The following is a 57,671-nucleotide window of genomic DNA, read 5'->3' as shown; positions in this document are numbered from 1 at the left end:
CAGGGTCAGGCCCTGTTACCTCGTGACTATTCAAAACAATTTTCCCTGCCGTTGGGGCGAGGAATCCAGCAATAATGTTCAAAAGAGTAGTTTTTCCACAACCCGACGGGCCAAGAACAGAAAGAAGTTCCCCCGCTGAAAGCCCCAAAGAAACATCTTTTAATGCTTCAATAGAATTTCCCCCCGGCAAACTAAAGGTCATTGACACATTATCAATACGTAGTGACGATTGATCCATGCTCACCAAAGCATCCTCCATACAAAACTCAAAAAGCACCAACACAGAAAAAACGCCCGTATTCAGACACAAATCCTATAAAATACGGGCGTCGTGCAATGTTATTTACATTTTGGATGCAGCTTCTAGATAACTTGCATCAACAGTTCCATCGTAACTAATCAGTGCTTTTGGAATAGTGCCTTGCTCAACAAAAAAATCTCCAACCTCTTTAAGGAATTTTTGTGTCCCACCTCCAAGCCATTTATCACTCAACTGCTGTTCAACAGTTGGAAAAACAAATCCATCCAGTGTATCTTTTGCTACCTCAACGTCCATACCCGCAGCCTTGGCTATAACTGGCAGCATTTCATTTGCTTTCCCCCCGGCATACTTCGCGTTCATATCAGCAGTAACCTTGAGAAACTTTGACAATAGTTCAGCATTTTCCTGCGCCCATGCGGTGGAGACAGTCGTTGCATCAAAAACCTGAATTCCAAGTTCTTCCTTTTCACGTCCCGTCATCAGCACATTACCGTGTTCTTTCATTCGACGAAGTGCCCCGCCCCAACCGCAGACCATATCAAGATTGCCCGAGGCAAATGCCGCCGCACCATCTGTAGGTGCCATATCAACGATTTTCATCGTTGAGGTATCGACCCCGAAATGATCCATCTGTTTGAGGAAACCATAATGTGCTGCAGTTCCAAGAGGAACCCCGACTTGCTTACCCTCAAGCTCTTTTACATTATCTTTTGTAATTTCATGACTTTCCCGAACGACACAGTTGTCATTTTCGGAATATGAAACGGCAACATCAACTATTTGCAAATCTTGTCCAGCAGATACAGCAACAACAAATGGAGGTATACCTTGCGAAAATGAGATATGAACATCACCAGAGGCCATTGCGGCAGACATCGCAGTTCCTGAATCAAAAGATACCCACTTGATGTCGACACCCAATTCCTCTGAATATATTTTCTTTGCCTGTGCAAACTGATTCGGTGTCGGCCATTCTAGAAAATAAGCAACAGTTAAATCCTCAGCACGTACATCCGAAGCTACACCGGAAACCGTCGCCAACGTACCAACCGACAACATTGTCAAAGCAGTAACTGAGCTTATTTTTTTGAAAAACTTCATTGATTTTACTCCCTGTTTTAAGATTTTGCATCTTCTATTTAATCGTAAAATTGTTATCTTCAGCGTTTTTCACAGCCATATTGGCGGGGAGATAAGGCCTGACTGTCAAGTAAAGGAAGGAATATTTAGATAACTTAAAACATTTCTTTATCTATTCTAAATATTTTATTTTTCCCATAATAACGAAATCATAACACGCAAACACGTGGTATTATTGAATTAATTCTCTTCCATGAAGGAAATATCAGGCAGATTTCCTTACAACACAAAAATCTCTGATTGAAAGATTTAAAGATATGTCAACCAGAAATTATCCCGAACTTACCTTACGCGGTTTACGCGCATTCGTTGCCGTAGAAGAAACAGGATCGGTGAGTGACGGCGCAAAAAGGATCGGAGGAAGTTCGTCAGGTGTATCACAACAAATCACGGCTCTTGAAGAAGCTGTTGGAGCTAAATTATTTGATCGACATTCAAGACCGTTAAAATTAACTCCCGCAGGTCAGATGTTACAGGCCCATGCTTTGAAAATACTTAAAGCAGTAGCAAATGCCCAGGCAGAACTTTCAGAACATAACCTCACAGACCTACCCAAACTAACACTTGCTATCATCGATGATTTAGATACTTCGCTCACCCCTGCCCTGGTTACGGGCTTGCAAACACGATTTAAAGACTGTTTTGTAAATGCTTATTCCGGTAGATCTGATCATATAATAGAACTCTTGCAACAACGAGTTGCGGATATATGTGTTTCAGCCAACATTCCAGAAGATATTGCTGGCTTTCACTCAATACCTTTGGTGCGTGAACCATTTATTCTTGTTACAGCAAAAAATCTTATCACTAATAAACAACATATCCTTGAAGAGCTAGAACAAGCACCTTTCATCCATTACTCGGAAGCCATTCCCATGGGGCGTACAATTACGCAACATCTGAAAAGGGTGCGCTTTAATGTTCCACAAAAATTTGCTCTAGAGGCCTCACGTTCAGTCATCGCACTTGTTGCCCAAACAAACGGTTGGGCCATTACGACACCGCTTAACTTATTGGACGCAGAACGTTTCATTTCTGAAGTTGATGTTTTTGCAGTCCCATTTCCTGCATTTTCCCGGCAACTGTATATGATTTCACGAGCTTTGGAATTGGGAAATTTACCCAACCATCTGTCTGAAGAATGTCGCCATATTATTGAAAACCAGGTTATCCCAAGGTTTGCAAATATCGTCCCACATATGAGTGATGTCATTAAAATCATCAAAAGCTAACTAGTTTATCCTAATTTTTGAATTCACTTTTCAGAAATCCTGAACATCACGAATCAAGCTGGAAATATTCCCCTTCAATGTGTGAAATGACAAGCAGGTCATTGGTATTTTTAAAAATCTTGCTTCAAGAGCAATGAATAAACGCAGAGGATCTGGTCATGGAACACATAAAACGCCCCAAAGACAAAAATGACGCTGAGGATAAAATAATACAGTCAACCGTTGAATCAATGCTATCAGATATTCGCATCAGAAATGAAGTTGCAGTAACAGAATATGCGCAATCTCTTGATGGCTGGGAGGGCAACTTCGCTTTAAGTGAAGAGAAAAAACAACGCCTGATAGCAACAGTAACGGAACAGGAAAAGGCCGATATTAATTTTGCTTATACGCAAATTAAACGATTTGCAGAAGCGCAGAAAGAAAGCCTTAAGGAATTTGACATGGAGACAGAGCCCGGGGTTCATCTTGGCCAACGGATAGTCCCTGTTAATTCAGCTGGTTGCTATGTACCCGGAGGACGTTATGCACATGCTGCATCCGCTTTAATGAGTATAACCACTGCAAAAGTTGCAGGCGTACCTTTTATTGTTGCAGCGTCCCCCCCCAGAGGCGATGCAATTGCACCACAAGTTGCCTATGCAATGGATCTCGCCGGGGCAGATTTAATTCTTGAAATGGGTGGTGTTCAGGCTATCGCATCTATGGCCTTTGGGCTTTTTGGTGCAAAACCTGCTGACATGCTGGTCGGGCCAGGAAATGCCTACGTTGCAGAAGCTAAACGCTTGCTATTTGGGGAAGTTGGCATTGATGTGTTTGCCGGGCCGACAGAAAGTGCCGTTATTGCAGATGAAACAGCAGATCCTATGACCGTTGCGATAGATTTGGCAGGGCAAGCCGAGCATGGTACGAACTCCCCCGTTTGGCTATTTACAACATCAAAAGACCTGGGCAATGCTGTTAATCGTATATTACCACAGATTGCACGTGACTTTCCCAGCGGGGACGTAATTGCCAAAGCGTGGGCGAACCATGGCGAAATTATTTATTGTGAGACTCGTGAAGAAATTTGCACTGTTTCAGACCGTTACGCCAGTGAACACTTACAGGTCATTGCGAAAGATCTCGACTGGTGGAAAACACATCTGAAAAACTATGGCTCTCTGTTCCTTGGTGAAGGGGCAAACGTCACACATGGTGACAAATGTTCAGGCACTAATCACATACTACCGACAAAAGGTGCCGCCCGCTATAGTGGTGGACTTAATGTACTGAAATTTTTAAAAATTTTAACTTGGCAAAAAATCAATGAAGAAGCCAACTTGACCTTTAGTGCCATCGCATCACGAATTAGCAGAATGGAGGGTATGGATGCTCATGCAAGGGCTTGTGACTGGAGATTACAAAAATATCACCCTGAAATGACCTGGGATTTCGAAGTTTCTAATCAACAACGGTATGATTAAAGTTATGAGCAAAGTTTTCACAAAACCTTTCACACAACAAGAACCTGTCCCCTCCGCAGCTATTTCCCGGATTACAGAAATTTTGGCAACCGGCAGATTACATAGATATAATACAATCAAAGGGGAAATATCAGACGCCAGCATGCTAGAAAAAGAATTTGCTGAATGGCAAGGAACACAATATTGCCTTGCAACAACATCCGGCGGACAGGCAATGCAAATTTCCTTGCGAGCTGCAGGGGTAAAGCCAGGCACAAAAGTGTTGGCAAATGCTTACACACTAGCCCCAGTACCAGGTGCAATTCACGCTACAGGCGGCATCCCTGTCTTTGTTGATATAGATGATAACTGGCATACAGATATTAATGATTTGGAAGAAAAAGCCAAAGATAGTGGCGCACAGTACTTTATGCTTTCCCATATGCGCGGACATATTGCCAATATGGAACGTATTGTCGCTGTCTGTAAAAAGTATAGCATTACGTTAATAGAAGATTGCGCCCACACGATGGGGGCAAAATGGAAGGGTAAACGGTCCGGTAACTTCGGTGATATCGCCTGTTTTTCCACACAAACCTATAAGCATCTCAATTCAGGTGAAGGCGGATTTATAACAACCGACAATCCTGAGTTCGCAGCAAGAGCCATTGTCAATTCAGGATCTTACATGCTTTACGGAAGCCATGGGGCTATCCCTTCGGAAAATATTTTCAAAAAGGTACGACTGGAGAGTCCAAACTGTTCAGCGCGGCTTGATAACATTCGGGCTGCAATTTTAAGAGCACAACTTCCTTTACTGGAAGAAAATATCCTTCGTTGGCAATCACTTTATGAAGCTCTTGAAGAGGGTTTCAGAGCCATACCAGGGCTAAAAGTGGTAAAACGTGAACCTTGTGAACAGTTCGTCGGGTCTTCAATCCAGTTTCAAGCATCAGGCATAAGAGAAGACAATATCCCACTTCTTGTAAAACGCTGTGAAAATCGCGGGGTACAGTTAAAATGGTTTGGAAACCCGGAACCAACAGCATTCACATCCAAATATGATACCTGGCAATATTTGGGCGAGATAGCTGATCTTCCAAATACAGATCGTGTTTTGTCAAAAACATGCGATATGCGAGTACCTCTGACTTTTTCAAAAGAGGACTGCTTTGATATTATCGAGATTATAGCTGACGAGGTTCATAAATTGACAAATAAATACAGTTAAATTCTCATTTTCTTTACCGTAGAAGCCAAAATCTCAACCGCCTCATCCACCTCTTCTTTTGTTGTATAGCGGCCAAAACCGATGCGTAACGAAGCAAGAGCCTGATCATCGCTGTGTCCCAATGCCTTCAGAACATAGGATGGATCCAGATCTGCGGATGTGCAGGCTGATCCCATAGACAACGCCAGTTTAGGTGCCGCTTTCATAAGATCTGCACCGGAAACACCTTCGAAGGTAACATTAAGATTACCCGGAATTCGTTGATCTTCATCGCCATTAAAGCGCAGACCATCAATCTTCGATTCAAGGGCAGCTCTAAACCGCGCACTCAAAGAAGACAGGCGGTCATATTCTGTAAACAAAGCTTCGTTTGCATATTGAGCCGCAGCCCCCAGTCCGACACAAAGTGGTGTTGCAAGCGTCCCGGATCGAAATCCGCGCTCCTGACCACCACCATCCATCAAAGGTTCTAACCGCACGCGAGGACGCCTGCGCACATAAAGTGCGCCAATGCCTTTAGGTCCATAAATTTTATGTCCCGAGATGCTCATTAGATCAATTTGCATCCGGTTCACATCCAGCGGAATTTTACCAATCGCCTGTGCTGCGTCGCTATGGAACTTAGCACCAACCTCTTCACAAATTTCGCCAATACGAGTGAGATTTTGAATAACGCCGATCTCGTTATTTACCGCCATCAATGAAACAAGGGCTGTTTTTTCGGAAACGATTTCTTCCAATTGGCCCAGATCAATCAAGCCGCCACCATCAACAGGTAAGCGAACAATATCAAAACCTTCGCGTTCCAGACGAGTAACAGATTCCAGAACACATTTATGCTCTGTGACTGCCGTCACAACCTGATCGCGGGGTGCTCCTTTGGGATTATTCCGAATAAAACGCGCCGTGCCCTTAATGGCTAGATTATTTGATTCTGTCGCACCTGACGTAAAGACAATTTCCCGCGGATCAGCCCCAATCGCATCAGCAATCTGCTCACGGGCCTTGTCCACAACTTCTTCCGCTTCCCAGCCATAAGCATGATCGACAGAATGTGGATTACCAAAGCTCTCGGTAAAATAAGGCATCATATCCTTCACAACCCTAGGATCTGTGGGGGTTGTAGCCTGATAATCAAGATAGATTGGCTTTTCTGATCGGTTGGCTTTTAATTCTGACATTGGACTCTGATTATTAATTTCGGGCTATTCGTCTTTGCCATCAATAACTAAGGCAGGATAACGATATTGATCTTGTTACCTTGGATGCTCTCCTTTGCGTTTGAAAAGAGCTATCCAGGCATCTGCAAATTGGTCCAGATCAGTGTCCGCACTAGCCCAGCCAGTCGAAATACGGATCGCTTCACCAGCCGTTTTTTCATCGGCCCCCATTGCCTGCAGCACGTGGGACGTTTGTACCTTACCCGAAGAACAAGCTGACCCGGATGAAACAGCGTACCCTTCCAGATCCAGTACCATTAACTGTGTATCAGATGGAACACCCGGCATTGTGATGGTTGTTGTATTAGGCACCCGATCAACCTCAACACCAAAAACACGCGCCCCGGGGGCAGCAGCAAGCATCTTTTGCTCCATTTCATTCCGAAGATATGCTTTTTCTTGAATTTCTGCCAAACCTTCAAGGGACAATTTAGCTGCGACGCCAAATCCGGCGATACCCGGTACATTTTCGGTTCCACCCCGACGACGACGCTCCTGCCCGCCACCAAGTTGCTGGGATTTAATCTCTAGCCCTTTACCAAGAATAAGTGCACCAACACCCTGAGGACCGCCCATCTTATGCGAGGAAATCGTTGTAAAATCGATACCCAATTCTTCACAATTGATAGCTGTCTTCCCCGCTGCCTGAACAGCATCACAATGAACCAATGCCCCCTTTGCATGTGCAAGAAAAACGATCTCTTTCACTGGCTGCAAGACACCTGTTTCGTTGTTGGCCATCATAACAGAGACCAGCGTATTTTCCGGATCGATAGTCAACAGTTCTTCGAGCGCATTCAGATCAATCCGTCCCTGCTGATCCACGGGAATTCTGATAGCATCTGCATGGGCCTGCAAAACTGAATCATGTTCAATCGCGGAAATTAAAACACGGGATCTTTCTGCCCCACGTATAGCCAGATTATTGGCTTCCGTTCCGCCTGAAGTAAAAACGATTCTTGCAGGTCTCGTTCCCATTAACGACGCAACTTCGGCACGGGCGTCTTCAACCAATCGACGCGCGGCGCGGCCATAGGCGTGAATTGACGATGGATTGCCCGTTTGTTTCATCGCCGCCGTAACAGCATCAATGGCTTCGGGTCGAACCGGTGCAGTTGCGTTATAATCCAGATAAATTGTACGGCTCATAAAGGGGTGTCTCTTAAATTAGGTAAATCGGCTTAAACAGGTAAACTCGTTAAAATAAGTAAACTGGACTTAGGTTAGGGAATTTAGCCTTATAATAACTAAAGAGCATCGAATATTCTGATCCTTGTTTAAGCTATTATTATAAAGGCGCGCGCTAAATCATCCTAATGCATCACTCCAGCCGAGAGTTAGCACGAGCCCTGACTATTGGGCGGCGACGCCATCACTAGATTCAGGCGACATAAACATGTCAGATCCCGGATCAACGCGACGTTCAATCACATCTGCTATCGATACGCCGTGAAGGTAACGATAAATATGATTAGACAGGCCTTGCCACAAATCGTGGGTAATACATCTGCTCTTATCGCTACGGCAACCATCTGGTGACATAGGATTACAAGCCGTTGCCTTTATCGGTTCTTCGACAGCTTTGAAAATCTCGGCAATATCGGTATCTTTTGCCTCTTTGGCCATGCGATAGCCCCCACCGGGACCGCGAATGGACATTACCAGCTTCTCGCGCCGAAGCTTCGCAAAGAGCTGCTCAAGATAAGAAAGCGAGATTTCTTGCCGGTCCGCAATCTCTGCAAGGGACACAGGGCGCTCATTGGCATAAAGAGCCAGATCAACCATTGCCATCACGGCATAACGACCTTTAGTGCTCAGTTTCACGGCCTTACTCTCCTAACTTTATGAATGGTTTGGTTGCACAACACGACGATCCAAAACACGGCGATCCAGAACACGACGATATCGTCTCATAAGCGATGCTACCATTCTCTTTACGAAGGAGTTTTCTCTCCGACGTCATCATTCTTGTCATTCTCAATCGACTTTGTCAGCAGATTTTTTTGATAATCGTCCTGACCTTCCAGCGCGTTTAGCCGACTACGCAGAGACTGGACTTCATTCAACAGGCCTTCCAACGTCTTTGCCACAGGATCAGGTAAATCACCAGTAGGTGTTCCGTAGGCTATAAAGGGTTGATTCTCCACAACTGTTAATGCAGGCGCAGATTGCTCAGCACCTGAATTTACAACCTTGCCCGGAATGCCAACAACAGTCGTGCACTTTGGAACATCTTTGGTCACCACAGCATTGGCACCGATACGAGCACACTTGGATACCGTAATAGGACCCAAAACCTGTGCACCCGACCCAACAATCACACCGCATTCCAATGTAGGATGTCTTTTTGTCCCGCGTTGACTGTCAGAATCGACACTAGGGGCAACACCCCCCAAAGTCACGCCATGATAAAGCGTCACATTGTCGCCAATGATCGAGGTTTCTCCAATAACCACGCCCATGCCATGATCAATAAAGAAGCCCTTGCCGATTGTTGCGCCGGGATGAATTTCTATCCCTGTCACAACCCGCCCAATGTGAGACAAGCTGCGCGCTAGCAAGCGCCAATTAACGCGCCAGAGCTTGTTCGACAGACGATGGAGAGTAACGGCCTGAAAGCCGGGATAACACAATATCACTTCCAAACGTGATCGCGCAGCGGGATCACGGGACATGGTTGCATCAATTTCGGCCTTAATTCTGTCGAACATAGGGTCGTTTCCTTGTGAACCTTTTTACTTTAATTGAAAAAGGTATTTGGCTCAGAGCAAGCACTGGCTTATATACAATGCATTGAAAACACATTACACATTGTCTGCGATATAATTATCAAGATCGTCAGGGTCAAGTGTAACTATCGTGTTTGGACCGCCCATCTTGGTTTATGAACTTATGTTTTGGTCAGTCTAAACAGATGCACGGCTGAAATAAAGCCTCGAAATTCGACGAAGGGGAACTGTGACTGCATGCCTGATATTATTTTGAACGGTCCGGAAGGACGTCTCGAAGGACGCTATTTTCACAATCCAACACCAAACGCGCCTATTGCCTTGATGCTTCATCCGCATCCACAGCACGGTGGCACGATGAACAACAAAATCGTCTATACGATGTTCAATTCTTTCAAGGCACAGGGCTTTTCTGTTCTGCGCTTTAACTTTCGTGGCGTTGGCCGTTCACAGGGAACTTTCGACGAAGGCGAAGGCGAACTGTCTGATGCAGCATCCGCACTGGATTGGCTACAGTCTGTTAATGCCAATTCAAGCCAATGCTGGGTATCGGGTTTCTCTTTTGGTGCCTGGATCAGTATGCAACTTTTGATGCGCCGTCCGGAAATTGATGGCTTTATCTCTATTGCACCACCGGCAAACATGTTTGATTTCAGTTTCCTCGCCCCTTGTCCGTCATCAGGTTTGATTGTTCAGGGTGAACGCGATGATGTTGTTCCGGAATCTGCCACGGCCAAACTGGTTGATAAGCTAAACGCTCAGAAAGGTATCGCGATAGATTACCGCGTTGAGCCAACCGCCGGGCACTATTTCGAAAACGAAATGGAAATCATCGACAGCCATATTCAAGACTATGTCAGCCAGCGCTTGGTTGCCCCAGTTGAAGAATAAGGGCTGAAGAATAAATGTTGAAGCGTTCGCGCTAGATATATTCTTCTTCAAGAAGATATGAAAAGGCCGCCGAAAGGTTTATTCTTTCGGCGGCCTTTTTTGATGATGCTCAAAAAAAGATGTTACTTATCCTTCAGTGATACAGTCCTTTAAAATTTTGACCGTTTCGTCAAATTCTTCTTCAAGAAGAGCGCCGAACGAGAAGCGGAAAAGCTCCCCCATAGGTCCATCATCTCCTCTACGAGCCATATCGCAAAGTGTGCCGGGCAATATCGCCGCATTGTGTTTAAATAAACGGGTATTAAGTTCAGATGCCTTCAGGCCATTTGGAAGACGCCCCCAATGATAAAAACCACCCGGCCCCGTATAAAGGGTTACCCCCATTTCTTCTAATGCAGTTTGATAGCGCTTTCGTTGAGCATTAAAATAATTTCCAACAGCCTTTCTTGATTGATCTACCCTATCAAGGCCCAGCATTTTGGAGACATAAATCTGTGATGCTCTTGAAACACCTCCCAATGCTAATGACGAATAATTTCTAAAAATTTCAATATTTTTTTCAGAAGCAATAACCCAACCAGTTCTCATTCCCGGAACCTGAAGTCCTTTGGTTGCCGCGCCAACTATAAACAAGTTTGTTTCGTTCAAATCTTTAACATGTTCAATAGCACTGACGGGCTTAGGATCATGAAAAAACTCATAAGCCTCATCGATAATTCCGCCATGATCATCGCCCGAGCAAAATTCGACAAGTTCTTTTAATTCATCCTCGATCCAGGTTACGCCCGTAGGATTACAAGGATTACTTTTTATAACAAATTTAGAGGCATCGCTTTCAGATGAAGCTCTCTTGTAATCTGTTATTGTAGGGCGAAAGCCGTTTGCTTCATTACTCGGGATCAACTTCGTCTGGCATTCAAGAAGTTTCAGCACATCGAAATAAGGCGTATACTCGGTTTCTTCAATCAAGACCTCATTATTTTTATTCAAGAAAGATAATATCGCAAAGATCGCGGGGCGTCCGCCTGGGAAAATTGCAATATTATCAGTCGTAATTTTTGCACCATAATAGTGGTTATAATAATCACGAATCACACCGAGTAATTCAGGTGCTCCTGTTGCTGGCGGATATTTCATATCAGCAGAGGAAAAACTCACATTATCTGGTAAAGCAGGTGCACCAGGCAAACGTGATGTTAATGGAAATCCTTGCGCCCATGGATGTGTTCCATTCGTACCAAGGTAAGAATTCGTTGTATCCAGAAAACTGAACAGAATTTCGTATATTCCCATTGGCGGAAATTGTTTTAAAACAGATGCTTGTGCAGACATTTAGGCGTACTCCATGATGACATTGTAATTATTTTTGATAACCAGGTGTTCAAATCCGAGACGCAGAAAATTATCGCTTGAAAAAATCAGAACAAAATTGATCCTCATACGGATTATTGAGGCATTCTGATTTTTAAAAGCTTCTTTATGAAATTTTCGCAAAGTGCGCCAGAAACATGCTGGCCGATAACCGAGAGGATTAAGATGCTACATTCTTAACTGCTTGCCCGTTTTCTTTGTGCCATGCTGTGACATCAAAGGCCACGTTCTCTCCAAAGCTGTGGATATGTGTTTTCTCAGGTAAATTTTGTAAGGTATAAATATTTGAAGGCTCTTCCAATTTACAAACATTTACTTGCGTCTCTAACCACTTGTCAGCGGAAAATAGAGTGCTTTGACGTTGCACAATATTCCATATGAAATAATGGTGGGGTATCACAATTTTTGGGGCTAGCTTTTCAATGATTTGATCAACCATTGGATTGCCCAATACATGCTGGGAATCATCTACAGGTAAGAGTAAAATATCAACGCGCCCTATTTTCTTCCATAAATCGTTGGGTAAGTTATGACGATTATCCCCCCAATGTAGTATCCGCAAACCTTCCACTTCGATCAGAAGCATACAGTTATCCCAACTGCGTGCATTATTCGGGGGAAGAATATTATTCCCCCCAAAATAGTGATTTAGTTGATGGAAATCATAAGGGGCATAGGTCGCATCTACTGCGTGTTTATCTGCGATACCCGTGATCTTCAAATCACCAAATTCATATGAGCCAATCAAACGATCCAATAGAATGCTCGCATCCAATCTATGCAAAGCATCATGATCAAAATGTGCATGCGTTGAAACGCCGATATCAACTTCCGTCATTGGAAAGTCATGATAGAACCAATCACACGTTCCTGTCGGTAGATTGCGCCAAGGATCGATCATCAAAGAAATTCCCATCGGGGTTCTTATTCTGAACGCTGACCCACCAAAATATGAAATTTCAACATCCCCTTTACCCGGGGTGTCTTCAGATTTCTGAAGCTCAATCATTTTATTATGATTAGATTTAGAGCGCCAACTCGATAATCCTGTATTTATTGTCAATTTTATTACTCCAATAAATCACCACTCAACCCCCAAAGAGGTCTAGTGGTATTTTATGAGATTTTCTCTCAAGCCAAGTGACAGGCAACTCGATTATCATCCAATTCACGTAGGGCCGGACGTTCCGACTTACATTTTGCCGTAGCTATCGGGCAACGGGGATGAAAGGCACAACCTGAGGGAGGATCAATTGGATCAGGAATTTCCCCTTGCGGGGGATCAACTTCCCGACCAAACCCATCGATTTTAGGCGCCGATGAAATCAACATCTGTGTATAAGGATGCTTGGGCGCATCAAAAAGTTGATCAGGTGTTCCTTCTTCAACAAGTCTGCCTAAATACAAAACACCAATCCGGTCAGATATGTGCCTTACAACAGTCAGATCATGACTAATAAATAAGTAGGTCAACCCCAGTTCTGATTTTAAATCATCCATTAAATTCAGAACCTGTGCCTGAACAGAAACATCAAGAGCCGAGGTTGGTTCATCGCAAACAATAAGCTTTGGCGCAGACGCCAATGCCCGCGCAATACATATCCGCTGCCGCTGTCCGCCTGAAAATTCATGAGGAAATTTCGTCGCATCTTCAGCAGCTAATCCAACTTGTTCAAGCAACTTTTCTGCTAAACCTTCGGTATCACCATTACTTGCGACAACAGGCTCAAGAATAATATCCCGGACTCTCCACCGAGGATTCATTGATGCATAAGGGTCTTGAAATATCATTTGGATATCAGTTCGGGACTGTTTGATAATTTCAATATCGGTTTCAGAGGCCAGATCAACCCCGTTGATTTCTACATTCCCTTCTGTTGGCTGCAATAAACCAACAACCATCTTACCAATCGTAGATTTTCCGGAACCACTTTCGCCGACCAGAGAATAAACAGCGTTTTCTTCTACATCGAAATCAACATCTGACGTTGCTGTCAAATGAGCTTTTGGTAATCTTTCAATGACCCGATTAAGCCATGGTTTTGAAACATCGAATACTTTGGAAAGATTTTTAACTGAGACTAATGTGCTCATCCTGTACACTCCGTCTTTAATGAATACCAACAGGCGGCATACCCTTCACCCGCGGTTAAGTCTGGTGGTGGATCTTGAACACATTTATCCGTTGCTCTATTACATCGCGGACTAAAGGCACATCCTTTTGGCAAGCGAGCTAATCGAGGCATTGATCCAGGAATTTGCCTTAACTTTTCCAGCCCTATTGCCGCCGCAGGTGTTGAGCCCATTAACCCGTCTGTATATGGGTGTTTCGGATTGGTTAAAACGTCACGCACAGGACCAATCTCGGCTAAACGCCCGGCATACATAACAGCCACGCGATTGGCAGTTTCTGCGACAACCCCCATATCATGCGTAATTAACATCACGGCGGTACCGCGTTCACGACAAAGCCGTTTAAGCAAAGCAATGATTTGAGCCTGAACACTAACATCAAGTGCCGTGGTTGGTTCATCGGCAATAATCAAAGAAGGTTCAGCACACAAGGCCAAGGCAATGACAACTCGCTGCCTCATACCACCTGAAAACTCGTGAGGATAGCTGTTAACACGCTTGGCCGCGGCAGGAATTCCTACTTCTTCCAAAGCAGAAATAGCCCGTCGTTCAGCTTCCTTTTTACTTAACTTAAGATGCTCCATGATTGTTTCAACTAACTGGTCACCAATCCGGATCAAGGGATTAAGAGAAGTCAGAGGATCTTGAAATACCACTCCAATTTCTTTGCCACGTAAACGTCGCATTTTTTCACGAGACAAATTGTCTATACGTCGCCCTTTCAGCCAGATTTCACCATCAGCGACACTAAATGGCTTGCTCAACAAACCAATAACAGCATTACCCGCCATCGATTTTCCAGCGCCACTTTCTCCGACAACACCCAAAATTTCGCCGGGTGCAATATCATAACTCACACAATCAACAGCTTTTAAAATTGCATGACGCGTTTTAATCTCAACAACGAGATTACGAATAGATAAAATAGGTTCAGTCATTAGCGTAACTTCGGATTTAAAGCGTCGCGCAGCCAGTCACCCAGCATATTTACGCTTAACGCAAGAGTTAGAAGTGTGAGAGCTGGGAAAAGTAATATCCACCACTCACCGGAAAACAAGAAACCCTGTCCAATACGAATAAGTGTTCCCAATGACGGTTGTGTTGGTGGGGCACCCACACCCAAAAAGCTCAACGTAGCTTCGGCAATAATTGCCAGGGCCAGTGATATCGTCGCAATAACCAATACTGGTGATAGAACATTAGGCAAGATGTGTCGGATCATAATAACCCATCTAACCCGGCCAATTAATCGAGCCGCCTGAACATACTCTCTATTTTTTTCAACCAGAGTTGCACCACGAACCACACGAGCAAACTGTACCCATTCCCCAAGACCAATCGCGAGAATAAGAACCCAAATTGCCATCTGGTCACGATGCTCGACGGGAATTACACCTTTGACAATTCCAAAAATGAGCATCGCCACAAGAATGGAAGGAAATGTCAACTGTACATCAGCTATTCGCATGATAATCGTTTCAGTCCACCCCCCCACATAACCGGCAATCAAACCGAGGGTGATTCCAAGTATCATTGCAAACGCAACGGCAAAGACACCCACAAAAAGTGAAATCCGCATTCCGTATAGAATGGTAGAAAAAACATCTCTGCCCTGATCATCTGACCCCAACAGGAATACATCACCTGTATAGGTATTCGGCGTCATGGGTTGTGAAAAACCATTTATCAGGTTCAGGGTTGAAGGATCGAAGGGATCATGAGGGGCTATTACCGGTGCAAAAATCACCGCAAGAACCAGTACAAAAACCAAAGCAAAAGAAACTACTGCTACTGGCGAATTGCGAAAATTCCAAGCCAGATCTGAATGCCAGGCATCAATTATCTTATTCATTAGTGGGCTCCTACTCCGTTAGCTCGCAACCGCGGATCAATAATGAAATAAAGCAAATCAACAACAAGGTTGATGCCAACGAAAAGGACTGAAATTAACATGAGATAAGCTGCCATCACCGGAATATCGACAAACTGTACCGCATTGATAAAAAGCAACCCGACACCAGGCCATTGGAAAACTGTCTCAGTGATAATTGCGAACGCAATAATGCTTCCAAGCTGCAAACCAATCACTGTTGTCACCGGTACCATTGTGTTGACCAGAGCATGCTTAAAATTAACGGCACTCTCTCGCAAACCACGCGCACGAGCGAAACGAACATAATCAGTTCGCAATACTTCCATCATTTCTGAACGAACTAACCTCATAATTAAGGTCATTTGATACAACCCAAGTGTTATACTTGGCAGTATAAGGGCCTTTAAGCCACTTGAGGTTAAGAACCCTGTTGACCAGCTACCAACAGTTACTGTTTCCCCTCGCCCATAAGATGGCAACCATCCCAATTCTACTGAAAAAACATAAATCAATAAAATACCAATGAGAAAGGTAGGTAAGGACACACCAATAAGAGATGTCGTCATAATGAGATTGCTCACCCAGCCATTTCGCTTTATCGCTGTATAAACACCAAGGCCAAGACCAAACAGCATCGCGAGAGTTCCTGAAACGGCCGCCAACTCCAACGTTGAAGGCGCACGTTCAATCAGGATTTCGGCGACGGGGCGGCCTTGTCGGTAACTTACTCCAAAATCACCCTGTACCGCAGCTTTCAAAAACTTCCAGTATTGAAAAACAAAAGGCTGATCCAGTCCTAATTTTGAACGTAATCGCTCGACGTCTTCTTGCGTACGTTCTTGCCCCAGCATGTTTTCAATTGGATCACCCACAAACCGGAACATTGCAAATGCGACCAAGCCAACGACAAGAAGTACTATTACCGACTGGAATACGCGACGAATTATATATGCTAACATTGTTTGATTAACTCCCGCCAAACAGTTGCAATAAAACGCTTCATACAGTCATCTTCCAAGATTTCTGCATAAAGGAATTTATGAAACTTTAAACGGCACACCCCAATGGTCAGGGTGCACCGATGTAGTCAAACTACTTAAACGAGAAGTATTTGATTTTGGGGCTGTCTTCTGGGTCGACAATTGTATCAACGCCTGATTTCATTCCCCAGTTCAAAACCTGATGATGGATTGGAAGATACAAAACATCTTCTTGAACCTGATCCCAGATTTTTCGAATTGACGCATCACGAACATCAAGCCTGATTTCACTGGCAAGAGATTCAATTTCGGCATCAATTTCAGGGTTGGAATACCTTGTATTATTCCAGGAACCGTATGCTTCGCCTTTACTGTGAACAAGGAAATTAAAGGCGTATTCAGAATCATACGTAGGCACTCCCCAACCCAACATATAAAAATCTGATTCCAGATTGTTAATCAGCGGGAAGTGTTGAGCCTTTGGTTTTGAATCAAGGTTAACTTTAATTCCGATTTGCGCAAGCATACCGACCATTGCCTGACAAATAGCTTCATCATTAATATAACGATCATTTGGGCAATCTAACTTAATTGAGAAACCATCCGCATACCCAGCTTCGGCCATAAGAGCTTTAGCTGTTTCTATGTCTGGATCTTGAACCACATCTAGCTCAGGAACCCAACCATGTACAAATGGCGGCAGGATAATGCCCGCAGGTTCTGATTGGCCCCGCATAACAACTTCTTGAATGGCCAGACGATTAATAGACATATTCATCGCGCGACGAACACGAACGTCTGCAAACGGGTTTTTCCCGTCAACATTATCATTTTTCAGGTCGGTATCACCTTGATTCATCCCCAGAAAAATAACTCTGTTTTGAGACGTTCTTCTGACATCAAGGCCATCAGCATCAACGACACGATCGATATCTTGAACCGGAACATCTTGTATAAAATCAACTTCACCAGACAGCAAAGCCGCTATACGTGTCGCTGCATTTTGAATAGGGATATATTCTAGGCGAGAAACTTCCATTGGAAATTGCTCAACTCCCCAATAACCGTCAAAACGTTCCATCACGGTTTTAACATCCGGTTCACGACTAATCAGCTTATAGGCACCAGTACCATTCGCATTTTTTGCTGCATAGGTACTTTGTCCTCCTTCATAGTCCTGAACTTTTATCGCATCATTTGCGGTGGCCCAATCCTTATCCATAATCAACATATTAGTAAGATTATTTGGCATAATCGGATTAGGACCATCGGTAATAATCTCAACCGTAAATTTATCTGGTGCTCTTACATCGACAACTGAAGCCAAAACCTCTCGATAGTTACTTTCATCACTCATTGCTCTTTTAAGAGAAAAAACAACATCTTCACTATCAAAATCGGCTCCATCATGGAATTTCACCCCTTGACGCAACTTAAAAACCCATACATTCGGATCTTTATCAGAAGGGTCCCACTCTGTCGCAAGAGCAGGCACTAAAACACCTCTCATATCACGAGCAACCAAAGGCTCCATGATCTGTCGCTGCAAAGTAATTGTCGGCCCTTCATTTTGAGCATGAGGGTCAAGTGTCAAACCATCGCCAGCTCTAGCCCATTTTAACGTCTCTGCACTCACAGATGCGCCCGCGCTAAACAATATAGCAGTCGCGAGTAATGTTTCTTTGAATTTCATCATCTTTCTCCCAAGACCTTACGAGTTACCCTCGTATTATTTCGTTTGTTAAGAACCACAGTTCTCAAATATTTAGATGGCCAAAACGAGCCCTTTTCCCAGTAAAGTGCTATGATTTCTCAACTTCAAAAAATCAGCGCTCAGATAATTAAATCGTTCGTTATCTGAGCGCTGAAGTATTAGGGAAGCGTCATTGCAATTTTTAGGGACACCAAAATGATATCCAAATCAATTAAGAAAAGTTCACCTATTTTATAGTTTATTTTGTTAAAATTTGTGATATTGATAGAATTATGAACATAAAAATCGATCACATTAACCTAAGTCTATTAAGGATAATGCAAACCAATCCTGATTACTCACAACGTGAGCTTGCGGATCAAGTTGGATTGTCCCAAAACGCATGTTGGAGACGTTTAAAGCAACTCGAACAATCTGGTATTATTGAAGGGCGACGCTTGGTTTTAGACAGGGCAATGCTTGGTCTGGACTTGGTTGTTTTCATGATGATACAAACACAGAATCATTCATCAGAATGGCTAAAAGCCTTCCGTTCTCATGTAATTTCCATACCTGAAGTTGCTGATTTCTATAGGATCGGCGGCGACTATGATTACATGTTAAAAGTGATCACAGAAGACATGGTTAGTTACGATAAAATTTATCAGCGTCTTATTCAAAAAACGAAACTAGAAAAAGTGACTTCCTATTTTTCCATGGAGGCAATCGCTGAAAACAGATCAGTACATATATAGTATCGTTCTTAGGCTAGCATCGAGATATATTCTCGTCCAAAAAAACAGATGAATAGAAAATATTTTCAATCGTTATTTTTGCTTTTACGCATCTCCACCGTGTACTTTGTAAGACACCCCGATAACCATCGTGATCTTTAAAAGAAGCGATAACGCCAAAACCAAGCCCTTCCCCTAGAAACGGACGATCTCATCCAGATTATCAATTGCACGAGAAATGCGTAAATGAGCCATTTTGATTGACATAACTTCCGCTTTAAGCGGCGTGCAACACACCGCCAAGGCAAGGTTCTGGAACCTTGGTCGTGGTTGGCAGGGATAACGGCAATTTCAGTTGGCTGCGTTTGGCAAGGAAGGCAAAGGCTTGTGCTTCCAGTGCATCACCATCCCATCCCAGGCTTTCCACAGGATCAACCGTCACGCCCAAGGCTGATCGTAACGCCTCCATCAGAACGGGGTTATGTCGACCACCGCCAGTCACCACCCAACGTTCGGGCTCTTGAGGTAGAAAGCTAACAATTTTTGCATTCACCGCAGCCGTGAATGCCGTCAGGGTTGCAGCCCCATCTTCGGGACAGAGTTTCTGAACCGCATCCAGATTAAAGTCATATCGATCCAGTGATTTTGGTGGAGCCAAATCAAAGAAACAGTTGTCGAGCATTATACCCAATGCTTTTTCATTCACCTCCCCTTTAGCTGCGATTTTACCGCCTTCGTCCATCGACTTGCCAAAATGCTGTTGCACCCAGTCATCAATCAATCCGTTCCCAGGACCAGTATCACAGGCGAGAACAGTGCCATCTGGTCCCAGATAAGTAATATTGGAAACACCACCGATATTGAGCACCACAAGCGACTTTGCCAAATCACCGGCCAATGCCTGATGATAAAGAGGGGCAAAGGGAGCACCTTCACCACCAGCTGCCACATCAGCTTTGCGAAAATCATTCACCACAGGGATACCAGACAGCTTGGCAAGCAGATCACCATCCCCGATCTGGATTGTAATGCGTCGGGATGGATCATGAAAAGTTGTCTGTCCATGAAAGCCGATAAGCTCTATGTCATCCGGGACAAGATTAGCTTTCCCCAGTAACGCAATCACAACGTCATGGTGCCAACGGGTCATCTGTGCCTCGACACCCCGAACATCCTTTCCCTCGCCCATAACAGCCTCTAGTAGGGCCCGTTGTTCAGGGGTATAGCTGTAGCTCAACGTCGCGCCGGTTTCTGTTACGGTCTGGCCGTCGCTTTTGATCAGGGCAGCATCAATACCATCCATGGACGTTCCGCTCATCAACCCCAGAAGCCATTTGTCTGCACCCATATATCTGTCCTTATCCTTGCTACCTGATGAGCTTTCAGCCCACTGCTTCACCCCGGTTTTCTCGGGGCCAATTGTTTGATCCATTGTTTATGGGAAATGATTGTGGTAAATCCCAGCGGCTACGGCAAGAGGCTCTTTGTCTCTTGTCCACGATTTATATGACCTTTTTCGAAACAAGCGAGAGTTACAATGACTGCGCCACAAAAAACCGACTTCCGTTCAGAATTCCTTCGTGAACTGAGCGCACGCGGTTATATCCATCAATGTACGGATATGGACGCCCTGGATTCAAAACTCGAAAAAGGTCCTGTGGCAGCCTATATCGGCTTTGACTGCACAGCAGATTCTCTGCATGTCGGCAGTCTAGTTCAGATCATGTTGCTGCGTTGGCTCCAGAAAACCGGCCACAAACCGATCGTTCTGATGGGCGGCGGCACCAGTAAAGTTGGCGATCCCTCGTTCAAGGACGAAGCACGCAAGCTCATCACTGAGCAGGAAATTCAGCACAACATGGACGGCATCAAAAAGGTATTTTCCAAATACCTGACCTTTGGTGACGGCCCAACAGATGCGGTTATGGTCAACAATGCCGATTGGCTCGATAACATCAATTACCTTGAGTTTTTGCGTGATTATGGTGTGCATTTTTCGGTCAATCGGATGCTGAGCTTTGATTCCGTCAAGCTGCGCCTGGACCGTGAACAATCCCTGTCGTTCCTGGAATTCAACTATATGATTTTGCAAGCCTATGACTTCATGGAACTGAATAAACGTCAGGATTGCCTGCTGCAAATGGGTGGATCAGACCAATGGGGCAACATTGTTAATGGCGTGGATTTAACCCGTCGCATCAGTCAAAACGAAGTTTACGGCCTGACCTCTCCTCTATTGACCACATCATCCGGCGTCAAGATGGGAAAAACGGTCAGCGGGGCCGTATGGCTCAACGAAGAACGTCTGTCCGTTTATGACTTCTGGCAATACTGGCGCAATACCGAAGATGCCGATGTAGGCCGTTTCCTACGCCTTTTCACTGAACTTTCCGAAGGGGAAATTCAAAAGCTGGAAGCCATGCAAGGTGCAGATATCAACGAAGCCAAAAAGGTTCTGGCAACAGAAGCAACCCGACTGTGTCACGGCCTTGAAGCCGCTGAAGCAGCAGCGGAAACAGCACGTAAAGCCTTTGAAGAGCGTAGCATGAGTGCTGATCTTCCGAGCCACGACATTGAAAAATCACGCTTGGAAGAAGGCATTCCGGCATTCTTGCTCTTTAAAGAGATCGGTCTTGCAAACAGTAATAGCGAAGCGCGCAAACTGATCAAAGGCGGTGGCGGTCGCCTAAATGACACTCAGATCAAAGACGACAGCCTTGCAATCAGCCTGTCAGACTTGAATGACGAAGGGTCAATCAAAATTTCCGCAGGTAAGAAAAGACACATTCTGGTAAAACCTGTTTAATTTAGAATTTTGATGACAAAAGAATAGATAAAGGGGCTGCGAAAATCGCAGCCCCTTTATCGTAGAGGGTATCTCAGAGAGTGCTCTTTTCTGGCTATTTTCTGGCTATTTTTCTGGCTTTGGCTCATCCAGAATTTCTTTTTTCTTCTTAGGATCTTTCTCTGTTGTTGGCGTCGTGTTCCCAAAGATATTTCGCAAGAACCCCGGGGCCAGCCCGGAAAGCGGATTGATCGAAACCTCTGGCTCTTCCAAGTCGCCGCTCAAACTATAATTAAAGGCAACGATCCCCTGTCCGTCTCCACCGGTCAGGATATCCCCCAATATAGGAATACCCCCGATAATACGGTTAATCGTATAGGCGGGTACAATTGTGCCATTCGCCGCGACCAGCTTTCTGTTGGTATCAACTTCGCCCTTGGCCGTCAGGCCAATAGAAGACGAATAGAGTTTGATAAGATCACTACGAAGCAAACCGTTTTGGAGCGTGAAATCACCTTTGAGTTCGTTAAAAGCGATACCCTCGGTAGTCAAAGTTGTCACAGGCCCGGTCAAAGAAGCAAAAGCCAACATCTTGGCAAGTGTTGGCGCCTTGACCAATCGTAATCCCCGAGCTTCAATATTTCCTTTCAGCAGGCTTTCGCTGTGATAATTCTCGGCAATTCCTGAGATTTGAAGTGAACCACCCTGTACCGTATCCAGCACATCAAGTGCCCGCAACATGGCCCCGAAATCATTTGCCGTAATATTCAACCCCTGGCGCCCATCTTCAAGCGGTTGATAAGCCATAGAGAAAGTACGTTTGACATTTTCTGTTTCCGGCGTCGCTTTCGCGCCCTCTGCATACCAGAGCTCTTTGGGGATTTCCCCAGAGAACTGCATACGTTTCCAACCTTCTGGTTCTTTATCAAGCCACAAAGATGCATTCCGAAAGAAACGTTCCTCCGCCATATATATGGCGTCAAGATTTTCAGCAATTACACTAATTGGTGCCGTCTGTTTTGCTTCCTCGGGAACAGTGTCATCTTCAACCTTGGTCGCATCACCATTCTGTTCTTCACCAGCAGCATCGGGGTCCCCTTTGGTCTCACCAATCTCTCCTGTCGCATTATCTTCCCCGCCGCCTTCACCAATAAACCATTCAGCATCCAATACTCCCCCACCAATAACAATTGATGGTTTGTCAGCGGATAGATCGGCTTGTACATCTGTCAGCAAAGACTTGCCGAGCTGAAACTGATCAAGATTTGCTTGCGCAATCTTGCCCTCAGTTAACGATAACTCCCCCGTAGCAGCAAAATCATTTGCTTCCAGGTTAAAGCTGTTGATGTGAACAGCTTCACCATCAACCAAAGAAACAATCGCCTGTATTTGTCCAGGATCTGACGGTTGTTTGAAATAATTCAAATCTTCGATTTTTAAAAGAGCATCTTGTAAATTAGCTGCGATCTGAACAACGCCGGTATCATCAACTTTATTTTCCAAAGCCAAAGAAAGCGAAACAGGGCCCTCCAAATAATCAGATACCGGAATTCCCAGTTTAGATAGACCATCCGGTTCAATACGCGGAATATCGGCTTTCAGGTTTGTTCGAACCGTGACCTCGCTGCCAAACTGTTCTTTCCAATCCACGGTCATCGGAATATCAGCCAATAAAAGCGGTCCAGTTACATGCATTCCTTCTCTTGTGACATTGAGTTTCAAGTCACCATCCGTTGCATCATGTCCGTTATAGATCTTGCCAATCCGGGCTTCTTTTATCTCTGCCGAAGCATCTATGGACATGTCTTTGAACTTGAGGTCCTTTAACAACAAAAATGCAAAATCAACCGCAACCGCCGCATTTCCACTTGTTTCTTCCGGCTTGATGCCCAGCTCATCAATCAGTCGCAGGTTTTCACTATTCAGAATGGATAAAGCGGTGTTCACTGGCCCCTCAACGGCAGTTTGAATAGCAATATGTTCTTCTTCGATGTCCAGCCCGGTTATTTCGATCGTAGAAGGCAGAACCGACATATCTTCGAGTTTGCCACCTTCTGTGAACAGAGAAAGCCCATCTGCACGCACTTTGGCCGTCCCTGCCACACCTTGCACCGGGGGTAAGGGACGGAGATAATGCACATCCAAATCGCGATACCTCATGCTGCCGTCCAGAGATACCAACTTGGCCTGATCAAAATCACCGGCAGGAATATCCAGAACCGCTTTAACCACGGCTTCTTCTGCAATTCCTGTTTTAATATTATCCGTAACCCATTCCCGCGCATCAGTAGCCATGGGTTCCGGCCAATAGAGAGCCAGATCATCCACAGGAACTTCAACAGCTTTTACGCCAGCGAGAACCTGCATGTCACCATCCAGCCCGGAAACAGAACCCGCCACAGAAAGCTGCGGCCCCTTTTCTCCTTCTATCCCAAAGTTGATCGCAGCATTATCCACCGTGAGCTTTTGATTACTGCGGCTATAACTTCCTTTAACAAAAAGTCCCTGAACGGGGAGCTGAGGTACTTTTAAATCTGGTATTTCAATCGTGCCGCTACCACCAGAAATTTCAAATCGACTGCGGCCAAACTCTCCCAACACATTAACAGAAGTTGCAACAGAGGCGGCAAGAGGTATTTCAACCGTCTCCAGCGCCGATAAAGCAGGATCCAACTGTGCTAATGTCGGTGGATTTATACCCGAAATCTGGAAAGCAAGATCAACGACCTGAAGCTCGCTATCATAAACAAAGGCGCCATTTAAAATCGCTTCTTCACTTGCAATATCAACGGTTAAAGCAATATCACCCTGTAGGCCGAGCTTATCGCGACGAATGCTGATATCTGCATAGGGAACCTCAAAAACCATCCCCAACTTGCGATCATCAATCTGCATTTTGGCGCCAACAATTTGCAGTTGATTGAAATAGGCAAGCGGATGCCCGGCTTCGCGTTCCGCCATAAGATTATCGAGAATTTCCGGCAACGCTTCGCCAAAGCTTTGACCATTTTCGTCATCACCGCTATCCAGCGTGTCATCTATTTCAAAGTGGCCGTCTTCGGCCCGAACAAGTTTTAGCTCTGGGCCAATAATATCAACCCCGGTGGGGACAACACTTCCGCGGACTAATGCGCCAGCATCCAGATCAATTCCCATCAAAGGAATCGCAGCAATCACACGTTCCGTGCTATCAAGAAGGCGTACATTGGCAACCTGTATAGCAATAGCTCGCTCTTTCGGCAGCCAAACGAGAACGGTTGTATCCACATCCAGCTGTATTTCCCGATCTGGATCGGCAAAAGCCTCTTCCACATAGGGGGTCAGAAAATCAAGTTGAACAGGACCGGAAGAAAGGCGCCAAATAGCAATACCTGCCAGCACAGCAGACAGCACTAACAAGGCTGCAATAACTTCCAGAATAACTACAGATATTTTACGAATCATACGTTGAAAGAGCTCCGCTCAAGCACAACAGTTGTCAGGCGATTAGAATAGGGCATATATTTACGAACGGTTACTCTTGACCATTTTCTACAGCCTTTGCACTGTACTCGAAACAAGCTAGCGGCACTCATGATACTTTCATTTTCCTATTCCGAAGAAACATTACCCAAAATATCCAGCTCCAGCAGGGCCGAACTCGGCTTTTCTAATTGGAACGAACGTATCGAGCGTATCGAAAATTCTGATTTAAAGCAGGATCTTATCCATTTCCAAGAGATTCCGAAAGTGAAATCGCTGCTTGCATCCGTCTTCTCAAACAGCCCCTATCTTTCCGATTGCCTTTTGGGGGATATGGAATTCCTTTGCCAACTTTTAAAGCAGGGACCTGAAAAAAGTCTGACAACAATTCATCATCACCTTTTGCAAGACGTCGCAATTTCCACAGATCGTCAAAGGGTTATGAGCGAACTACGCCGGGCAAAAAAAAGAGCATCACTTGCCATTGGTTTTGCAGATATCACAGGTCAATGGACTGATCGCCGGGTCGTAGAAGAACTCACCGGCTTTGCTTCGACGGCTATTTCCACAGCAGTTTCTCATCTTTTTCTGGAACTACAAAAGCGCGGGCAAATTGAACTTAAAAATCCGGAAACACCAGAAGAAGACTGTGGTTATGTGGTCATGGCCATGGGAAAACTCGGTGCCTGGGAACTGAATTATTCATCCGATATCGACCTCATCATTCTTTATGATCCCGAAAAAATTGTCTATCTGCATAATCGTGGGGTGCAAGAAGGTATGGTAAGGCTGACACGTGATCTTGTACGTTGTCTGGATGACAGGACAAAAGACGGTTATGTATTCCGCACCGACTTGCGTCTGAGACCAGACCCCAGCGCCACCCCCTTAGCTCTCTCGTTCAATGCCGCTATGACTTATTATGAAACCACTGGCTTGAATTGGGAACGGTGCGCCATGATCAAGGCGGCCCCAATTGCCGGTGATGAAGAATTAGGTCGGCGTTTTATCAATGAAATAAAGCCCTTTGTCTGGCGCAAGCATCTTGATTTTGCAGCGATCAACGACATTCACGGTATCAAGCGACAGATCTATGCCCACAAAGGAGGCAGCAAAATTGCCATCAAAGGACATAACATCAAACTTGGTCGGGGCGGCATTCGCGAAATCGAATTCTTTGCTCAAACCCAGCAACTCATTTGGGGCGGGCGTAATCAGGATCTGCGAAGCAATTCTACCGTATATGCCTTGGAACAGCTTCATAAAGCGCACCTGATATCCCCCAAAGCTCTCCACGACATGACCGAAGCTTACTGGTTTCTACGCCGTGTCGAAAACCGGTTACAGATGGTGGACGACCAACAGACACAGTTTCTACCCGATAGTGATGGAGGCCTGGCTGATATTGCCGCATTCCTTGGCTACGATCGTGTCGATGAATTCAGCGAGGAGCTATCAAACCATCTGCATGTCGTTGAAAATCATTACGCCGCACTCTTTGAAGAAGAGCATACACAACCAAACACCACAAAAAATCTTGTTTTTACGGGGCACGAGGCGGCACCAGAACTTGTCGAAGAGCTTGAAAAAATCGGTTTTCAGGACGGTGCGCGTGTTTTTCAGATTATAACGAAATGGAAACAGGGGAAATATCGGGCTGTACGGTCTGATCGTTCGAGGCGATTAATTACTGAAATCGTTCCTGTTCTTCTGGAAGCATTCAGCAATTCTGCCACGCCCGATACCGCCTTGAATAAATTTGATGATTTTCTTTCCGGCCTGCCAACAGGTGTGCAGTTATTCTCCATGTTACAGACCAACCCCAACCTGTTGGATCTTTTAGCTGAAATCATGGGATCGGCGCCTGCTCTGGCAGACCGCCTAAGCAACTCACCCGGATTATTAGAAGCCGTTTTAAGCGATGATTTTTTTGCCCCAATGCCAGAGTTACACGCTTTGCAGAATCAATTGGAACATACGCTTGAAGAGGCCAGAGATTTTCAGGATGTACTAGACGACACCAGACGATGGGCGAACGATCAAAAATTTCGTATCGGCCTTCAAATCCTCAGAGCAACCTGTTCCATCGAGCGTTCCAGCAAAGATCTTTCCAACATTGCAGAAAGCAGCATCACCTCTTTGCTACCTCACGTGAAAGACGAGTTGAAAAAAAGACATGGCGTCATCCCGCAAAGTGATTTTGCTATTCTGGCAATGGGAAAACTTGGCTCTCAGGAAATGACGGTCACATCTGATCTTGACCTGATCAGCCTTTATGATCTTAAAGAAGTCGACGCTCATTCTGACGGGGACCGCCCCCTTGATCCTACACAATACTTTGCCAGGTTAACCCAACGCTTTACCAATGCCCTGAACGTCATGACGCCAGAGGGCCGCCTTTACGAAATTGACATGCGCCTGCGCCCTTCAGGCGGGTCCGGCCCTTTGGCTTTATCTCTTCAGGCCTTTGAAAAATACCAACTCAACGAGGCCTGGACCTGGGAACATATGGCCCTAACCCGCGCCAGAGCCATTGGGCATAATCAAGAGTTTTGCGATCGGATCAATAGCGTCATTAAGTCAATACTCTGTATAGAGAGAGATCCGCAAAAGCTTGTTGGTGATATCGCTGACATGAGACAAAGAATTGCCCGGGAAAAACCAGCACAAAGTGAATGGGATATCAAACTTGTCGAAGGAGGATTGATTGACCTGGAATTTTTAAGCCAATATCTACAGTTAAGACATGGACACTCTGACTCGACAATATTAAACACAAATACCAAGCAGGCCTTCAAACAATTAGGGAAAGCCGGACTTATTTCATCGACTGATACATCTGATTTAAGCGATGCTTTTGATTTATTTCATCAGTTGCAAAATCTCTTTCGATTGACTATCGGCGAAGCTCTTGATGAAAACAATACATCATCCGAAGTTTTACTTCGCCTTGCAAAAGCCTGTAATGAGCCAGGATTCCCAGAATTAAGGGAGCGGTATTTCCAGACAAAAAATCACGTATCAAGAATTTACAAACAGATAATTGCAGATAAATCATCAAAGCTATAAAAACCAAAGGTGATCAAACACTCTCAATCCAATTTGCATCAAGTCAGATCGTAAACTGGTAACTCACGGGCACAAAACGGAAACCAGAACCACGCGTCTCAACAAAACCCATACCTGGAAATGGCATATGATAGCCTATCATCGGGATTTTATCCGCCGCCATCATATCCATATTCTTGCGGCGTGTTTTTGCAGCTAAGTCTCTATCTCCATCAAAAATAATTGCCCATTCGGGATTCTGAAAAGCCCATACATAATGGTTAGCCATATCAGCGGTGAGTAATAGCTGCTGACCTGCACTTTCTAACATATAAATTGTATGGCCGGGTGTATGACCCGGTGCCGAGATAGCGGTAATGCCGGAAACAACACTCTCCCCATTCTGGATAAAGGATGTTTTCTCCACCAACGGAACCACATTAGTTTTGACCAATCCACCTATACGGTGGTCATCATCAAACTTTGACCAATGGTCATATTCTGTTGCCGCAGTGACAAAACGTGCATTGGGGAATGTAAATTCACCGTCTGTCACCAAGCCGCCAATGTGGTCGGGATGCATATGAGTAATTACTACAATATCAATCTGCTCTGGAGAAACCCCCAATTCGGAAAGACCAGCTTGAATACCTCCATTGCCTAAACCAGTATCAAAAAGTACTAGCTCTGTGCCTGTATCAACCAATGTCGGAGTAAAATAGAGCTGGAAAGATTCAGTTGATAAAAAATTTGAAGCGGACACGGAGTCAAATTCTTCAGCTGTGGTGCTTATGCTAAACAAATCCCTTGCGTCATCACGCAAAGTCGAACCATCGAGAATGGTTGATACAACAAATTTTCCAATCGAGAAACTGCGAGCAAAGGTGCTATTTGCAGGAGAAACGTTCCCTTTGGCCAATACAGAACCTGTAGGTAGAGTAAATGGAAGAGCCATAGCTGCGCCAAGCAGAGCACGACGAGAGAATTCGACTGACATGATAAAGCCTCATTTTGACAAGATGTATGATGAGATTCTGCGTTTCAGATGTTCTTGATTACAAAGAACGATAACTTTCATTGCATGCCTTTTACAACTCACGATAACGATACTTTTTGTGAACTTTTGTGAGTGGCCAGAGTCGTATCGACAGACACATAAAGAGTTAATAAAACGACCTAATGGAGAACTATGTATCAAAAAAGTAAGTCATGGCTAGTTGAGGACTTTTGACATATTAAAAGTTATGAAATCACAGAAAGCATAATTCCTACCGACAAAAAAATCGCTTAGTAAGTGCATTATGTAATCTTAGTAAGTGCATTATGTAATCAGTGTTCTTTAAATCTTAAAATCATCGGATCATTCATCCCCCTTCAATGCTAGTTTTCAGCGACCTGCTGCAAGTCTTGCCATAGCACGACACAAGCGATAGATATCAAAGAGTCTCAGTTTAAAAGGAATCCACAATGACGCTCGAAATCGGTGATCTTGCCCCGGATTTTACGGCCCCTATTCAAGGTAATGAGGAGTTATCCTTAAGCTCGCTTAAAGGACAAGCCGTTGTTCTTTATTTTTATCCGAAAGATTCCACGCCCGGCTGTACCACAGAAGCATGTGATTTCCGGGATGCACAGCCAGATTTCACAAAACTAAATGCAAAGGTCATTGGTGTTTCAAAAGACAGCGTGAAGCGTCATGACAACTTCATCGCAAAAAATACCTTGAATTTTGATCTTGTCGCAGATCTGGATGGCGAGATTTGCGAAGCCTATGGCGTCTGGATTTTAAAGAAACTCTACGGCCGCGAATACATGGGCATTGAACGAGCTACTTTTTTAATTGATGCCAAAGGGATCGTGCAGAGAATTTGGCGTAAAGTGAAAGTGAAAAACCACGTCGAAGAAGTCAAATCTGCTCTTGAGGCTCTTTAAATCAGCAATGATTATAAGTACTGCTTCACCAATTCTAGAAGCTATTATACTCAGCGTATTCACCAAAAATTTATTGGTGTCATCCTTTTGACATAATGATTGTGTTAGCTTGCTCCGTCGGTAAGCTTGCACGACTTTACCCGATACGCTTCTGCAGCAAAGACAATGCTCAAAGATTTAAAGAAAATTTATAAAGCCTTCAAAGCTGGTAACAAACTTGGCAACAAACATGATGTCGAACCACTTGATGTGCCTGTATCTCCTTTGTCTTTGCCAGAAGAAACCAATCAGAGCGAGACATCAAAGCTTCAAAACAATCGTCAATACCGAGATAGTGATCCCCTCTCGATTATTCAGCAGGATAATGCTTCTCTTGCGGCAAATCACTTCTCGCAAGCCGCAAAAGAAAAAACAAAAAAGCCAACCCCGTTCTTCAAACGGTTGTACAGTGCTCTCTACCTGGAAACTCTTTTTCTTGTTCTTGTTCAAATGAACGCCGCAAATGCAGAAAACGAACACCAAGATGCTTCCAATGTTGCAACACAGCCTATTGATGCAAACACATCCGAAGAACTTACCTCTTCAACAAATATAAATTGGTCTCAGGGTGCAATTTCCTTAAAATCGGTCGCCTTAAAAATTGATGACTTTGTAGATGCTCAAAGCAACCTCGGTATATCAACAGAGGCACCATCCAAAGACATCCGCTTAGACCGCCTGTTGGATGACCTGGTTACCCATAATAATTTTACCCCTATGAAACTGAAAGAACTGGATAAATCCAAAACTGTCAGCTTGCAAAAATTCAGCAAGGAAAATGAATTTGACATTGTCGACGAAGAGAATGACATTCTCATAGAACTGGATGATGATGCGCTTCTTTTTGCCACTGAAGAGCTCGCTGTTTTTGGCGGAAACGGCTTCAACTTCTTTATTGTGAACAACGAAGCCCTTAATCTGTTCGAGAACAATACATTAGATAACAGCTGGGGGAGCTTACGCCCCGGACAAGAGTATTTTATTCTCAAGAAAGAAGATGTTCTGGAAGACGATATCGAAGTCGTTTCCCTCGACGAAGAAATATCATTTGACGACGAAGGCGAAAGCCAAACCACTGAGACTATCACTGTTCATTACTTTATGTTCCAGGAAACGATCATCGGTATGTCGTTCGACCTGCCCCCAGATTTTTACGAAAAACATGGTGATATAGATATTGCGAGCCTTTTCACCTAAACACAAAAAAGATTATTTCACTTCGTTTAACGCCTTCCCGCAGGCAACAAAATACCTTCCGTCTTGCCAAAGAAACAGCCTGTATTACCCTGACTAAAGCCAATAACTTAAGCAGCAGATTCTTTGGTCATTCCAAGGAAAGCCTCTATAAGGTCAGGATCTTTCTTGGCCTCATCTGCCGATCCTTGCCAGACTGCGTTACCTGATTCAAGAACACAAACCTGATCAGCTACATCCAATGCACGTTTGGTATTTTGCTCCACCAACAGGATGGTAACTCCTTGGCTTTTCAGATGCCGAATTGCGTTGTAACAAACATCAACCATTTTTGGCATGAGACCAAGCGAGACTTCATCAATCATCAGTAACCGAGGTTCCGCCATCATCGCACGCCCAATTGCCAGCATTTGCTGTTCTCCACCAGAAAGTGTTCCAGCAGGCTGCCTCAAACGTTCGGTTAAACGCGGAAAGAGGGAGAAAACCATATCACGGTTTACCGCTTCTTTAACTTTGGACTGGCTGTAGCCGCCGACAGTAAGGTTTTCCTCGATGGTTAAATCAGGAAATAGCCTTCGTCCCTCAGGTGCTACAGCAATACCTTTTCTGACCCGCTCTCTGGCCAAAAGGCTGGATATATCTTGACCATCAAAATGAAGACTGCCTGCAAAGAGCTTCACATGACCTGCTATCGACATGATTGTACTGGATTTTCCTGCTCCATTAGGACCAAGCAAGGCAAATATTTGTCCTTGTTCAACCGAAAACGATAAATTGTGAACGGCCTGAAAAACACCATATCCGCAATCAACATTTTTAAGCTGCAGCATTATCCATATCCTCCCCAAGGTAAGCTGCACGGACAGCAGGTGTATTCATGACACTTTCAGGATCTCCATCCGCAATTTTATTGCCGTTATCCTGTACAACAAGGCGAGAACAAATGCGCATAACCTCCCCCAGATTATGTTCAATGAGAATAATACTTCTGCCTGCAGAATTGAGATCAACAATCATATCGGCCAGCTTGTGAGCTTCCGCATGATTTAAGCCAGCTAATGGTTCATCAAGTAACAGAAGTGTCGGATCCAGTGCCAAAGCTCTGGCAACTTCCAGTCTCTTCAAATATCCCAGTGGTAAATTGGACGGATCGGCATCTGCCGCATCAACAATTCCCACCAGTTCTAAAAGTTCTTTTGCACGTGTTCGATCCCTCTCTCGATCAACTTTAAACAAAGCTCCAAGAGGTGAACGCGTGTGACGAGATCCCGCAGTTAACGTCACGTTTTCCAGCACCGTCATATTACGAAAAGGTTTTACGAGCTGTTGAGAAAATCCCAACCCCATACGTACCCGACTGTGTACAGCTAACCCAACAAGTTCCTTGTCATCCAACACAATAGAACCAGACGTTGGAGTAACAACACCCGTGATCGCCCGCATCATCGTGGTTTTACCAGCTCCATTTGGACCAATAAACCCGAGTAGTTCTCCTTCATTCAACGAGAACGACACATCGTCGACAGCTACGACACCACCAAACTGAACTCTTACATTTGAGACCTCCAGGAGCTTACTCATATTTTCGTTCCCCCAGATAATTTCTGCAAAGACTTCCTTGACGATATGTGTCGTAATATCTGTTTCACCAATCCCGCAAGTCCGCCAGGGCTAAAACGCATCATGGCAAAGAGTAAGCCCCCATAAAGCAAGAGCTTGTATTCATCAATGAATTGTATCCAGAGCGGTAGAACGCTCAAAACTGCTGCAGCAAAAACAACTCCGAATACAGAACCAATTCCCCCGATAACAACCATTGAAAGTACTGTTATTGATTCCACAAAACCAAAACTTTCAGGATCAATAAATCGTACGTTATGCGCATAGAGCGCCCCGGCTAATCCCGCCAGCGCCGTTCCCATTGCAAAAGCTGCCAGCTTGTAATGAGATACATTCAGCCCGACGACACGCGCTGTATCTTCATCATCAGCGATAGCGTCGAAGGCATATCCCATCCAAGATCGCTTGAGATGTAAACTAAACAGTACAGTAAGAACACCAAAGCCGAGAACCAGAAACATAAATCCAGACTTACCGAGACCAGATCCAGGAATACTTGAAACGCCCATTTCCCCGCCAACTAAATCCCACTGACGCATAATTCCGATGAAAAGAAAACCAACCCCCATTGTCGTAATCGCAAGGAAATCATGACGGACACGAAGAGACGCAATTCCGATAAAAATGCCAATCAATCCCGCGACGATAACGGCCCCTAAGAGACCAACACCAAAAGGCATACCTGCTTTGGTTAGCATCGCGGAAGTATAGGCCCCTATTCCATAAAATGCGGCATGTCCCAAAGAGATTTGCCCGCAAAAACCCGTGATAAGATTGAGACTAAGGGCAAAAATAACAGCAATACCCATTGATGTGATCAAACTGATTTCATACCCACTTAGACCAAGCATGATTATGCCCTCCCCAATAGGCCTTGAGGCCGAACCATCAAAACGAGAATAAGGAAGGCGAAGGCAATTGCATCCCGGTCAAGATAATTGCCAAGATAGATTGTGCCGTATGCTTCAATAACACCCAAAGCCAACGCGGCAATTAATGTTCCACGCACATCGCCCAACCCGCCAAGAACAATAATCGCCAATGCTTTATAACTCGGCACACTACCCATTGTGGGCTCAACCAGGTTATTGAGAAGTGCAACCATTACACCCGCAACCGCGGCCAATGCTGAACCTATGAAAAAATTAAGGTAACGAACTTTGATAATATCAACACCAAAAGATTCGGCCATTTTCGGGTCGGTAACCGTCGCCCGCCACACCGTTCCAAACCGTGTCTTAGTCGAAAACAAAGCCAGAGCACCGATCAAAACAAGTGTACCCACACCAACTGCAACTTCACCAAGGCGAAGCGTAATGCCAAATATATATACAACATCTTGCAAAGGCGGATTTTGGTATGAAATACCATAGGGGCCAAAAGCGATGCGGTAAATCTCTTCCATCGCGATAAACAAGCCAATCGAAGCAATCAACGCCACATAAGGTGGTTTATCCAGAATTGGCTGATAACAAAGCCGGTAAATTGCCATCCCCAACAAACCAACGACCAACATGGAAACAACCAAGGCTAAAAGTAAACTACCCGTCGCATTGGTCACCAGAACCCCGATATAACCACCAAGTGTAAAGAGCCCGGCATGAGCAACGTGCAATATTCGAAGCAACCCATAAACGAGGGTTAACCCCACAGCAACCAAGGCATAGATGCTTCCTTGCACCAAGCCCTGTGCCAGTAGTTCGACATATAACATCAAGAAGTTCCAATAAAGGTCGTAGGTGTCGAGAATGGCTTAAAGGCAATTATTCCACAGGAGGAGTCAGAAGTTTCTGGTCATCAATCACAGCGTAATGATGCCACGCTCCATCTTTTACAACCTGAACCTGAACATCCTTTTTTACTTCACCAAGCCCATTAAAGGAAATAGTTCCAGTTGATGCCACCATGTTTGTTGCAGCAATCGCATCACGTATAGCCTGCCGATCAGTTGTGCCAGCTTTACGCATTGCAGCAATCGCTACCTTTGCCGCAGTATGTCCAGATGCCGCAACCATATCTGCCTTGTAACCTGCTTTAACTTCAAAAGCTGATATGAACTCTTTTGCTTCTGGCACAGTAGAATCCCGATCCAACGATGTCGTAATCAAAACACCATCCGAAGAAGGACCAGCAATTTCGATAAATTTCTCGGAATCATAACCTTCTTGGCCAATCACGGGCACATCAATTCCCCCTGCACGCAACTGACTGACAAGAGGTCCTGCAGTAAAGAAATATCCAGAAGCATAAATTGCATCTGGCTTGTCAGATTTTACTTTACTGACAATAGGACCAAACTGACGATCCTTGATTGAATATTCATATTCATTAACAATATTGATCCCAAAATCTGCCGCTTTTGCCTTGAAGCCAGCCGCCAGAGATTGTCCAAAATCGTTTTTTAGTGTGATGACAACAACACGTTTTTTGCCAAGCATCTCACCAATTAATTTGGCACCAGCTCTACCCTGTACTTCACCAACGAAAGAAGTTCGAAAGACATAATCACCAGATTTGGTAATATCCGGATGAACAGCAAAAGCAGAAATATAAGGCACACCTTCTGATTGGAAAATTCCCGATGCTGCGCGTGTTGCACCGGAATAACTTCCGGAAATCCCCACCATCACTTCGTCTTGGCCAATTAGTTTATTCGCAATAGGAACCGACTGCTTTGGTGATGCTTGATCGTCGTAATGTACCAATTCAATTTCGGTGCCATTAATTCCTCCCTCAGCATTAGCCTGTTCAACAGCAAGCTCTGCACCTAATAGTGCGGACTTCCCGTCAGCAGCCGCAAAACCAGTCAAGGGTACATTCATGCCAATTTTAACAGTGTCTGCAAACGCCGATGCAGAAACAAGAGACCCTGTGATAGCAAGTGCCACCATTACTTTTTTTGTTATGGACATTATTTAACTCCCCAGTCAACATGTATATACAAGCTTAAGGGCGAAGGCTTTTTTCAGTCAAGCGGAAAGAATTTATTGTACCATTATTAAATTAATCTATTGAATTAAAACATATTTTAAAAAATTAACATGGCTCAAAACAAACAACACAATACAATCATAAGGACAAAGTTAAATATAATAACTCTTAATGCGTTTGATTTCTCTCTGGTTTTTACGAAAAGCATGGCTATGTTGATATTCGGTGATATTGATATTACCAATTTTTTCGCCTAAACACGGATAGGATAATTCCACTTCATTCAACGTCTTCTAGCAGGCACTTAAATGGCAAAGATACCTTCCACCCTGTCAGAAGCCGCGCGTATCGTATTGACCACGGCCAATTCCATCGAAAAAGCCACACTCAGCCGGACCTTTGCCAAAGCATGGCAACAGGGCGATATTCAAAATGTCGACACAGCAAAAATACCAAGAGAACCTGCGCGGGAAGACAAACCTGAGCTCGTCCCGCCCAGAGAGGTGCCGCGCCGAAAAATCACGCCTGAAGTTGAAGGACGTATTGCTCTTCTCCATGCACTGACACACATAGAACTTCACGCGATAAATCTATGCTGGGATATTATTGTTCGTTTTGCAGCAACGGAAATGCCCAAAGGTTTTTACGACGACTGGGTTTCTGTCGCGGATGATGAAGCACGTCACCACTTGCTACTCTGTGAAAGATTGGAACAACTGGGATCATACTACGGTGCCTTACCTGCACATGCAGGTTTGTGGCAGGGTGCAGAAGTCACGGAGCATAATCTCAAAGCTCGTTTAGCAGTCGTTCCCATGGTGCTGGAAGCCCGCGGCATTGATGTAACACCCGGCATGATTGATAAGCTTAAGCTCGCCAAAGATTATAAAAGCGCAGATCGCTTACAGATCATATATGACGATGAAATCACCCATGTAGCTAAGGGTAAACGATGGTTTGAGTATCTTTGCCAGCAGGACAATGAAGATCCTGTTGAAAGCTGGCAAAACATTATCCTGACGCTGTTCAAGGGGCGTGTAAAATCACCCTTTAACATTGACGGGCGTAATCAGGCCGATTTCCCTATTGATTTCTATGGCCCGATTGCTGATTTATAAATACCAGTGTGAACTGAGTATATTTCTTCTTCAATTTTATCAAATTCAAATACTGGGAGTAAAAATCAAGCTACTCCCAGTATTTGACACATCTAACTTCAGCTATCCGTAAACCAATTCTGGTAACCAAGTCACAATCGCCGGGAACAGAATACAGAGAACCAACCCCACAATCTGTAAAGCAAGAAAAGCAAGCGACGATCTAAAGATTGTCGCCATCGAAATTTCTTTTGGCGCAACACCTTTTATATAAAACAAGGCATACCCAAAAGGCGGACTTAGAAAGGACATTTGCATATTGATTAGATATAAAACACCGAACCACAATGCAACCTTATCGCCTTCGACAGCCGGAAGTCCAAACAAACCGTCAAAGGTCAAATTTTTGATAATGGGCACAAAAATCGGAACGGCCAGTAATAAAATACCAACCCAGTCCAGAAACATTCCTAAAATGACCAAGAGAACCATCATCAAAAATAGAATGCCATAGGGGGATAAACCCGATCCTAAAATCGCCTCATTGATGAAAGCCTGACCACCTTGAAGGATATAAAACCCGACAAAGATTGATGCCCCGAAAATAATCCAAAGCACCATTGCAGAGGCTTTAACGGTTGTCACCGACGCTTCTCTCAAAGCGATCAGGTCAAACCGACCATGCATAATCGCAACAATAATTGCCCCGAATGATCCGATCCCGGCTGCCTCTACAGGCGTTGCAATTCCAGCGAACAACAAACCAAGAACAACAACGATCAAAGATAGTGGCGCAATCAGCTTTAACAGTAAGCGCATTTTTTCTGATAAACTCAGGCGTTCATTTTCTGGTATCGCAAGTCCGAGCTCGGGCTTTAAAAACGAACGTAACAAGACATAGCCAATATAGAGCCCCGATAACAAAAGCCCCGGGGCTAAAGCACCAAGATAAAGCTCTCCGACAGATTGCTGAGCAACAACAGCGTAAAGAATGGCCAGAATAGAAGGAGGAATAAGAATACCCAAGGTTCCTCCTGCCATAATTGATCCCAGCGCAATTTCGGGGTCATAGTTCCTTTTAAGCATTGCAGGAAGTGCAATAATACCCATCGTCACAACCGCTGCGCCAATAACACCAACCATTGCGGCTAAGATAGTTGATGCCAAAATGGTCGCAGCTGCTAAACCACCGTTTAGCCCCCCCATCCACTTATATACGACATCAAACATTTCTTCGATTAAACCGGCACGTTCCAACATCGAGGCCATAAAGATAAATAACGGTATCGCCGCCAAATCAGAGTTCGTCATCATCGGAAAAATGCGCGATGGGATAATGTTCAACATAATCTGGTCACCAACCAGATATACAAAAACAACACCAAGCCCCCCGGTAACAAAAGCCAAAGGCAAGCCCATCATCAACAGAACAAACAAGCTACCGAACATAATATATGTCAGTGTGCTTATATCCGTGTCTTCCAAAATTCCTGCAGACCGAAAAAGGAAATACTCATCTTCGTAAGGATCAAAAAAGAGGATATTAACGAGTTCAACACCCAATATGAAAAATGCCACAAGCGTCGAAAGCACCATGAAAATAGTGCCATAGCGCCCCAGAGATTTTTGGCGAGGAGATGGATGATCTTTTTCATTCGATTGCTGTGAAAAATTATTAACATCAGCCATTAAATTGGCCCTCCTGCCCTAACGCACGGAAGGTCATAATGTCTTTCGTTAATTTAGCAATCCCAGCAAACAAAATCAGTATCCCACCCAACAACATCATAGCTTTCACAGGCCAATACTGAATTGCCCATGTTTCAACTGTCGTCTCGCCCATCTCATAAGATTGTTCAAAGAACGTTGCTGATGTGCCGACCAGCGCGAGAATAAAAACAAAGAAAAAGACAGATGTGAAAATGTCCATACCAACGCGCCCCCTCAAAGGAAGCTTGATGTAGAGAACATCAACTCGGACATGTCCTTCTTCTTTCAACGTAAATGCCCCGGATATCAGATATTGCATCCCAAAGAGAAGAAAACTCGCTTCATGAACCCAGATTGTTGGCATGTTAAATAAGTAACGCATAATCACTTCATAAAAATATGCGATTACAGCATTCACTGTCCAAAAGGCGCAAAGGTATCCCGAGGCGACACTCACCTTATCTATTGCACGGGTAAAAGTGTTTTCGACATATTGAATTGTTTCTCCCTCGTCCTGAGGCAGACTGACACCATCAGTTTCCGGTTGTAATTTTCCTTTGCGTTTTTCTTGTAAATTTGCCCAGTAAATCAGGACAAGGGGCATAACAGCCAGCCATGTCCAATAAAGCCAATGCGGCAACACGAAACCAAAATCTGGTCCGTCCGTCATGGGTACCTCCAAAATACTTCTGATATAATTGATGAGCTCATAATCATGCAGATGTGAACAGGTAAAATAGCTGGTCATACTTAGAACCAGCCATTCCACCGTTCATTGCCAATGAAGCAAAAAAGCCTGACTTATAGGCTCTGCCCTTTAATATCAGAAGGTGATATATAACCCATAATACCGTTCATCATATAATCGAGTTGAATCTTGAATACTGCGGATGCATTCGCGTCCTTTTTCGCCCATTTGTACCAAATCGGAATAGCCGCCTGTCGGAATTTATCCAAATCAGCCTGCCCCATTCGAGATACGGTGCTACCGCTATCTGTGAACTTCTTTAAAGCTTCAACATTACGTTTTTGAATAGAGACATAATGATCAAGGGAATAGGTTTTAACCTGATCTTCGACAAACTGCTGCATAGCAGGCGAAAGTTTATCCCAAGCCCTTTTATTAACAGTCAAATCCATCAAATCAACGGGCTGATAAACTGACATCAATCCCGGAGGCCCAAACAGAATATGTTTCGTTACCTGACCAAAGCCCAAATCCCAGTTTACTGCTGGTCCAACATAATCAGCAGCATCAATAGTGCCTTTTTCCAGAGCCGGGAAAATATCGGAGCCCGGCAAACTTACCGTACTTGCCCCAAAAGACTGAAACACTTCGGAAACCATTCCGCCGGGAACTCTTAACTTCAATCCCTTGAAATCTTCAACACTGCTGACTGGTATTTTAGAATGGATAATATTTGCATCATGCTGAATGGGTCCAACATATACCAAGCCAAATTTAGCGTATATTTCCCTTGCTTTTTCTAACAATCCCAACCCGTAGAACATTGTATCCCACTGCGCAGGTTGATCAGGGCCAACAGGGTAAGACGATAGGAACACAGATGCTGGAATTTTCCCCGCCCAGTAAAGGGTAAAGGGATTCATGCCCTGTAGAACACCGTTTCGGACAGAATCAAACAAGGCATTATTATCAGCAGCAACCGATTTTGCTGCAAAAGGTTGAATTGACAGTTCACCACCAGAACGTTCTTTAAAACTCTGACACCACTCTTCAAACAAAGTATAACCCGTTGTCCCTGCATCCCAGGTTGACTGTACTTTCCATTTGTGCCCTGCCGCCGCATTAGCGTCACTTATGAACGGTGCAGAAAGAGCAGATCCTCCAGCTACAGCAGCCGTTGTTCCCGCAAGTTTTAAAAATGAACGTCGAGTTGAGGTACTTTGAGTTTTGGATGATTTTATCTTTTTTGATAGCTCTTTATTGATATTATTATTCACAGTTAGTCCTCCCATTGATTTCAATTCAATCTGGTTACTTACTTTTCTTATAAATCATGTATTGAGCTTCATTTTTTTAATAAAGACTAGTATACCTCCCCATCAAAGACCAGAAGATAGCTTCATCAAATAAAATTGATACCTTCAAACAAACACCAAAAGAACTTTATCTGTAATCAATCCAAAAAATTCGATAATTCATTAAAAAACATCAACTTTATCTAAAAACAACACTGATCAATACACAAATAATTCTTTGCACAATTTAAAAATTCTAGAGAAACCAATGCCTATTACTTAAAATCAAATAATATGTGCCAAATATTCATAAATAATGTTATTTAATCCACACCTCTGCTTTACATGCTGCTTTTGTTTGTCAAAAATCACTCGATAAAAGCAATTTTGATCAAAACATCTCGTATAAATCAGATATAATTCTCCAACGCAGAAACTTGTATTCTCTCTGCGTAACTTCACTAATTATAAATTACTTTCCCTACCTCAAAGGATTTCCTTGTGAGCAATGCTTCTCGCCCACCCAAAAATTCCTCAGAAAACTCCCAAGAAAGCTCCTCGAAAAACTCCCAAGAAAGTTTCCAGAAAAGCTCTGAACAAAATCCTGGGCAAAACTTCTTTCTCTTCGGGTCTCTCCCGCTTCTATTCGTGAAAACAGCAACGCCAATTATACTAATCATGCTGGTAAATGGTCTTTTCACAATTATCGACGCCTATTTTCTTGGTGAGTTTGTGGGGGCTGATGCCCTGACAGCTGTAACAATGATGTTCCCTGTCTTCATGCTCATTGTTGCTTTATCGACCTGGGTGTCCGGCGGTTTTTCTTCAGTTCTTGCCCGACTTCTTGGCGCGAGAGAATTTGGTAAAGCCAGCGCAGCCTTTACAAGTGCCTTTGCTCTTTCCGTCGTTGTCTGCTTACTGCTTGTTACTATTTTCAGCTTTGGCGGTGATCAGATGATCGATTGGGTCACCAAGGGATCTGACACATTAAGCGCAATGGGCTATACCTACATCTCCATTCTTATTTATGGATCTCCGCTCGTCTTCACACTGACGATCAGTGTCGATGCGCTCAGGTGCGAAGGCAAGTTGGGATACATGACCTTTATCTCGGTTCTCGCAACCCTGTTGAATGTGCTGTTTAACTATTTGCTTATCGTCCAGTTGGATCTGGGCGTAGCCGGTTCTGCTTATGGTACCTTGCTTGCGCAAACACTTGCATTAATCGCGGTCATTATTTACCGCTACAACACATCTTCGGCTATTTGCCTGATCTTATCGCCAGTCGAGAGAATTACGACCTACTGGCGTGATTTTCTTGCTCTGGGTGCTCCGCAAAGTCTTTCATATTTGGGAATTTCCTTGTCTTCCGGTGCTGTGTTTTACTCGCTTCAGAAGTGGGGTGGTAGTAATTACGAAGCGACTGTTACAGCTTATGGCATAACGACACGAATACTTACCTTCAGCTTCCTTCCTTTACTTGGCCTTAACCTCGGCTTTCAGACTATTGCCGGTAACAACCAGGGCGCGCAAATTTTTGCACGCGTCAACAGTAGCCTGAAGATAGCGGTTATCGCTGCTTTCACTTACTGCTTTACCTTACAACTGATCTTTCATTTTATGGCTGATACCTTGGGGACCATCTTTGTTGACGATCCGAAAATTATCTCGGAAACGGCACGTATACTGCCCTTGATCACTTTTCTATATTTTGCCTTTGGTCCAAGTTTGATTTTGTCCGGCTTCTTCCAAGCTATTGGAGATGCAAAAAGATCTGCTCTTATCAGCTTGACAAGAACATATCTCTTTTCCATTCCCTTAACCTTTATTCTTCCCTTGTATTTTGGTGAGGTCGGAATCTGGTATGTCGGACCTTTGACTGAAATTCTAATGATTATTTTGACCCTGTTCATACTATCACATAACGCCAATAGAACCGGGTACAAGTTGGGGGTATTCAGGACAAACTTAACAACCTTATGAGTTGAATTTCAAATTTTAATTGCACAGGGGGAACGCAATTATTTGCGTTCTCCCTGTCAGTTCTGTTAGTTTTTATTTTCTTATTAACCACAAGCTCTTTATTCCTTTGCTTATGGAAACAGAGCTTTGGCAAATAAAGTTTGTTTCTATAAGAGGACGAGAATTGCCTGCGCCGGAACCCTTATTAACAGACTTCAATCTTGATTCATCAGAACTTCTGGAAGCTATCTTTGCCGCTTCCGGTACCTATTTTGTGATTACAGATCCTGCAACAGGTCTTATCCATGCCATTAGTGACGCATGGCTCAAGATCCTGTTATATAAAAGAGAAGAAGTTGTCGGCCATACGTCACAGGAACTCAACATTTGGTTAAGCCCTGAAAAACGGGCTGATATGATCCAACGCATAAAAACAGAAAAAGTTGTCAAACGTTTTCATACCTGCCTCAGAGGCAAAGACGGATCTCTTCATGATTTTTCAATGACAATCCAATCAATTGTTTTGAAAGAGAAAAATTACCTTTTGTTTTGTGGATATGACATCACAGAAGAGATAAAAGTTAAAAACTCTGCCGTATCTTCCCGAAAAATGCTGGTGGATGCACTGGAAGCAATGAGTGAAGGGTTCGTCCTTTATGATCCTAATGGTCGCCTGGTAATCTGTAACAGCAAATTCAAAGCATTTTATGGTTATAGCAATGAAGAAGCGAAGCCAGGGGTTATCGGCTATGAACTCGGCAAGCTCGATATCGAAAGAGGCACTGTTCTTGTTCTTGATGGTGATGACCAAAACTATATAAATCGTCGTCGGGATCTGGCAAAAGGTCCGCCCAAAGCAACTATCGTACAGCTCAAGGATGGTCGATATCTTCTCCTCAGTGATCGTGTAACCGAAGATCGATATACCGTCAGTATCCAGAAAGATATTACCGATATTAAAAAGGCCGAAATTGCGCTCATGCGGGCAAGAGACGAAGCCCATATTGCCAATAATACCAAGTCGGAATTTCTGGCACATATGAGCCACGAATTACGCACACCGTTAAATTCGATCCTTGGCTTCACACAGGTCATGCGGGATGAATTACTCGGTGAATTAGGACACCCCAGATACCGGGAATATATCAATGATGTCCACCATTCAGGCGAACATCTTCTAAATCTGATCAATGACGTTTTGGATATATCCAAAGTCGAATCAGGTAAATTTGAACTTAATGAAGATGTGCTGGATCTGAAAGATACCATTTCCGCCTGCATGCAAATCATACGGGGGCGCCCGGACGCTGCCGCACTTGATATAGAAGTAAAAATAGCAAAAGAACGCGTTTATTTTCAGGGCGATGAACGGATTATGCGCCAGATCATCCTGAATCTGCTATCAAATGCTGTGAAGTTCACACCGACAGAAGGCAAGGTTCTCCTCGAACTTAAAAAGAATAGCGATGACAGCATTCGCCTGACGATCAGTGATACCGGATGCGGCATTGAAGAAGATGATATTCCCGTTGTCCTTGCACCTTTTGGACAAGCCCGTATCAATGCCCGTACGGCTCATGAAGGAACTGGACTTGGTCTCTCTCTCAGCAAAATGCTGACAGAACTCCATGATGGTACCTTGGGCCTGAGAAGTAAGATCAATAGCGGCACAAAGGTTACATTGGATTTCCCCGCAAAAAGATACGTTGATCCAACATCAATCTAGCATTTCAACGAACGCAACCACATTCACCATTGGACCGGTTCCATCCGAATATCCCAATACCAAAGTATTGATGGTACAAAGCAATCGATCTCTTTTCACTAATCATATGCAGAAAAACTTAGGGTAAACAGTAAAGCGACATATATAGTCGTGATAGCAATTACCTGTAATTTAATTTTATGGATACCTGAGTTGCCCGTTTCAGACATTGTTCTCACCATTGCCGCTTTGCTGATCGTTATTGCCTGTAGCCAACCGCTCGCTCGAAGGACGGGCCTGCCTTTCACTGTTGTTCTCGGGATTGTCGGTGTCATCATTGCCTCTGGCGCAAGCTGGCTTCTGCACACCCGTTTGACAGATCAATTTAACGAAGCCGCTGCGCTTGTAGTCAACATTCCTGTCTCCTCGGCAACCTTTTTGGACGTCTTGCTACCGATATTGCTCTTCCAAGGTGCCATAACCATTGACGTCAGACGGCTGGCAAAAGACACCGTTCCCGTTATCTTTCTAGCTGTTCTCGGTGTTTTCGTCGCAATTGCATTAATCGGTGGTGCCGTATCTCTGGTGTCCAGCGCCCCCCTTGTCGTCTGCCTTCTTTTTGGGGCCATTGTTGCAACCACAGACCCCAGTGCTGTGATCAGCCTTTTTAGAGACTTGGGCGCGCCAGAACGTCTGACCCGCTTGGTCGAGGGAGAAAGCCTGCTCAACGATGCAACTGCTATCGCGGCCTTTGGCGCATTTCTTACACTTATCATCTCTGGTGGCGGCTACGAGCCCGGACTTATCCTCCAGCAACTCGGCTCAGCCTTTCTGGGTGGTATTATTACAGGCATCATCTGTGGGCGGCTCGCAATTTCGCTGATATCCTGGCTTGGCTCTTTCCGTTCAGCACAGTTGACCATCACTGTCGCCTTTCCCTTTGTGATTTATATATTGGCCAAAAATTACATTCAAATCTCGGGTGTTGTTGCCGTTGTCACCAGTGGTCTGGTCTTCAGTGCAATGGCACGCCCGCGTTTTGAGCCCGAGACTTTCAAGTTTTTTCAGGAAACTCTGGAACAGCTTGCTTGGTGGGCAGGTGGTTTGGTCTTTATTCTGGCTGCATTGGTCGTACCTGACCTACTGTCTGACTTCGCTTTCTCTGACATTTTGGTTATTCTAACCGCCGTCATAGCAGCTTTGTTGGCGCGGGCTGTTATTTTGTTTGGCATTTTCCCGTTATTAACTGCCTTAAAGATCACCCAGCGCGTCGATAACCCGACAAAGATTGTCATTGTCTGGGGGGGCTTGCGCGGGGCCGTCACCCTTGCACTTGCCTTGGCAGTCACAGAAAACCCATTGATTAATAATGAAACACAGCGCTTTATTGCGATTCAGGCAACCGGCTTTGCCCTCTTTACCCTCTTAATACAGGGAACAACGCTGACGACATTGATGCAATGGCTAAAGCTTGATCAGCTTTCCCCCATTGAACGCGCCTTTCGAACCCAGGTTCTCACCCAATCTCTCTCTAGCGTTAAATCGGGCTTAAGCAACTTTGCCAATCGGTTTCAGCTCGATTCAAAACTGACCGAATTAACGGCCAAACAATATATCAACCGCTTGTCCCGCATTGCCGAAGACAAGTCTTACGAAGAAGAAATCAACGACAAGGATCGATTGATTATTGGTCTGGTTGCCTTAACCAATCAGGAAAAAACGTTGCTGCTGGATCAAAGATTGAGCGGTATTTTGCGCCATGATTTGGTCGATAGATATTTACTTGTCATCGAAGATATGATCGACGCAGCCCGGCAAAGCGGTCGTGAAGGATATATTTCAGCGGCAAAAAGACCGTACCGACACAGTACGCGGTTCAAGATCTTAAGCTGGGCACATACACATCTGGGATTCAACCGTCCCATAGCGTCACATCTGGGCAAGCACTTCCACTTCCTGCTCATCAACCGTATTCTGGTCTTGGAGCTAAAAGCCTTCCTCGACAACAAACTCCACAGTTTACTTGGGCCACGCCCTGTTGAAGTCTTACAGGAAATCCTCAACCAGCGACTGGAAAGCATAGAACGCCACTTGGCAGCCTTACGCCTTCAATATCCTAAGTTCGCCAGAACGCTCGATCGGCGCATTTTGGAACGCTTTGCCTATCGGGATGAGATAGAGCAGATTAAAAACCTGCGCGAGGCAGGCATCATCAGCACCGATTTGTCACGCAGCCTGACAAATGAAGCCAACTCGTTCCACGCAACACGCAGAGCAAAGACCCATGTGGATATCAAAGCAAAAACGGCAGAGCTTTTAACGGCTTTCCCCGTATTCAAAGATCTGGAAGTCGCTGAACTGACCCAAATGACACAAGAACTGCAAACCCGAGTGCTCGCAGATGGGGCCTATGCTTTCAAAAAAGGCGATAGTGCCGATGGCCTTTATTTCATCGAAAGCGGTGCCGTCGAAATCCGAATTGGCGACGAAGTTCACCGTCTGGGGCATGGTGACTTCTTTGGCGAGATGGCGCTTTTGGATGAAACCCATAGAAGTGCATCGGTTAAATCCATTAGCTATTCCCATTTGTTGCTACTTGAAAAAAGCACCTTTAACAAACTGGCCCGCGCCCACCCGAACTGGCGAAGTGCCCTTGCCGAGATTGCGGCAAAACGGAAAACCATGAACAGAGAAAACAAAGAAGCTTCCTGAAGCTCTTTAGCTCCTCTTTAAAGAGAAAGTCATCCTGTGGCCCCAAACGGAAAAGTTAAAAACACCAAAGCCGCAAAGCCCCGGGAAAGAGACCTCGTTCGCGGCAGCCTTCCGGAACACTTCAAAGCCTTGGCCATACCCGCTGGCATCGGGATGCTCTTTAACACCTTGTACAATGTCGTCGATACTTTTTTTGCCGGGATGATTTCAACAGATGCTCAGGCAGGACTTTCGGTTTCCTTTACCGTATTCTTTATCCTCATAGCTTTTGGCATCGGTCTGGGACAGGGCATTTCCGCCCTGGTTGGCACGGCAATTGGAGCCGGTACAGCCATTGGTGCAGAGAAACAAGTCGATGCCGATAGCGACCAAACAAAAGATATTGCCACACCCAAGGATATCGCCGCACAAGGCCTTAGCTTTGCGACGATCTTCTCTGGCGTCCTTTGTTTGGCAGGGTATTACGCCATCCCTCATTTGCTGGATCTGCTCGGGGTTTTCAACGGCTATCGAGATTTAGCCCATGATTACCTGATGCTCATCCTTTTTGCAGCACCTGCCTTCATGATCGCCTTTGCCGCCAACGGCATTCTCAGCGCACAGGGCGATACCGTCACCAATCGGAATGCACTCATCGGTGGTTTTTTTGCCAACTGCCTCTTGAACCCGGTTCTTATTTTTGGCGCCTTTGGTCTTCCTGCGCTAGGATTTGACGGCCTCGCGATATCAACAGTTATTACCGAATGGTTTGTCGCGCTCTATCTTCTGTCCCGCGCCCTGAAATCCCGGGGAATGACAAATGTAAAGCTGCCCTGTTTTTATCCCCATTTGAAAATCATCAAGGACATCGCTGCACAGGGAACCCCCGCAAGCCTGAACTTCCTGACCATTACTGTCGGTGTTTTTGTCATCCAGTATTTCCTGCAACCCTTTGGCGCAACCGCCGTCGCGGCCTATGGCATTGCCCTTCGTATTGAGCAGCTCATTCTGCTCCCCGGATTGGGTTTGACCATTGTTCTCTTGCCGATTATTGCGCAAAACTACGGTGCCAAAGAACTCGACAGAGTACGTTATGCCTTTTGGTGGTGTGTGTTGACAGGCATCGGCATGATGCTCATCGGTGCCTTCTTACTATTGCTCGGCGGTAAATTCTTGTTGGGCCTCTTCACGCAGGATCAGAACGTCATTTCTGTCGGCTTCGATTACCTGCTCCTCGCCGCCGCCATGTTACCCGCCTACCTGCCCCTCTTTGCCATGATGTCCTTTTTCCAAGGCATCAAGCGCCCGATCTGGACCGTATGGATCGGGATCTATAGACAAATCTTCGCTTCAGCAGGTTTCGCCGCCCTCTTCATCTATGTCCTGAACTGGAACGAATGGGGCGTCTGGACCGCTGTCTTCACCGCCGTCTGGAGCGGCCTTCTACTCTCGACAATTATCATGATAATCGTTGCAAGAAAAAGCATTCAGGGAATGGGCGGGCCAAGAGTTTTGATTGAAAGAACGCAACAGTAATCACGGTTTATTTAGATGTATTGGCCCAGATCTGGAATTAAAAAACATCCCGAAAAAAGATGGAACCAACCTGATCGTGTTTTTTTTGGGTTCGGAGCCTGTCACATATTGGCAGGTGTTTATCTCGAAAACGCTCCTTTGGATGGTTTCTATGGTGAATGGATTGTCCCGGTTAAAGGCTACAAAGGACATCACATGTATGTAACCAATGGTTCTATAGCTTTCGATTATCACGGTTACTCGCAACGCGAGAAATTACTTACTCATTACTGGAAAGGTTGGCGTGAGCGCTACGTTGGCTGGGACGCAAACATTCAAAAAATAGATTTCCCGCTACTAGAAACCGTTGAGTTAAATAAGAGAAAACATCTTGGTCCCGATCAATTCTTTGATGATCCTATTCCTCGCGCAAGACAGTTTATATCGTCATTCCAACATCCTACCTGAGCTTGAGTTACCTACGAAAAGGACCTCGGATATATATTTCTAGCTCTTCTGCTAGGATTTTGTTTGGACCGTCTTCACCTTAGTTCTGGAGCGAACTTCTGCTCTCGACGATTATCCTTATTATGATTGCAAGAAAAAAAATTCAGGGATTGGGTGGACCGAGGATATTGAGAGTAAGTTGTAGGTAAATCTAGAGTTTGAGTTATCATAATGGGAATGAAGAAAAGTCGTCTTAGTCAGCAAAACAACGTCATTTCATTGTGCACTTTGTTACAGTACTACAGCTCGCACAGCAGCAGCTATTTTTGATGTCAATTCTAAAACACCACGTTCTATATTCATCGAATTCGTGAGATTATAGGTAAGGTGCGGACGCCTACGAAAGATCTATAACTGCTGGCCACTTTTAGCCTTTTGATTGATTGTATAGGTTGGAAATACCTAACTTTTGAAACAGTGGTAAAAGGTCATTTGACTGCTCAATAATGTATGAAGAAGACGGCCTTTGCGAAATAGATTTTAATATATCGGGGCGCACATGATCCTGAAATTGCCAAATGATTTTCAATAGACACGGAATAATGAGAATTTCAGGACAATTCACTGGAAGTTCCGGTCGACTTTTAAAAAGATATCGCCAGTTTCGCTTCGCACATCTGAAAAATGCTGTTGATCGTTTTACATCCAAGAAAATGATGATATCCGCAGCCTCTCTAATTTTTTCAGAAACACCATCGATCACCCATTCAGGTTTTGAGCTTAGTTCCAACTCTTTTTTAATCCTGACATCGCGGGGACATTTTTTCCACCCAGGTTGCCACACGATTTTATCAAGCCCAAACACAGGTAAACCCAAAGCTGTACCGATCTCCTTTGCGAGTGTTGTCTTCCCAGCCCCCGCATTCCCCGTGATATGAATTTTTCTCATCAATAATCCCATTTTTCCAATAATAAGGAATTCGTATATACTCTATGTTGAATTCTTTTGGTGATTATTTTAGCTGATTTGTGCCACAAGCGAACACAGGCTCTCCAATGGGGTTTGTTGTGGAGCATTATCAAGATAGTACTCATCTTTAAAAGCAGTTTTTCAAGATTCAGAAAAGCCCAATAAGATCATAATTAGCTTAAAGTATTAGCATAACATGCGCCTTGCACTCTTTTTAAGCTCCAATTGATTGACCTCATACAATTGTATATTATATATTTTAAAATAATCCAACCGATAACATAAACAAATGAGTTATCGAAATACGTTGTTATTTTTAGAGTATTACGAAAGAGATTCAATGTGACTCATATTTTTAGAAAATGGAGTGGCTTATCCACCCAAAACAAAGCTCAAATGTATCCTGCACATTTTGTTCAAAACGTTATACCCGCAATTCAGAAAGTAGATGGTTTTCTATCAGCTGATCTTTTATCAAGAGAATTTGAGGGCAAAATCGAATATACGGTAATATCTCGCTGGAAATCTATGGACGCAGTAAAAGCATTTGCTGGTGAAAACCCATCCCTTGCTGTCATAGAGCCGGGAGCAGTCGCCGCTTTGGAGAGCTTTGATGATGTCGTTATACATTATGAGGTAGCAGTTCACGTTTCCTGATTAATTGAACGATGTATTTTTCACGCCTGGGTCGTAAAACAGAATCTTCCAGCCAAAAATAAACATTATATAGCACAGGCAAAAACACTTAGTATTAACCCTTACCGTTATTTTATCTCGTGATAACAACTTGGCTGATTGAGGTTAATCAATAGCTACTATTTCTCCTACCCTCGAAAAGCGCCGCGGATATAGATCGCCAGCTCTTCTGCCAGGGCTTTGTTCGGGCCGTCTGCGAGGTACATGTTGATGCTGCATCGGGGGAGAGTTGGTAGCTCGCCGCGATGGTCGATTTCTTCGATGCCAGGGTCGCTGAAGGTTGGGAGTTCGGGGCGCACCGCGAAGTCTGCGGCGACGGCGACCGAGGTGGAATCTTCGCTGTCGGTATCGACTGCGTCCAGCCAAGGAATACCAGCCTGTTCCAGTGCATCAATCATAGATCGTCGAAAGGCACACCCGCGCACCATGGCAACGGGTAGCGGACGTGCCATCCAAGCATGTCCCTTTACCGCACCCGTCCATAACAAAGGCTGTACAGCTAATAGTTCTCCATTAGAGGGTAGCTTCTGGTCTTTGTCATAGACCTCTGTTGTTAGAATGAGGTCTTGTTGGCCATGTTCAATTTCAGCCGCCAGATCAATTGATCCCGCAGTTTTTAGTTTGACCTGCACCCGGGGGAAGTCCCGGTTGAACTGTTTAAGAACATTTGGGATATGTGGCCTTATCACATCGCCCGGCACGCCAAGGCAAATCGTCCCCTCGTACTTTGGAGCTGTCAACCTGCCCCAAATTTCATCGTTCAGGTCCAGCATGGACCGGGCATAGCCAAGTAACTGGTCACCCTCTGCCGTTGGCCGGATGCCCCGCCCGCTATTACGATCCAGCAAAGGCAGACCAACGCTTTCTTCCAATCGCTTAATCTGCATGCTAATGGTCGATTGCGTCATATGCAGTTTGTTCGCCGCCGCTGTCATACCACCGGTTTCACTGACAGTGATAAAACTACGTAATGTTCCAAGGTCAAAATTTCTCAATCTACAGACTTTCCCGTGTTCGTTTGATATCCGAAAATCACACTATCAATTTTTGTGATGATATTCATCAATACTATTCACTTCCATAATACTAAATTCATGACAATATATCAATAACATTGATCACAAACACCAAAACCATCACATTTTACAATGGAGGATGAAATGCTAAAACAACCATGTCATACCTTACGTACAAACGGCGCTTGCGGAACTTCTTTTTCTCAGGATCACACAGTCTTCACATCGGCCCCAAAAGAAGCGACAACCTTATTAAATCGTCTCCTTGCCCGAACTCGTAACTGGTTTGCAACGGCTTTTGAAGTTCGGAAAGAGCGACGCGTTTTGGCAGACCTAACATCCGAACAACGAGAAGATATCGGCTTGAGTAAAGAACAGGTTCATCAGGAAAGCATCCGTGCCTATTGGGACCTACCGACTGATCGCGTGAAATAAACGCTTTGTCATCAACACTCAATTGTCAACGTACGACCAAGGAATTAGATCACACTTTTTTGCTTTGTACTTAACATCAGAGAAAACAGAGTGATCTATCGGGAGTAAGAGTTAAGTTAAACGACGATCTCTTTCTTCCAGGCTAAACAAACCCTGCTGTTTGATTATGCTAAAATAAAAGCCGATAGGGTTAGTCCTATCGGCTTTTTCTTATGGTTATTCGGAATTTTCAATCCCCGAACTTGATTACAGTAGCTCTTCGTGGTCCTCGCCTTCGGTCGTACCGCCCTTGAGCTTGGATGCCAGAGATGCTTCGAGGAACATATCGATATCGCCGTTTAGCACAGCACCCGAGTTGCTGGTTTCTGCCCCTGTACGCAGGTCTTTCACCATTTGATATGGCTGTAGAACGTAGGACCTGATCTGCCGTCCCCAACCGATCTCGGTTTTTGAATCCGCTTCCGCCTGGGCAACTTCTTCACGTTTTTGCATTTCGTGTTCGAACAAGCGCGATTTCAACATGTTCATCGCGGTTGCGCGGTTCTTATGCTGAGAACGGTCATTCTGACACTGCACAACGATACCTGTTGGTTCGTGAACGATACGAATCGCTGAATCAGTCGTGTTCACGTGCTGCCCACCCGCGCCGGAAGCACGGAAGGTATCAACACGAATATCCTTATCCAGAATCTCGATATCAAAGCTGTCATCGATAACAGGATAGACCCACGCAGAGCTGAATGATGTATGACGACGGGCCTGTGAATCATAGGGCGAAATCCGCACAAGACGGTGCACACCAGCTTCGGTTTTCAACCAGCCATAGGCATTATGACCCTTGATCATAACCGTTGCGGACTTCAGGCCAGCTTCTTCACCACTGCTTTCTTCCAGCCATTCGACCTTGTAGCCATGCTGCTCGGACCAACGTGTGTACATGCGCAGAAGCATTTCGGCCCAGTCCTGCGCCTCGGTACCGCCAGCACCTGCATTGACCTGTAGATAACAGTCATTTGCATCGGCTTCACCGGACAACAGGCTTTCCAGCTGTTTTTTATCCGCCAGTTCCTTCAGGGCGAAAATCTGGTTTTCCCCCTCATCAACAGAGCCCTGATCACCTTCGTCTTCACCCATCTCAATCAATAATGTGGCTTCTTCCACATCGCTTTCGATCTTGCGCACAGCCGCAATCGACTGTTCAAGATGGGTACGTTCTTTCATCAGCGCTTGGGCAAGCTGCTGATCATTCCAGAGTTCAGGGTCTTCAGCACGAACATTAAGTTCGTCTAATCGTCTAAGTGCGGCATCCCAGTCAAAGATGCCTCCTCAGCAGGATCAGCGACTGTTCAATATCGCTAACCGCTGCTTCGATCTCGGCGCGCATTTTTATACGGCCTCCTCGTCAGCTAGATTTAAAATAAGTAATTCGGTTTCTTCTACCTGTTTAGGATGGGTTAATACAACCCCTCGGTTGTCAATCCATCGGTCACAGATAAAAGAGGATTGTCATTCTCTTCGCCAGCGCCGGAAAAATTAGGTGATGGCACGTTTTCAGGCTTGAAAGCTTCGACAATCACGTTGCTATCATTCACCCCGGCCAAGCGGCCTGTTTCAGCGTTAATTCTAACCAGTCTTATCCCTGCCGGAACCCGGAAAGGCGTTGCAGGAGCACCTTTCAAAGCTTCTTCCATAAAGGATTTGAAAATTGGCGCGGCCGCACTTGCACCCTGTTCTTTGGCCCCCAGTGTTTTGGGATTATCAAACCCCACATAGGCACCAACAGCCAAATCAGGAGAGAAACCAAGGAACCAGGCATCAAAACTTTTATTGGTTGTCCCTGTTTTACCACCAAGCGGCTTGCCGATAGATTTAATCCGGCGGCCAGTTCCACGCTGCACGACGCCCTCGAGCATAGACACAACTTGATATGCTGACGCGGGGTCAACGATCTGTTCGCGCGTATCCGGCAATGTTGGGACAGGCTGGTTTTTCCACTCATCATCACTCACGCAGGGTAAACAGTTTCGGGAATCGTGTCTGAAAACTGTTTTACCGCGCCGATCTTGAATTCTATCAACAAGAGTTGGTTCAATACGCTTGCCGCCATTTACCAGCATCGCATAGGCAGTTGTCATCTGTAACAAGGACGTTTCACCGGCCCCTAACGACATTGACAACACAGGCTTCATATCGTTCTCAATACCAAAACGCCTCACATACTCGACGATTTTGTTCATGCCGACATTCTGGGCAAGACGAACTGTCATCAGATTACGTGACTTTTCCAGGCCAACCCGCATCCGTGTCGGCCCATAGAATTTTTTGGTGTAGTTTCCCGGCTTCCATTTACCAAGGCCTGCACCCTGATCTAACGAGAAAGGCGCATCCTGTATAAGTGTTGCAGGCGTGTAGCCATTATCCAGACCGCTGAGATAAATAAAAGGTTTGATCGCCGATCCCGGCTGACGGATCGCCTGTGTTGCGCGATTGAAAGAACTGCGCGAGAAAGAAAAACCGCCCGACATTGCCAAAACCCTGCCCGTATGGGGGTCGATGGCAATAAGTCCACCGTTCACATCTGGAATCTGCCGCAGGGCAAAGGTATTTTCAGGATAGTCATTTCCTTTAGGCGTCTTTGTAACGCCTTCTACAAGGACAACATCACCCAGCGATAACACGTGTCCCGGCGTACTCGGTACACCGCCAAAGCGTTGATTTTTGAGCCACTTACGTGCCCATTTCATCTCGCTCATAGGGATCGTGCCGCGCAATCCATCCGCAAGGCCGATGGAAACTGACTTTTTACCAACGTCCAAAACAGCCGCGAGTTTCCAGGGATTAGCCCCTTTGGGGGCGGGGATCGCTTCCAGTTGCCTTTTCCATCCATCCGGCGATTCCGGATCATAGGTCGTAACAGGACCACGCCATCCATGACGACGATCGTATTCGATCAATCCGTCCCGTAAGCTCTTTTGTGCAATTTTCTGTAGTCTCGGCTGAAGGGTTGTCCGAACAGACAGCCCGCCTTCGTAAAGCCCGTCTTCGCCATAAAGATCGATCAACTCGCGACGCACTTCTTCAGAGAAATAAGGCGCATCAACTACTTCAGTTTGATCACGCTTGATCACCTCTAGCGGGGACTGCCAGGCTGTTTCAGCCTCTGCCTCGGTAATCTTGCCGTTTTCAAGCATACGACCAATAACCCAGTTCCGGCGCGCAAGTGCCGCTGCATGACGGCGTACAGGGTGGTAGTTGGACGGTGCTTTTGGCAAAGCAGCCAGATAAGCAGCCTCGGCAATCGTCAATTCATCAAGCGATTTGTTGAAATAATTCAAGGACGCCGCAGCCACCCCATAGGATCGGTAGCCAAGAAAGATTTCGTTCAGATACAGATCAAGAATACGCTCTTTTTCAAAGGCGTTTTCAATTCGATACGTCAAAATGGCTTCTTTGATTTTACGCTCGTAGGATACCTCGTTCGTAAGCAAGAAGTTCTTTGCCACCTGTTGGGTAATTGTTGATGCCCCGATCAGACGTTTGCCCGATCCGATGTTTTTAACATTCGTCAACATCGCACGGGCAAGAGAGAGATAGTTCAATCCGCCATGAGTGTAGAAGTCTTTATCTTCCGCAGAAAGGAATGCATCTTTAACACGGGTCGGTACCGCCGTAATGGGTACATAAATACGCTTTTCCTTCGCGTATTCTTCCATAAGACGTCCGTCACCCGCATGCACTCGGGTTACAGTCGGCGGATCGTAATCTTTAAGATCAGTATGTTCCGGCAGGCCTTTGCCATATTCATAGAGGGCATAGATAACAACGCCCCCGCCAGCAATTGCCATCACAATTCCCAGACCAAACAAATAGCCTAATATCTTAAGAAACTTCACGCCTTAAATCCCAATCAGCATTAACGCCATAATTTTATAGCCTGCCCTATAACTGTGACAGCCATATGGCAAAGCACCAAAACCCATCTGCCAAGTATTGTCCTGCAGCAAGAGTTCAGTATCAACACCTCTATGCGCAAGCCATGCCTTAGTCGTTATGATAATAAAAAACCTAATATACCAGAAAATCTTAAGAAACCAGTTATTGCGCGTTATAACTTTCCAGTTTCCCGAAATATTGATCAACAGCGCGGCTTATCGCCGTCACCAATTTTTCCCTATGCTGATCACTTCTAAGCAAGCGTTCTTCTTGTCTGTTTGACATGTAACCCAGTTCAACCAACACAGACGGAATTATCGGTGATTTCAACACAGCAAAGCCAGCCGAACGATGCGGGCGCCCGAGCAACTTTGCCTCACGCTTCATCTCGCCAACCAACACATTTGCAAACTGCTTACCCTGATTATTGGTCTCACGTTGCGCAAGATCGATTAAAATTTTACTGACGTCTGCGGATTGTTCACTCAAATCAAAACCAATGATAATATCGGCCTTGTTTTCCTTCGCGGCCAATGCTTCGGCTTCTTTATCCGATCCGTTTTCAGACAAACTATAGACAGAAAACCCCCGAACCCTGCTGGACGGATGTTTATTGGCGTGCAGGGAAATAAACAGGTCGCCTTCGGCTTTTTGGGCAATGCCAACCCTTTGCCGAAGCGCTAGCGAGGTATCGGAATTTCGCGTCATGACGACTTGATAACGGCCAGATCGTTCCAATGCGGCCTTAAGGCTCTTGGCATAGCTCAGTGCCAGATTTTTTTCTCGAATGCCTGATACGCCAATTGCTCCGGGATCTACACCACCATGCCCGGGATCAACCACGATAACCTTCTTTGCTTTCTTCTTTGCAACTTTTGGCGCGATCAGAGCAGGCGCAACCGGCGTTGCCGCAACCTGCGTCTTTGCTTTCAAAGGTTTGGTCGAGGTAAGTTGCCTCTTCTGCTCACCTGATGATTTATATCTTGTGGCTGAAATTCTTTTGATATCAACAACAAGACGATGTTTGTGCCCTTCTTTGGGCGGCAACAGAAAAGCTGATGTAATCGAAACAGGATACCGGGCATCAAGAACCACACGACTGATGTTCGGTTCAAAAAGACCAAAACGGAGTGCCTGAACAGCCCCCGTTGCCCTTGGAACCTTATTCTTTGGCACCTTCCAGTTCAACTTGGGTAGATCAATAACAATACGATAAGGGTCAGGCAGCGTGAAAATTCGATAGGCTGGTTCTTCGGATAATTCCATAACAAAACGGGTTTTATCCGGGTGCTTTCCGATTCGAATAGCATCCAGGTCAGAGCTCTGTGCGCTCACAGTTCCCAAAAGAGCAATCAAGGCCAGGAAAATTCCAACCAATCTGGTACAGCTAAAAAACCTAACGTTCATGCGCTCTTTATCTCAAATATCACTGTTTAATACCAAGCTATTTTTGGTTTAATCTAAGTACGTTACTCGAAAAACATACTCATGAAACAACCCTATTATCACGTATTTTTAAAATGAATCCAAAAAAGTGAAATTACCTTCTAGCACAGAGGGAGTGCT

46 protein-coding genes (1 of these 46 only partly in view) are annotated in these 57,671 nt (G+C 44.9%); 17 read left to right on the top strand and 29 right to left on the bottom strand.

Annotated features, from left to right (window positions below; translation table 11 throughout):
• Positions 1-238: the beginning of an ABC transporter ATP-binding protein gene (locus WH96_RS17125; RefSeq protein ID WP_047765467.1), read on the bottom strand. 566 nt of this gene lie to the left of the window's left edge; the window shows 238 of its 804 coding nt (coding positions 1-238); its start codon is at positions 236-238; the stop codon falls past the left edge of the window.
• 105 nt (positions 239-343) lie between these two features.
• Positions 344-1,363, bottom strand: coding sequence for a taurine ABC transporter substrate-binding protein (locus tag WH96_RS17120; RefSeq protein WP_082130550.1), 1,020 nt, complete (start codon positions 1,361-1,363; stop codon positions 344-346).
• A 296-nt stretch (positions 1,364-1,659) separates the two neighbouring features.
• On the opposite strand from WH96_RS17120, the gene WH96_RS17115 reads away from it, so the two are divergent.
• The 3 genes from WH96_RS17115 to WH96_RS17105 all read left to right on the top strand — a co-directional run bounded on the left by WH96_RS17115 (position 1,660) and on the right by WH96_RS17105 (position 5,310).
• Positions 1,660-2,634: a LysR family transcriptional regulator gene (locus tag WH96_RS17115; RefSeq protein WP_047765435.1), complete on the top strand. Its 975-nt coding sequence runs from the start codon at positions 1,660-1,662 to the stop codon at positions 2,632-2,634.
• A gap of 158 nt (positions 2,635-2,792) precedes the next feature.
• Positions 2,793-4,100, top strand: a complete 1,308-nt coding sequence (hisD, locus tag WH96_RS17110; RefSeq protein ID WP_047765434.1) for a histidinol dehydrogenase — start codon at positions 2,793-2,795, stop codon at positions 4,098-4,100.
• Between the two features lie 4 nt (positions 4,101-4,104).
• Positions 4,105-5,310 carry a DegT/DnrJ/EryC1/StrS family aminotransferase gene (locus WH96_RS17105; protein ID WP_047765465.1) on the top strand — a complete coding sequence of 402 codons (1,206 nt, stop codon included), beginning with the start codon at positions 4,105-4,107 and terminating at the stop codon, positions 5,308-5,310.
• On the opposite strand, the gene WH96_RS17100 is transcribed toward WH96_RS17105, so the two are convergent.
• From WH96_RS17100 to cysE, 4 genes are all read right to left on the bottom strand, one after another.
• Positions 5,307-6,491: an aminotransferase class V-fold PLP-dependent enzyme gene (locus tag WH96_RS17100; protein WP_047765433.1), complete on the bottom strand. Its 1,185-nt coding sequence runs from the start codon at positions 6,489-6,491 to the stop codon at positions 5,307-5,309. The genes WH96_RS17105 and WH96_RS17100 overlap by 4 nt on opposite strands.
• A 75-nt stretch (positions 6,492-6,566) precedes the next feature.
• A complete protein-coding gene (locus tag WH96_RS17095) occupies positions 6,567-7,679 on the bottom strand; it encodes a cysteine desulfurase family protein (RefSeq protein ID WP_047765432.1) in 1,113 nt (370 codons plus the stop codon).
• A 204-nt stretch (positions 7,680-7,883) separates the two neighbouring features.
• Entirely contained in the window at positions 7,884-8,354 is a 471-nt protein-coding gene (locus WH96_RS17090; RefSeq protein ID WP_047765431.1) for an Rrf2 family transcriptional regulator, read from the bottom strand.
• A 110-nt stretch (positions 8,355-8,464) separates the two neighbouring features.
• Entirely contained in the window at positions 8,465-9,241 is a 777-nt protein-coding gene (gene cysE, locus WH96_RS17085) for a serine O-acetyltransferase (RefSeq protein ID WP_047765430.1), read from the bottom strand.
• Between the two features lie 255 nt (positions 9,242-9,496).
• Here cysE and WH96_RS17080 point away from each other — a divergent pair, with 255 nt between their 5' ends.
• The gene (locus WH96_RS17080) at positions 9,497-10,150 is read left to right on the top strand and encodes an alpha/beta hydrolase (protein WP_047765429.1); all 654 of its coding nucleotides are present in this window, start codon (positions 9,497-9,499) and stop codon (positions 10,148-10,150) included.
• A gap of 126 nt (positions 10,151-10,276) precedes the next feature.
• Here the strand turns inward: WH96_RS17080 and WH96_RS17075 are convergent, their stop codons facing one another.
• The 7 genes from WH96_RS17075 to WH96_RS17045 form a co-directional block, all read right to left on the bottom strand.
• A complete protein-coding gene (locus tag WH96_RS17075) occupies positions 10,277-11,482 on the bottom strand; it encodes a pyridoxal phosphate-dependent aminotransferase (protein WP_047765428.1) in 1,206 nt (401 codons plus the stop codon).
• Between the two features lie 199 nt (positions 11,483-11,681).
• Positions 11,682-12,584 carry an MBL fold metallo-hydrolase gene (locus tag WH96_RS17070; protein ID WP_047765427.1) on the bottom strand — a complete coding sequence of 301 codons (903 nt, stop codon included), beginning with the start codon at positions 12,582-12,584 and terminating at the stop codon, positions 11,682-11,684.
• A gap of 68 nt (positions 12,585-12,652) precedes the next feature.
• Positions 12,653-13,615 (bottom strand): ABC transporter ATP-binding protein, encoded by a 963-nt coding sequence (locus tag WH96_RS17065; RefSeq protein WP_047765426.1) that lies wholly within the window; start codon positions 13,613-13,615, stop codon positions 12,653-12,655.
• Complete coding sequence (locus tag WH96_RS17060; RefSeq protein ID WP_047765425.1) at positions 13,612-14,592, bottom strand: ABC transporter ATP-binding protein; 981 nt, start codon at positions 14,590-14,592, stop codon at positions 13,612-13,614. Before WH96_RS17060 ends, WH96_RS17065 begins: the two co-directional genes overlap by 4 nt.
• Entirely contained in the window at positions 14,592-15,506 is a 915-nt protein-coding gene (locus WH96_RS17055) for an ABC transporter permease (protein ID WP_047765424.1), read from the bottom strand. The genes WH96_RS17060 and WH96_RS17055 overlap by 1 nt, the downstream gene beginning before the upstream one ends.
• Positions 15,506-16,486, bottom strand: coding sequence for an ABC transporter permease (locus WH96_RS17050; RefSeq protein ID WP_047765423.1), 981 nt, complete (start codon positions 16,484-16,486; stop codon positions 15,506-15,508). Before WH96_RS17050 ends, WH96_RS17055 begins: the two co-directional genes overlap by 1 nt.
• Positions 16,487-16,619: 133 nt before the next feature.
• The gene (locus WH96_RS17045) at positions 16,620-18,200 is read right to left on the bottom strand and encodes an ABC transporter substrate-binding protein (RefSeq protein ID WP_047765422.1); all 1,581 of its coding nucleotides are present in this window, start codon (positions 18,198-18,200) and stop codon (positions 16,620-16,622) included.
• Between the two features lie 293 nt (positions 18,201-18,493).
• Between WH96_RS17045 and WH96_RS17040 the strand changes: the two genes are divergently transcribed.
• The gene (locus WH96_RS17040) at positions 18,494-18,955 is read left to right on the top strand and encodes an Lrp/AsnC family transcriptional regulator (protein ID WP_047765421.1); all 462 of its coding nucleotides are present in this window, start codon (positions 18,494-18,496) and stop codon (positions 18,953-18,955) included.
• A gap of 256 nt (positions 18,956-19,211) precedes the next feature.
• Here WH96_RS17040 and WH96_RS17035 read toward each other — a convergent pair whose 3' ends face one another.
• Positions 19,212-20,282 carry an anhydro-N-acetylmuramic acid kinase gene (locus tag WH96_RS17035; protein WP_082130552.1) on the bottom strand — a complete coding sequence of 357 codons (1,071 nt, stop codon included), beginning with the start codon at positions 20,280-20,282 and terminating at the stop codon, positions 19,212-19,214.
• Positions 20,283-20,471: 189 nt separating this feature from the next.
• Here WH96_RS17035 and tyrS point away from each other — a divergent pair, with 189 nt between their 5' ends.
• Positions 20,472-21,740: a tyrosine--tRNA ligase gene (gene tyrS / locus WH96_RS17030; RefSeq protein WP_047765420.1), complete on the top strand. Its 1,269-nt coding sequence runs from the start codon at positions 20,472-20,474 to the stop codon at positions 21,738-21,740.
• A 105-nt stretch (positions 21,741-21,845) separates the two neighbouring features.
• Here the strand turns inward: tyrS and WH96_RS17025 are convergent, their stop codons facing one another.
• Entirely contained in the window at positions 21,846-25,163 is a 3,318-nt protein-coding gene (locus WH96_RS17025) for a YhdP family protein (RefSeq protein WP_047765419.1), read from the bottom strand.
• Positions 25,164-25,292: 129 nt separating this feature from the next.
• On the opposite strand from WH96_RS17025, the gene WH96_RS17020 reads away from it, so the two are divergent.
• Entirely contained in the window at positions 25,293-28,250 is a 2,958-nt protein-coding gene (locus WH96_RS17020; protein WP_047765418.1) for a bifunctional [glutamine synthetase] adenylyltransferase/[glutamine synthetase]-adenylyl-L-tyrosine phosphorylase, read from the top strand.
• Between the two features lie 43 nt (positions 28,251-28,293).
• On the opposite strand, the gene WH96_RS17015 is transcribed toward WH96_RS17020, so the two are convergent.
• Positions 28,294-29,226, bottom strand: coding sequence for an MBL fold metallo-hydrolase (locus WH96_RS17015; RefSeq protein ID WP_047765417.1), 933 nt, complete (start codon positions 29,224-29,226; stop codon positions 28,294-28,296).
• Positions 29,227-29,696: 470 nt separating this feature from the next.
• Here WH96_RS17015 and bcp point away from each other — a divergent pair, with 470 nt between their 5' ends.
• Positions 29,697-30,161 (top strand): thioredoxin-dependent thiol peroxidase, encoded by a 465-nt coding sequence (bcp, locus tag WH96_RS17010; protein ID WP_047765416.1) that lies wholly within the window; start codon positions 29,697-29,699, stop codon positions 30,159-30,161.
• Positions 30,162-30,326: 165 nt separating this feature from the next.
• Positions 30,327-31,397: a hypothetical protein gene (locus tag WH96_RS17005; protein WP_047765415.1), complete on the top strand. Its 1,071-nt coding sequence runs from the start codon at positions 30,327-30,329 to the stop codon at positions 31,395-31,397.
• Between the two features lie 107 nt (positions 31,398-31,504).
• Here WH96_RS17005 and WH96_RS17000 read toward each other — a convergent pair whose 3' ends face one another.
• The 5 genes from WH96_RS17000 to WH96_RS16980 are packed head-to-tail and all read right to left on the bottom strand — an operon-like array spanning position 31,505 to position 35,926.
• Positions 31,505-32,224: an ABC transporter ATP-binding protein gene (locus WH96_RS17000; RefSeq protein WP_047765414.1), complete on the bottom strand. Its 720-nt coding sequence runs from the start codon at positions 32,222-32,224 to the stop codon at positions 31,505-31,507.
• Complete coding sequence (locus tag WH96_RS16995) at positions 32,211-32,975, bottom strand: ABC transporter ATP-binding protein (RefSeq protein ID WP_047765413.1); 765 nt, start codon at positions 32,973-32,975, stop codon at positions 32,211-32,213. The genes WH96_RS17000 and WH96_RS16995 overlap by 14 nt, the downstream gene beginning before the upstream one ends.
• Entirely contained in the window at positions 32,972-33,865 is an 894-nt protein-coding gene (locus WH96_RS16990) for a branched-chain amino acid ABC transporter permease (RefSeq protein WP_047765412.1), read from the bottom strand. Before WH96_RS16990 ends, WH96_RS16995 begins: the two co-directional genes overlap by 4 nt.
• A 2-nt stretch (positions 33,866-33,867) precedes the next feature.
• Complete coding sequence (locus WH96_RS16985) at positions 33,868-34,728, bottom strand: branched-chain amino acid ABC transporter permease (RefSeq protein WP_047765411.1); 861 nt, start codon at positions 34,726-34,728, stop codon at positions 33,868-33,870.
• A gap of 49 nt (positions 34,729-34,777) precedes the next feature.
• A complete protein-coding gene (locus tag WH96_RS16980; protein WP_047765410.1) occupies positions 34,778-35,926 on the bottom strand; it encodes an ABC transporter substrate-binding protein in 1,149 nt (382 codons plus the stop codon).
• Positions 35,927-36,253: 327 nt separating this feature from the next.
• Between WH96_RS16980 and WH96_RS16975 the strand changes: the two genes are divergently transcribed.
• The gene (locus WH96_RS16975) at positions 36,254-37,063 is read left to right on the top strand and encodes a ferritin-like domain-containing protein (protein WP_047765409.1); all 810 of its coding nucleotides are present in this window, start codon (positions 36,254-36,256) and stop codon (positions 37,061-37,063) included.
• 102 nt (positions 37,064-37,165) lie between these two features.
• Here WH96_RS16975 and WH96_RS16970 read toward each other — a convergent pair whose 3' ends face one another.
• From WH96_RS16970 to dctP, 3 genes are all read right to left on the bottom strand, one after another.
• On the bottom strand, positions 37,166-38,731 hold the full coding sequence (locus tag WH96_RS16970) for a TRAP transporter large permease (RefSeq protein WP_047765408.1): 1,566 nt from the start codon (positions 38,729-38,731) through the stop codon (positions 37,166-37,168).
• Positions 38,724-39,422, bottom strand: a complete 699-nt coding sequence (locus WH96_RS16965; protein WP_047765463.1) for a TRAP transporter small permease subunit — start codon at positions 39,420-39,422, stop codon at positions 38,724-38,726. Before WH96_RS16965 ends, WH96_RS16970 begins: the two co-directional genes overlap by 8 nt.
• 131 nt (positions 39,423-39,553) lie before the next feature.
• On the bottom strand, positions 39,554-40,717 hold the full coding sequence (dctP, locus tag WH96_RS16960; protein ID WP_245629504.1) for a TRAP transporter substrate-binding protein DctP: 1,164 nt from the start codon (positions 40,715-40,717) through the stop codon (positions 39,554-39,556).
• A gap of 519 nt (positions 40,718-41,236) precedes the next feature.
• Here dctP and WH96_RS16955 point away from each other — a divergent pair.
• The 5 genes from WH96_RS16955 to WH96_RS16935 all read left to right on the top strand — a co-directional run bounded on the left by WH96_RS16955 (position 41,237) and on the right by WH96_RS16935 (position 49,076).
• On the top strand, positions 41,237-42,718 hold the full coding sequence (locus WH96_RS16955; protein ID WP_218045077.1) for an MATE family efflux transporter: 1,482 nt from the start codon (positions 41,237-41,239) through the stop codon (positions 42,716-42,718).
• A 163-nt stretch (positions 42,719-42,881) separates the two neighbouring features.
• Positions 42,882-44,423, top strand: coding sequence for a PAS domain-containing sensor histidine kinase (locus WH96_RS16950; protein WP_053006085.1), 1,542 nt, complete (start codon positions 42,882-42,884; stop codon positions 44,421-44,423).
• A 192-nt stretch (positions 44,424-44,615) separates the two neighbouring features.
• A complete protein-coding gene (locus tag WH96_RS16945; RefSeq protein WP_156176841.1) occupies positions 44,616-47,114 on the top strand; it encodes a cation:proton antiporter in 2,499 nt (832 codons plus the stop codon).
• A gap of 36 nt (positions 47,115-47,150) precedes the next feature.
• Entirely contained in the window at positions 47,151-48,629 is a 1,479-nt protein-coding gene (locus WH96_RS16940) for an MATE family efflux transporter (RefSeq protein WP_047765406.1), read from the top strand.
• A 15-nt stretch (positions 48,630-48,644) separates the two neighbouring features.
• Entirely contained in the window at positions 48,645-49,076 is a 432-nt protein-coding gene (locus tag WH96_RS16935) for a hypothetical protein (RefSeq protein ID WP_047765405.1), read from the top strand.
• Positions 49,077-49,482: 406 nt separating this feature from the next.
• On the opposite strand, the gene WH96_RS16930 is transcribed toward WH96_RS16935, so the two are convergent.
• Positions 49,483-50,004 (bottom strand): P-loop NTPase family protein, encoded by a 522-nt coding sequence (locus WH96_RS16930; RefSeq protein ID WP_053006083.1) that lies wholly within the window; start codon positions 50,002-50,004, stop codon positions 49,483-49,485.
• 363 nt (positions 50,005-50,367) lie between these two features.
• Here WH96_RS16930 and WH96_RS16925 point away from each other — a divergent pair, with 363 nt between their 5' ends.
• Positions 50,368-50,682 carry an antibiotic biosynthesis monooxygenase gene (locus WH96_RS16925; protein WP_156176840.1) on the top strand — a complete coding sequence of 105 codons (315 nt, stop codon included), beginning with the start codon at positions 50,368-50,370 and terminating at the stop codon, positions 50,680-50,682.
• Between the two features lie 167 nt (positions 50,683-50,849).
• On the opposite strand, the gene WH96_RS16920 is transcribed toward WH96_RS16925, so the two are convergent.
• Positions 50,850-51,716 carry a LysR family transcriptional regulator gene (locus WH96_RS16920; RefSeq protein ID WP_047765403.1) on the bottom strand — a complete coding sequence of 289 codons (867 nt, stop codon included), beginning with the start codon at positions 51,714-51,716 and terminating at the stop codon, positions 50,850-50,852.
• 165 nt (positions 51,717-51,881) lie between these two features.
• On the opposite strand from WH96_RS16920, the gene WH96_RS16915 reads away from it, so the two are divergent.
• Positions 51,882-52,172, top strand: coding sequence for a hypothetical protein (locus tag WH96_RS16915; RefSeq protein ID WP_047765402.1), 291 nt, complete (start codon positions 51,882-51,884; stop codon positions 52,170-52,172).
• Positions 52,173-52,418: 246 nt separating this feature from the next.
• Here the strand turns inward: WH96_RS16915 and prfB are convergent.
• The 3 genes from prfB to WH96_RS16900 all read right to left on the bottom strand — a co-directional run bounded on the left by prfB (position 52,419) and on the right by WH96_RS16900 (position 57,512).
• A protein-coding gene (gene prfB, locus WH96_RS16910; protein ID WP_156176839.1) for a peptide chain release factor 2 occupies positions 52,419-53,556 on the bottom strand; the annotation gives its coding sequence in 2 pieces (ribosomal slippage) (positions 52,419-53,486 and positions 53,488-53,556; 1,137 coding nt in all).
• A gap of 70 nt (positions 53,557-53,626) precedes the next feature.
• Positions 53,627-56,065 (bottom strand): penicillin-binding protein 1A, encoded by a 2,439-nt coding sequence (locus WH96_RS16905; protein ID WP_053006081.1) that lies wholly within the window; start codon positions 56,063-56,065, stop codon positions 53,627-53,629.
• Positions 56,066-56,267: 202 nt separating this feature from the next.
• Positions 56,268-57,512: an N-acetylmuramoyl-L-alanine amidase gene (locus WH96_RS16900; protein ID WP_047765400.1), complete on the bottom strand. Its 1,245-nt coding sequence runs from the start codon at positions 57,510-57,512 to the stop codon at positions 56,268-56,270.
• Between the last annotated feature and the right edge of the window lie 159 nt (positions 57,513-57,671).

The sequence above is a fragment of the Kiloniella spongiae genome (genome assembly GCF_001026905.1).
Taxonomy (GTDB): domain Bacteria; phylum Pseudomonadota; class Alphaproteobacteria; order Kiloniellales; family Kiloniellaceae; genus Kiloniella; species Kiloniella spongiae.
The sequence above is the reverse complement of the archived record's forward strand: the minus strand, read 5'-3'. Positions and strand labels throughout refer to the sequence as shown.

Bases quoted from the DNA above. Each gene is read 5' to 3' on its own strand.
- WH96_RS17120 (WP_082130550.1), bottom strand. From the start codon at position 1,363: ATGAAGTTTTTCAAAAAAATAAGCTCAGTTACTGCTTTGACAATGTTG.
- WH96_RS17115 (WP_047765435.1), top strand. From the start codon at position 1,660: ATGTCAACCAGAAATTATCCCGAACTTACCTTACGCGGTTTACGCGCA.
- hisD (WP_047765434.1), top strand. From the start codon at position 2,793: ATGGAACACATAAAACGCCCCAAAGACAAAAATGACGCTGAGGATAAA.
- WH96_RS17105 (WP_047765465.1), top strand. From the start codon at position 4,105: ATGAGCAAAGTTTTCACAAAACCTTTCACACAACAAGAACCTGTCCCC.
- WH96_RS17100 (WP_047765433.1), bottom strand. From the start codon at position 6,491: ATGTCAGAATTAAAAGCCAACCGATCAGAAAAGCCAATCTATCTTGAT.
- WH96_RS17095 (WP_047765432.1), bottom strand. From the start codon at position 7,679: ATGAGCCGTACAATTTATCTGGATTATAACGCAACTGCACCGGTTCGA.
- cysE (WP_047765430.1), bottom strand. From the start codon at position 9,241: ATGTTCGACAGAATTAAGGCCGAAATTGATGCAACCATGTCCCGTGAT.
- WH96_RS17080 (WP_047765429.1), top strand. From the start codon at position 9,497: ATGCCTGATATTATTTTGAACGGTCCGGAAGGACGTCTCGAAGGACGC.
- WH96_RS17075 (WP_047765428.1), bottom strand. From the start codon at position 11,482: ATGTCTGCACAAGCATCTGTTTTAAAACAATTTCCGCCAATGGGAATA.
- WH96_RS17065 (WP_047765426.1), bottom strand. From the start codon at position 13,615: ATGAGCACATTAGTCTCAGTTAAAAATCTTTCCAAAGTATTCGATGTT.
- WH96_RS17060 (WP_047765425.1), bottom strand. From the start codon at position 14,592: ATGACTGAACCTATTTTATCTATTCGTAATCTCGTTGTTGAGATTAAA.
- WH96_RS17055 (WP_047765424.1), bottom strand. From the start codon at position 15,506: ATGAATAAGATAATTGATGCCTGGCATTCAGATCTGGCTTGGAATTTT.
- WH96_RS17050 (WP_047765423.1), bottom strand. From the start codon at position 16,486: ATGTTAGCATATATAATTCGTCGCGTATTCCAGTCGGTAATAGTACTT.
- WH96_RS17045 (WP_047765422.1), bottom strand. From the start codon at position 18,200: ATGAAATTCAAAGAAACATTACTCGCGACTGCTATATTGTTTAGCGCG.
- WH96_RS17040 (WP_047765421.1), top strand. From the start codon at position 18,494: ATGAACATAAAAATCGATCACATTAACCTAAGTCTATTAAGGATAATG.
- WH96_RS17035 (WP_082130552.1), bottom strand. From the start codon at position 20,282: ATGGGTGCAGACAAATGGCTTCTGGGGTTGATGAGCGGAACGTCCATG.
- tyrS (WP_047765420.1), top strand. From the start codon at position 20,472: ATGACTGCGCCACAAAAAACCGACTTCCGTTCAGAATTCCTTCGTGAA.
- WH96_RS17025 (WP_047765419.1), bottom strand. From the start codon at position 25,163: ATGATTCGTAAAATATCTGTAGTTATTCTGGAAGTTATTGCAGCCTTG.
- WH96_RS17020 (WP_047765418.1), top strand. From the start codon at position 25,293: ATGATACTTTCATTTTCCTATTCCGAAGAAACATTACCCAAAATATCC.
- WH96_RS17015 (WP_047765417.1), bottom strand. From the start codon at position 29,226: ATGTCAGTCGAATTCTCTCGTCGTGCTCTGCTTGGCGCAGCTATGGCT.
- bcp (WP_047765416.1), top strand. From the start codon at position 29,697: ATGACGCTCGAAATCGGTGATCTTGCCCCGGATTTTACGGCCCCTATT.
- WH96_RS17005 (WP_047765415.1), top strand. From the start codon at position 30,327: ATGCTCAAAGATTTAAAGAAAATTTATAAAGCCTTCAAAGCTGGTAAC.
- WH96_RS17000 (WP_047765414.1), bottom strand. From the start codon at position 32,224: ATGCTGCAGCTTAAAAATGTTGATTGCGGATATGGTGTTTTTCAGGCC.
- WH96_RS16995 (WP_047765413.1), bottom strand. From the start codon at position 32,975: ATGAGTAAGCTCCTGGAGGTCTCAAATGTAAGAGTTCAGTTTGGTGGT.
- WH96_RS16990 (WP_047765412.1), bottom strand. From the start codon at position 33,865: ATGCTTGGTCTAAGTGGGTATGAAATCAGTTTGATCACATCAATGGGT.
- WH96_RS16985 (WP_047765411.1), bottom strand. From the start codon at position 34,728: ATGTTATATGTCGAACTACTGGCACAGGGCTTGGTGCAAGGAAGCATC.
- WH96_RS16980 (WP_047765410.1), bottom strand. From the start codon at position 35,926: ATGTCCATAACAAAAAAAGTAATGGTGGCACTTGCTATCACAGGGTCT.
- WH96_RS16975 (WP_047765409.1), top strand. From the start codon at position 36,254: ATGGCAAAGATACCTTCCACCCTGTCAGAAGCCGCGCGTATCGTATTG.
- WH96_RS16970 (WP_047765408.1), bottom strand. From the start codon at position 38,731: ATGGCTGATGTTAATAATTTTTCACAGCAATCGAATGAAAAAGATCAT.
- WH96_RS16965 (WP_047765463.1), bottom strand. From the start codon at position 39,422: ATGACGGACGGACCAGATTTTGGTTTCGTGTTGCCGCATTGGCTTTAT.
- WH96_RS16935 (WP_047765405.1), top strand. From the start codon at position 48,645: ATGTATTGGCCCAGATCTGGAATTAAAAAACATCCCGAAAAAAGATGG.
- WH96_RS16930 (WP_053006083.1), bottom strand. From the start codon at position 50,004: ATGAGAAAAATTCATATCACGGGGAATGCGGGGGCTGGGAAGACAACA.
- WH96_RS16915 (WP_047765402.1), top strand. From the start codon at position 51,882: ATGCTAAAACAACCATGTCATACCTTACGTACAAACGGCGCTTGCGGA.
- WH96_RS16900 (WP_047765400.1), bottom strand. From the start codon at position 57,512: ATGAACGTTAGGTTTTTTAGCTGTACCAGATTGGTTGGAATTTTCCTG.